Raw genomic sequence first — 57,671 nt, 5'->3', positions numbered from 1 at the left:
TTTTGACAATCCGCTCGGCTTCCAGGTGCTGGAATATCGGCGTGACCAGGAATCCGCGCCGTCTCCGCGCACGGCGGGACAGCAGCCATGATGCGACCGTACGCTTCAGCGCTTCTCACCCTCTTGCTGTCGACGGGCCTGGCTTTCGCAGAATCGACACCACGTCCGGGCCGCCTGGACCCGCGCGTGCGCGACGTCGTCTACAGCCGCGACAACGTCACCGCGATCGACGCTACGTATGGCACGTCAACGATGATTCAGCTCCAGCCCGACGAAAAGATCGAGACGTTGGCGCTCGGCGATTCCATTGCCTGGCGTGTCGAGCCGAACCGCAAAGGCGACATCATCTTCATCAAGCCTGTGGAGAAGAACGCGCAATCCAATCTCAACGTCGTCACCGACAAGCGGGTCTACTCCTTCCTGCTGCGTTCGAATGCGCGCCCACCCTCGAGTCAGATCTACGCCGTGCGCTTCCGTTTTCCGGATGACGAGGCTAGTGCCCGCCTCCTCGCCGAAGCCAAGGAGCGCGCGGCCAATCCGAACTTGAAAGCACTCAACATCGCGAACGCGAACAGCAACTACGGCTACAAGGGATCATCGACCAACAAGCCGATCGCCGTCTTCGACGACGGAACCAAGACCTGGTTTCGGTTCGAAGGTGAAACGCCGGCGATCTACATCGTCGACGCTGATCGCAATGAAAGCCTCGTCAATTTCCGGACAGAGGGACCCTATGTCGTCGTCGACAAGGTCTCCGCGCAATGGACCCTGCGCAACGGCCAGGAATCGACCTGCATCTTCAACCGCCGCCTGACCAATGTGCATGAGCCGACAGGCCTCGAGCCTTATGCGCCGCAACGCGTCGGCGCGGCCATCGCTTCGGGAGGTTGAGCGCGCATGCCGACGGCCGACGATTATCGTTCACTGGAGCTCGAGGCGGCCGCCGCCAGCTCTGTCGCCCGGGGGCGAACCGCTCTCGGCGGCTTCTTGAAGATCGCCATACCGCTTGGGGCGCTGGCGATCGCCGCCTGGCTTATCTACGGATCGCTGGCCCGCCGGACCCCCACGTTGACGACGCCGGACAAAGAAGAATTCACCACCACGCAGTTTCCCGCGCCGTCGCTTTCGACGCCCCGCCCGCAAACCGACCAAGGCACGATCGTCGTGCCGTCGGCGCCCCCCGAAGCCACACCACCCGCACCTCCAGTCGCACCGCCGCTCGCCTTGCCTCCCCCGCCGGCGCCGGAACCGCCCCTTGCGGCGGCGCCGCCCAACGACGACGAGGCGAGGCGGCTCGCGGAGCTCGAGCGGCAACGTCAGGAGGAGGAACGGCGGCGTTGGGAGCGGCTGCGAGCGCCGCAGGTCATCGCAGACAACGCCTCGGCGGCCGCCGCTGCCAACGGCGAGGAGGGGCCCCGTGGCGTGGCAGGCAACGAGGACGATCCCAATCGGCGTTTTCTTGCCTCCGTCTCTGCTGCGGGCGTCGAGGTGGCCCGCGCCACAAAGAACAACCGCATTGACGCGCTCGTGGCCCAAGGCACACTGATCCGCGGGGTTCTGGAAACGGCCGTACAAAGCGACCTACCCGGCATGGTGCGCGCCGTGGTGACCGAGAACGTCTGGTCGTTCGACGGCCGGCGGGTGCTTATCCCCTCCGGCAGCCGCTTAATCGGCGAGTATCGCTCCGGCATCGCCCAGGGCCAGACCCGCGTCTTCATCGTATGGACCCGGATGCTGCGGTCCGATGGCGTCTCGGTCCAACTCGGCTCGAATGGCGCGGACGAGCTCGGCCGGGCCGGCAACGCTGGTTTCGTCGACAATCACTATCTCGAGCGCTTCGGCTCGGCGATCGTGTTGTCGCTGGTCGGCGGCGGAGCCCAGTTCCTCAGCGCCTATGGGCAAAACACCGACGGCTATGGCAACGGCACGGTCATCACCACCACCGATCCCGTGACGGGCGTGGTGACGCAAACCCAAACTGGTGTGAACCAGAACCAGCTTTCGTTGCAGGCCCGTCAGATCGCCGCGCAGAACATCTCTCAGACCTTGACCAACATTGCCCAGGAGGCCTTGCGCAACTCCATCAACATTCCACCGACCATCTACCTCGACCAGGGCACGCGCATCATCGTGTTCGTGCGGCGCGATCTCGATTTCTCGGCGCTGTATCCGGATCCGGTCAGGGAAGCCCTCAGGGAGCTGAAGCGTGAGCGTAGTGGCGCGAAGCCTGACGGTCTTCATTGATCGTGCACTGGAGCCGATCCGGCCTTGGCTCGAGGACGACCAGGTCGTAGAGATCTGTGCCAACGGGCCGGGCGAAGTCTGGATCGAACGGTTCGGACAGTCGGCGATGGAGCGTTACGACGTGCCGGCGTTGACCGAGCACGCGATCCGCCACCTGGCCGAGCGTGTCGCGGGTCATTCCGGGCAAAGCATCAATGAAGAGCATCCGCTCCTGTCCGCAGCATTACCGACTGGCGAGCGCTTTCAGGGCGTTATTCCACCCGCCACGACCTCGGGAGGCGCCTTTGCCATCCGCAAGCAGGTCATCAAGGAGATGCGGCTCGACGACTATCGCCGCATGGGATCCTTCGACAAGGTCGCGATGGCGGAAGAGGGGGCCTTGTCCGACGTCGATCGCCGCTTGTGCGAACATCTCGACGCCAGTCGCATCGAGGACTTCATAAAGCTGGCCGTTGTCAGTCGATATTCGATCCTCCTTTCGGGAGGGACAAGCTCCGGAAAGACGACGTTCCTGAACGCGATCCTCAAGGAAGTGCCGGCGGACGAGCGCATCATCACGATCGAGGACACGCGCGAGGTCAATCCGATCCAGAAGAACTATCTTCCCCTGGTGGCCTCGAAGGGGGACCAGGGCGAAGCGCGCGTTACCGTCGAAACGCTCCTGCAGGCCTCGATGCGGCTGCGTCCTGACCGCATTTTCCTCGGCGAGATCCGCGGCGCCGAGGCCTATTCGTTTCTAAGAGCGATCAACACCGGACATCCCGGCAGCATTACCACGGTCCATGCCGACAGCTCGGCCGGCGCCTTTGAACAGCTAGCGCTGATGGTCATGCAGGCAGGCCTTGGCCTGCGCCGCGACGAGATCATCGCCTACATCAAGTCCGTCCTTCCGATCGTCGTTCAGCAGACCAAGGTCGGCGGCTGGCGCGGTACATCGGAGATCTATTTCTCGCGGATGCCAGACTGGCGGCGTGAACAGGCGACGGGGCGTGACGGATGAGCCGCATCGTCGCATTCCGGATCGGCATCGGGCTCCTCGTCCTTCTGGCGTTCTGGTTGTTGTGGAGCCTGGCGTACGAGGTGGTGGTCGCGCTCCGCTGGGCGCCACAGCGGTTCCCAAGCGAGGGCGTAAGCCGGTGGGCCTTATTCGCGATGCAAAATGCCGACCGTTCGGCCGACTTCTTTCTCGTCGCCTGGCGCCAATTCTACGACAGGCTGCTCTATCCTCCGACGCGGACTGAGGCGCTCATCCGGGCCGGCTATGCCGCCGCCGCGGTCGTCGCATTAGGTCTTGGGGGGGCACTCTTCACTTTCATCAATCGCAAACAGATGCCCTATGGGGCCGCCCGCTTCGGCCACCTGATGGAAGCCGCAAGGCAGGGTCTGACCGCCAAGCGGGGAATCGTGCTCGGATTGCTCAGTGGCGTCACCATCCGGTCCGACGAACCTGCGCATATCCTCGTGGTCGGACCATCGCGGTCCGGAAAAGGAACGGGCTTCGTCCTGCCCAACGGCTATTTGTGGCAAGGCTCGGCGGTCTTCTTCGACCCCAAGCGCGAGAACTTCGAGGCCCTCGCCAACCATCGCACGGCGATGGGCAACAAGGTCTTCATGTTCTCGCCCGGCTCGAACGACACACATCGCTACAATCCGCTTGATTTCGTGCGCCGCGACGAGCGGATGGCCACCGACTGCCTCGTGGTGGCCTCCTTCGTCATTCCGGAGAAGGCCGACGATACCTGGGCCGGTGCTGGCCGACTGCTGCTCTCCGCGCTGATCGGGTATGTGCTCTCCTCGCCGCTCATCGAGGGCGCTCAGCATATGCGCACCGTGGCCCGGATGACGACCACCGGCAAGGATATCTCGACCGTGTTGCGGGCCATCGTCAAGACCGAGCGGCAGCATCTGCCGACCTGGGTGGTGGACAGCTTCAACCAGTACATCGCCCTCGAGCCGGAGACGCGCAACAGCGCGGTATTCAACGTCAACATGGCGATGAGTCTTTGGAACAACGGTCTCATCTCGGCCGCGACGGAAACTTCGGACTTCGACATCCGGGAGCTCAGGCGCACGCCGATGACCATCTTCATCGGGTGTACGATCGCCGAGCTTTCCATCTTCCGGCCGCTCATCCGTATCCTATTCCAGCAAATCCACGACCTCCTGATGGTCAGGATTCCCGGCGACGACGAACCCCATCAGGTTCTCCTGATGCTCGATGAATTCTATCACGTCGGCCGCATGGACTCGCTGATCTCCAAGATCACGATCAGCGCCGGATACGGCTTCCGGATGGCGATCGTGATGCAGGACCTCGCGCAGTTGGACGAGCTCTATGGCAGGAACACCCGCATCACCACGGTGTCCGGCTCTCAGATCAAGCTGTTCATCCAGATCAACGATCTCGATACCTCCGAATTCGTTTCAGAGATGTTGGGCGAGACCACACAGGTGTATAAGACGCCGATCCAACGGCCGGGGCAGGGCATTTTTGCGCCGCGGGTCTGGGCGCCGCATTACACCCCGCGGCCGCTGCGCAGCCCGCTCGAATTGCGGGAGATGTCCCCACGACTCTCGATCTTGATGGTCAAGAACTCGCCGTCCTTCGAACTCACAAAGATCCGACACTACCTGGACAAGCCGTATAGGAGTTACCTCGAACGCGCCAAGAGCTCTCCGCCGACTTTGCCACGATTGCGGGCTTGGCACGACGAGGCGTTGCAGGGAGCAATCAATCCAGCTCCGGAACCAGCCCAAGACAACGGCGAAGCCGCATCCGAAGAACCGGCGCGCGTGCAAAAGCCAAAGCCGACGTCGCGGCGTACACCATCGAAACCCGCGTCCAAGGCAAAGCCGACACCGCCGGATGCTGGTCCGACCTTACTCCTGACACCGCGCCGCGCTCCGACCTCTCCGGCAGAGCCAAAACGCAAAGCACTATCTCTCGGAGCTCAGCCGCCCGCGCCGGCGGGCGAGAACTGTGACATTCGTGAGATATTGGCTGCGGCGGTGGCCGACCAACGCGACGAGTTCGGCATGATGGTCGATGTGTTGAGAACGGCGCCGGGGCCGAAGGTGCAAGAAGCGTTTGAAACTCTGCGTTCTCTCAATCAATCTTTTGGAGAAACCGAAAAGTGACGCCGCTGCTGCGCTCGTATGCGACCACGGCGGATCAAGCGAGACGAGCAGTGCGACAGGCGCTGCCGCCATGCTAGCCGATGAGCTTGATGCGCAGCGCCGTGGCAATCGCATGCGCCTTGTTGACGGCCCCAAGCTTCTCGCGAGCGGATGCGACGTGCTTGAGTACGGTCGACCGGGAGATTCCCAGGATGATCGAAATCTCCCAATCGGTCTTTCCTTCGCCCGCCCACAGCAAGCAGTCATACTCGCGTGGCGTCAGCGTATTCGGTCGCCGCGTGCGTGCGGCCTGGCGATGAAGGTGGCTTCCAAGTGTATAGCTCGCTGCAAAGTTCAAGGAAGCGAGCTCGGCCACGTCGGCCACCTTTGTTGGACCTCCGAAGGAGATGGCTGCGAGACTGCCTTCAAGCGTATAAATGGGAACGACGTAACCGTCTCGCAGTCCGAATTCTGAGGCCTCTCCACCAATAACATGGACGTCGTTTGAATGAGAGGATGCCTGATAGGCATCGTTCCAAGTGAAGGGCGTGCGTTGGTGAAGCAGATGGCCGACGACAGGATCACGGAACACGTAGCCGCGGGTGTTGTAGCGCTCGGCCCAGGCTTCGGGGACCGCCTGAAACATGATGCGGGAAGGGATTTCCGACAGCGGTATCGGCTTGAGCGGAACGATCCCGCCGAAGACGGACGTGAAACCAAATCCTGCCGCAAATGCGAGGAGGCATCGCTCCACATCCTCGGTGGATTGAGCTCGTTCTATTGCATCGATGAATTCTAAGGTTTGTTCAAAGCGGTCGGCCATTCAAGCCTCGCTCTCTCTATGGTTGGAATGTACTGGTCGTGCTCGCTCAGATCTCCTTGCGTGCGCGGATGTTGCTACCGTTTTGCTCGATCTCCGTCGCAGGGAGGCTGGCTTACGGCCTCCCTGCGCGGAGCGTGGTTCATTTCGCTTTTTGTATCTTTGTCACGGTGAGGCGACCGTCGACCCGATCGGCTTCGAACTTCACTTTGTCGCCGACCTTTATTGATTTCAGCTGGGCCGGATCGCCGACCACGAACACCATCGTCATGCCATCCATGTCCAGATTCTTGATCGGCCCGTGTTTGAGCGTGACCTTGTTTTGGGCCTGATCGATCTTGGTCACTTGTCCATCGGTGGGAACCGTTTGTGCGAGAGTGTCAAACGGCGCGGAATATTGACCCCTAATCGGCGTCCAATATTGGCTCTGACGCATATTTGGTGGTGTCCCTTATGCTGGAGCGACGAGGCGCGCCTCCAGGAGATCGAGCTTCCGCGTCCATACATTTGGCGCTTCACCAGCTTGAGCTTGGTGATCTGGCCCTCGGTCTGGCCATTGGACCAGGAAGACGTGATGGCCGCGGCGACGGCAGCGTGATCCTTTCTTACGCCGCGGCCGAACGCCGCCACGAGGCTTGAGTCTGCACGTTCCAGCCAGGGGCCGAGAGCGGGAAGAGCCTTCTTACGGATCATGGCCTGGAAGGCAGCGATGATCTCGCGGGCCTCGACAAGCGAGGGTACGCCGCTCTCGATCGCCGCGATCAACACGGTTTCGGATCTGGACAGTTGGTCGCGAGCCACGGTCATCAATCGTGCAAGGGTTCGCGCCGATGGCGTGCGGTTCAGGGCGCCGCCCTCGACCGCCTCGGCTCGCCGGCGGCGCGTGGCCCATTCCGTGACGACCCTAAGGCTGCCGCGGAAACCTTGCAGTCCGAGCCGGCGCCAGAGCTCCGCACCGTTCCGATGTCCAGCCGCCCATTGCGCGTCGAGCCAGGGCAGGAACAGCTCGAGAGAGCTCTCACGGGTGCGGAAGACATCCGAGCGCTGCCCGCGCAAGACGCGCCGGACCAGACCACGGCTGTACCCGGTGCGGCGAACGATATCCTTGATCGTCACCCCAGCCCTTGCGAGTTCGAGAATGACCCCGTTGGTCTCCTCACGGTGCAGATATCCTTCATATTGGATGCGTTCGGCAGCGGTCAGCAGATCCGGATTGATGGTGGATGTGCCGACGGCGGCACGGATCTGGCGCATGGATTTGCGAACGGCGTCGACGAAGGCCCGGCTCGCATTCTCCATCAGGTGCCAACGATCGGCGACCTGTGTCGCCGTTGGAAGAGCCTTGGCTGCGGCCAGGGCATAGCCGCCACCCCGGTCCCGGGCGACAATGGTGATCTGCGGTTGGGCCGTAAGCCATGCCTGTGCCGTTGCCGGCTCCCGGTCGGGCAACAGGGCTATGGTCTGGCGTCTCTCCAGATCGCAGATCAATGTTCCATAGCGCTGATTGCGTCGCCAAGCCCAGTCGTCAATCCCGACCACGGCAGGCGGAATGAAAGGCGGGCGGCCTTGTCGTCGGATCACCCGGAGCAGCGTGTCGTTGCTAGCCGGCAGCATCAGCCGTCGCGCAAAGCGCGCCGCAGGCCGGCCGCCCAAGGCGAGACCGAGATGGTGGATAATCTGATCGAGCCGGGATGTGCGCCGGGACCATGGCAGCAGCGCCCCGTTGTCGAAGCGCTCCGTGAAGATGCGGCGGGAGCAGAGAACCCCATCGCAATGAAAGCGCCGCGCCTGAAGAATAAGGCGAACCGGCCTGCCAGAAAGTGGCAGATCCGCCAGCTGCCGGGCATAGCGGCTGTGAACGCGCATCGAGGCTGCCCCGCATCCCGGGCAACAACTGCTTGCTCTGGAGGCACGCAGGTAGATCCGGATACCGGAATCCGCGTCGACCACTTCATCGACAGCAAACCCGCGCGGCACCAGCTCCGAGACCCGTAAATGCTGACCCATGGCATTGATTCTCCAAGTAAACCAACGCCAGCCAGACGCTCAACTCCATCAAAAGTGAGTCAGAGCCAAACTTGCACGCCGAATAACAATCTGCCACGGCTATCGCGTTGCGGAGTTTTGCGACATCAATCCCGACGTAAACTTCTGTATGCTGCTCCACGGCTCGCCCTCCTGCCCAAAGGATCGGCTCGGCCGCTCCGAGCAACCCTCGAAGGCGCAGTGTAGGGCGAGCCAATCCGGCTCAGCGGACATACGGTCTTACTTCGCGCCAGCGACAAAAATAGCTCTACGGTCGAGAGTGGCAGCACACCCCTCGGCAAGGCGCGCCACTGACACCCTGTTTCCAGAATGTAGAGGATCGCGTTCACGACAGCCCGCAACTCGACCTTGCGTGGCCGACTCAGCCGCGAACGCTCGGGGAGCAAGGCGCTCAGCAGCCCCCAATTCGCAATCCCTCAGGTCGCTTGTGTTGTGCAAGCCCTCGCGCGGATAATACGCCCACGCGGTTTTAGTCCAGGCCATCGTGATCTCCATCGAAACTTCCCAAATTCGACGAAAACACAAAGGACTGAAATCACTCACCGCTTTCTCGGTCAGGCTCTGAGGAGCCGATGCGTGAACTACCTCTTCCTCGGCACGCGTCTCGGTCACTGCGCCCTGGTTGTTCAAGCGACGCCACGAGGCCGACGTTCCCGGTTCGAAGTGAAGACTGAACAACAGACCCTCGCTGGCCACCATCATCGCGTAGCCGGGCGCTGAAGGCCGGATGATAATCAACCAATGAGAAGGCTCGCTTTGGCCATTCAATACGCACTATGCCCGCAGGGAGGAGCTAACCCTTCCTGTGGACGCCAACTAGGGGCCGAAACTGCCATCGTCGAACGATCGATTTCGGATCTTACGGTGACGTCTCCTTCGCGCCTCAATCCGGCGGATAATGGCATCAGAATCAGTGAGTGTACGCATGGTCACGATGAGGTCGTGCAATTTTGAGCAAACGATGGCTCGCGCGATTCGCGTGCTTTTCTGTGCTGTGTTGGTAATTGTCGGCATGGCTGCGCATAGCGGTGATGCGGCCCCGACTGGTTCCAAGGCTGCTCACCAAACTTCATATGTAACTTATGCCGTAGACCGCGGGGGCTGTATCGATGCTCCTTCCCATCAATGTGGTTCATCTTCGGATCACGACCGAGTGCCGTCTGAGTGTTCAGTTGGAACGTGCTTTTTAATCATGCCGCGCCTCTTGGTAGGCGCGGTGGCAGCAAATAGTGTTGCCCGTCCAGCGCCGTCCCTCCGCGATGAGGTTTTGGACGGACGTCGTTGTGGACGCCTGGATCGGCCACCGCGAATCGCCTGATCTTTGAATCGGGCGCAGGCGTTAACCACACGCGGATGTCGGCTGCCGTTAACCTATCGCGGCGCCATACGTCTTCATGGGTTCGCTCGCAGGTGAGCAATCTTGGCTGCAGCGCACGCAAGGGCGAGGGGTCCTTAGCGACGCTTTAAGCAGCGGCAACACGGCTTGAACATGGATCATCATTACGCAACCTCGCCTCACCCGAGAGGGCGAGAGCACTCGGCACTGCTTGAAATCCTCGAAAAGCGTCCCGCGGACTTCTCCGCAAAACGCCTCACGATACCCAAGGCTCGCAATCTCGATGAAACCGACGTTTTGGGCGGCTCGGTCCTGATCCTCATTACGGGTCGCATGACCGTATATGCTTCAACATCAAAAGGGATAGACGTATTCGTTACGGATTTGCAGCCAGGAGAAATTGTCGGCGAATCTGGTGCCTTCGGAAATGAAGGGCTTTCGTTGCTCGTCCGAACGACCGAAGAATCCCAGGCGTGGGCGATTGATCCACGGCGTTTTGTAACTGCTCTGATGACGCATCCGGACTTCGCGGTGTGCGTGACGCGTGCGATGTGTCGACGGTTATGCCGAATCAATGAGCGGTTAGTCGATCACGTCAGCCTGCCGATGCGGGAGCGCCTGAGAGCAGAGCTACTGCGGATGGCTGCGACCGAGTCTGATGGCAGTCTTGTCATCAACTCCATGCCGACCCACGAAGAGTTAGCGCTCCGTATCGCCACCCAGCGTGAGGCCGTCACCAAGGAACTGGCTCGCCTCACACGAATCGGGGCCGTGGAACGACGGGGTCGGAGCATCCGCATTCGTTGTTTGCCGCATTTCGAGGCTTAGGTTCAAGGCGCGACTGTGCGAGGCTCGGTCCCCGTCTCGCGCCATCTCCAACCAAGCGCAAGTTCCAGCTTGGGTGCGTGGCCTCCGGCGAACCTCGACGGTCAAGGCAGTTCGGCTTGCAAAAAGGTGCGCCTCGCGAACTGCGCGAGGCGCGAACCTGGCCAATTGGCCCAGCATGCATCACAACTTCACCACAACGTCCGATCGCGGTGAGATTATGTGGAAAACGTCACCGCACGACCGACGACTTTGCAGCTAAGTATCGACAGTGGCGAAGTATCGTTTCGGAGTGGCGTACAATGACATGTTCCTTGCCGTAGCAGTCTGGCACCACATTGATTTTTGTAGCCCTCGGGGCTCTTTCGCAGCCTTGACATCAACGCCGAGTCGCTCAAGTGTGGTTCACAATGCCTCAACTCATGCGACATATGATTGTGCTCTTGGTTGCGCTCGCGTTCTCGATGTCGAGCGTGGGCTGGAGTGTCGCGGGTGTTGTGGCCGGCGGCATGCTGGGGAAAGGTCATCATGCGGCGGTAGGAATTGCTGGCTCCGCGCATGTTGGTCTGCAGGGCGATGCCGCGCATGAACACGGTTCAAGCGAACAATCCGCAAAATGCGATTCCCCTGGCGGGGAAATGTGCGGATCCGATTCTCAGAAGAATGGCGAGGCTAGTTCGTGCTGCGCAGCGGCTTGTCATACAGCGATGTTGACCAGCCAATACCTCCCCATAGTCCATATGATCTCGCATGACGCGAACCACGCACCTCTGCTCGTCGGCATGAAAGAGGCTGTAGGGTTGCGCTTTGAGCGGCCGCCGAGAACAACCGACATCTGATCGTCGGCTGATACTCTTCGCGTCATTGCACCGCTGACGGATTTCGTCCGTTTCATGTCACGCTTGGGTATCTGTCAACGCCCTTCGCCGCGCCCCCCGCGCCGGGAGGACTGCTGTTCGACGCCGTGCGCTGTATCCGCTCAGGCCGACTTGACCGATTCCGAGGATTTCCATGAAGACCGTTTCTTTGATGGCTTTAGCCGTCATCCTATCCGCATGCTCTGGCCCGCCCAACATCGAAGCCGGTGCCGATCCGTCTGATGCGGGCGTGCAGGTACCAGTAGCGCGCTATGCGCCAGTTATGAGCGGCACCGTTGATTATCGCCCAGTCGATCCGAAGTCCTGGATCGAGCGCAACGAACAGGTCGCGCCCAAGAAGAGAGGCGAGTGATGGAAAAGAGATACACTCGTTCAGCAAATAAGCCCGTTGGGCGGCAGCTGGTGCGCCATACAATGGTGGGTGGGCTTGCCGCTCTGCTAGCCGGCTGTGCGACCTTTGCACGTGATGGCGGCATGAGCCCCGTGTCGAACCAGGTCACGTCTGCGATCGGCATGGAAACGGTCAAGATCGCCTCCACGGCCGAGGCGGCGGCGGTCGAAAGCCGGGTGAAGGCACTCCTGATCAAACCGCTCACCGCCGATGCCGCCGTTCAGCTGGCGCTCCTCAACAATCGAGGGCTTCAGGCCGAGTACAACGAGCTGGGAGTTTCCGAGGCATCATTCGTCGAAGCCAGCCTGCCGCCGAACCCAGTCATCGGCATCGAGCGCCTGGCGACGGGCGGAGAGCTTGAAATCGAGCGCCGGGTAATTGCTAATATCCTTGCCCTGATCACACTCCCGGCTCGCAGCGCGATTGCGAAGACGCAGTTCGAAGCGGCGCGGCAAAAGGCTATCGAGGCCACCTTCCGCATCGCGGCCGATACGCGCCGGGCCTATTATCGCGCCGTCGCGTCCCGGCAGACCGCATCATTCCTCGAACAGGCGCGGATCTCCGCCGACGCCGCCGCGGACCTCACCCGCAAGCTTGGCGAGACGGGTGCCGCGAAGAAACTGGACCAGGCACGGGCAGGAGCGTTTTACGCCGAGGTCTCCAATGAGCTTGCCCAGGCACGGATGAATGCTACCACCGACCGCGAGGCGTTGACCCGCATGCTTGGCCTATGGGGTGGCGACGTCGGTTACAAGCTGCCCGGACAACTGCCGAGTATGCCCCGTGTGCAGACGGTGCAACAGGTGGAGGCTGATGCGGTTCGAAAGCGAGTGGACCTCATCGCCGCGCGGTTGGAGCTCGATGCAATGGCAAAGACCCTCGGCCTGACCGAGGCAACCCGGTTCATCTCGATGTTGGATGGGGGCTGGCGCGGCAACTATGAACGTGTGACGGAGAATGGAGAGCGTGAAAGCGCCTCGCCGCGCGGCTTCGAACTAGAGATCCAGATACCGATTTTCGATGGCGGCGAAGTAAATGTCCGGCGTTCGCGCGAGACTTACATGCAGGCTGTCAACCGGCTCATGGAAAAGGCGATCAACGTTCGTTCGGAAGCACGGGCTGCCTACCAGACCTATCGCGCGAGCCATGACATCGCCCGACAGTATCAGAATAGCATTCTTCCGCTGCGACGGACGATAAACGAGCAGGCTCTGCTCGAATACAATGGCATGTTGATCGATGTTTTCGAGCTTCTTACGACGATGAACGAAAGCATTGAAAGCAATGTTGCGGCGATCGGGGCCAAGCGGGACTTCTTCATCGCTGCGGTGGACTTCGAGACCTCAATCATCGGCGGAGGCGGTTCGTCGAACTCGCCGGGCGAGGGACCTGGGGTCGCGATGGTGGCCGCAGGCGGCGGGCATTGACATGAGAAAGGTGGACATCATGACGGTCTCCCGTCGCAATTTCCTCGGCGCCTCCGGTGCGGCAGCGCTGATCAGTGCGGGCGCGATTTCAGGTCGCGTTCAAGCGGCCTCGATCCCCGAGGCGCCCACAATGAAGGAGGCGACAATGCAGCCGCCGCTCGTACCAACGAGCGGCCCCGATTACCAGCCTGTCGTTACACTGAATGGCTGGACCTTGCCGTGGCGGATGAACGGCGACTGGAAGGAGTTCCATCTCGTTGCCGAGCCGGTCGTGCGCGAATTCGCGCCTGGAATGGTCGGGCATCTGTGGGGCTATAACGGCCAATCGCCCGGTCCCACGATTGAAGCCGTAGAAGGGGACAAGGTTCGCCTCTTCGTCACGAACAAGTTGCCCGAGCACACCTCGGTGCATTGGCACGGGCAACTGTTGCCGAGCGGGATGGACGGGGTCGGCGGCCTAACCCAGCCGCACATCAAGCCGGGCCAGACCTTCGTCTACGAGTTCCAGCTACGCAAAAGCGGAACCTTTATGTACCACCCACACGCCGATGAGATGGTCCAGATGGCCATGGGCATGATGGGTTTCTTCGTTGTCCATCCGAAGGATCCGAGTTTTCGCCGGGTCGACCGCGACTTCGTCTTCTTGATGGCAGCCTATGACATCGATCCCGGCTCCTATGTCCCTCGAGTCGCCGAAATGACCGACTTCAACATGTGGACGTGGAACAGCCGGGTTTTTCCCGGGATCGACCATATCGTGGCGGCAAAGGGCGACAAGGTTCGGATCCGCTTCGGCAATCTGACCATGACCAACCACCCCATCCACATGCACGGCTACGACTTCAAGGTGTCGTGCACCGACGGCGGATGGGTCCCAGAAGCTGCAGCCTGGCCCGAAGTCACGATCGACTGCGCGGTCGGCCAAATGCGCGCCTTCGACTTCGTTGCCGATGCCCCTGGCGACTGGGCAATCCATTGCCACAAGTCACACCACACCATGAACGCCATGGGGCACGACCTGCGCAACTTCATCGGCGTCGACAAGAAGGAGGTAACGAAGAGAATTCGCAAGCTCGTGCCAGATTACATGCCTATGGGCACGGCCGGGATGGCGGATATGGGCGAGATGGAGATGCCGCTCCCCGACAACACGCTGCCAATGATGACCGGCTGGGGTCCGTTCGGCCCGATCGAGATGGGCGGCATGTTCTCGGTCGTAAAGGTCCGCGAGGGTCTTGAGCGCAACGACTACAAGGACCCGGGCTGGTTCAAGCATCCGGAAGGCACAGTTGCCTTCGAGTGGAAGGGGGAATCGAAGAATGCGGTGCGCGCACCCTCTCCCGATTTCGACAAGAGCAAGACCGCAGAATTCACCATTGTAAAGCCCGGCAGCAAATCTCCTCATGATAAACACTGAAAGGGACTCCTGTATGAAGATGAAAATCTGGCTCGCCGCTCTCCTGGCGCTTTCGCTCCCTGGCCCCGTTTTAGCGGATGCCGGTCATTCCCACGGTGACGAGCGTGCCTACGGAGTGCCAGGTGATCCCGGCAAGCCTGGCCGCATCGTGCAAGTCACCATGCGTGAGACAGAAGGAAAGATGGAATTTGTCCCTAGTCGCCTAGAGATTCGCAGGGGAGAACAGGTCAAATTCGTTCTGCGCAATAATGGCGAGATGGACCATGAGATCGTCATTGGGACACTAGAAGAGAACCTAAAGCACGCGGTGGAGATGGCAAAGAACCCCGACATGGAGCACGACGATCCCAACGCGAAGCGCCTTGCGCCGAAGAAGACGGGCGAGATTGTCTGGAGGTTTACCAAAGTCGGCGAGTTCGACTTTTCTTGTCTAATTCCTGGCCATCGCGAATCCGGGATGTTCGGCACAATCATCGTTAAATAGATGATCAACCAAAGAGGGAATTACGATGCGTAGATTGGTCATTACGGCAGTTCTATCGGCGTTCTCCACTGTCGCACTAGCACAAGCGGCGCCTGTCGACGGACAGGTGACAAAGATTGATGAAGCGCAGGGCAAGATCACGCTCAAGCATGGGCCAATCAAAAATCTCGATATGGATGGGATGACAATGGTCTTTGCGATTGGTGACCCCGCTCTGTTAAAGGTTGTCAAGGTCGGCGATAAGGTCAAATTTGAGGCGGACCGAGTCAATGGGCGTTTGACTGTCACGAAGATCCAAAAATCCATGTGATGGGGATGGTGGCGCGCCACCGGCGCGCCGCCGTCTAGCTAATATGTATTTTCTGCAGCCTTGTATCGCTCTTCGACAAGAGAAATTATATCTCAGGCAAAATTCATAGGGCGATGATCGAGCTCTAAAAGTTCACCATTTCCGCGCTATCGTTGGTGCCCATTGTAGCGTTTATCTCGCGACCCCAAGTTTGGGATCGATGAGGTCGTCGGCAATGATGGAACGGAAGTCCACGGCGCCGCCGAGGGCGCCTGCGCCTCCGACGCCTTGAATGCCCATGTTTTCCGTGTCGATCTCGCGAATGACGCCGTATCGACGTACCCTCCGGCGAGGGCCACGATTCTTACTGGTCTGCTCAGTTGATCTGGCCACGGCTTTTGGCGACCCCAGCTTTTCCGATGGCGCGGCGTCGGGCGAGCTTTGCGATGCGGGTGCGGATGGCGTCCTCGTCGATGAGAGCCGGATCGAATGGCGCCCCGTACCAGCGCATGAGCTCGTCATGCTCCTCGTGGTTCGGATCGGCGATGGCTTCGAGGAAGAGCTCGAAGCCCGGGATGCCGCCGACATCCTCGGGTGGGGCGCGGCGCGCGCCATCGAGGTAGCGAGGATAATCCGTGGCGTGATCGGCCGCGGCGGTCGCCTCGATCGTGATCGTGTGCCGCCAGTCGTCGCCGAAGTCATAGGTGTAGCTGAACTCGGTGACGCCGCGGTCGATGAGAGCGCCGAGCCTCAAAATCTTGGGGGAATAAGTCCTGTCGCGCAGGTTGTCCCACTCCGGGTCGGGGATGGCAAAGCGCTGCTCGCCCGCGCGGAACTCGAACAGGTGAGTGTCCTGTGACGTTGCCCCCTGAAGCGTCCTCGGTTTGAATTGGACTCCGTCGGAAGGAGACGGAGATGAAGAAGAGCCGGTTCAGCGAAGAACAGATCATTGCCGTGCTGAAGGAGCATCAGGCCGGGATTGCGGTGGTGGATATCTGCCGCAAGCATGGGATCAGTGACGCGACCTTCTACAACTGGCGCAATCGCTACGGCGGCATGGAGGTGTCCGACGCGCGTCGCCTGAAAGCGTTGGACGACGAGAACCGTAAGCTCAAGAAGCTTCTGGCGGAATCGATGCTGGACGTCGCGACGCTGCGCGAGGCGCTCGGAAAAAACTTCTGAAGCCCGGATCGCGGAGAGCGTTCGTGACCTGGGCGATCGAAGAGAAGAGCTACTCGCAGCGGCGGGCCTGCGGCCTGATCGGGCTCGCTCCAAAGACCTATCGCTATGCCTCGCGGCGATCAGACGATGTGGAGATCCGGGAGCGGCTGAAGATCCTTGCGGGCCAGCGGCGGCGGTTCGGCTACCGGCGGCTGCACATCCTGCTGAGACGCGAGGGCATTGCGCTGAACCATAAGAAGCTGTTCCGGCTCTATCGGGAGGAGCGGCTGACGGTGCGCCGGCGTGGCGGGCGCAAGCGCGCGCTCGGGACACGGGCGCCGATGACCCTGCCACAGGGACCGAACCAGCGCTGGAGCCTCGACTTTGTCGCGGACCAACTCGTCGATGGCCGGCGCTTCCGCGTGCTGGTCATCGTCGATGACTTTACGCGCGAATGCCTGGCGCTCGTCGTTGACACCTCGCTCTCCGGCCAGCGTGTTGTCCGGGAGCTCGATGCACTCATCGCCCTTCGCGGCCGCCCGCTCATGGTGGTCAGCGACAACGGCACCGAACTGACCTCGCGCGCGATCCTGCAATGGCAGGAAGACAGCCGGGTCGAGTGGCACTACATCGCACCCGGCAAGCCCATGCAGAACGGCTTCGTCGAGAGCCTGAACGGCCGCTTCCGGGACGAATGCCTGAACGAGCACATGTTCCGAAATCTATCGAGCGCTCGCCAGCTGATCGAGGAATGGAGAACGGACTACAACGCCCACCGGCCGCATACGAGCCTTGGCGGCCTCACCCCGAGCGAGTTTGCAACCCGGTCCAGAACGGACCAGAGCGAGAACAGAGTCCAGTTATGAACGAGGGCAAATAGGGGGCAACGTCACGGCGGCGCCTTCCGTCACAACCGGCAGAAACCCGATCTCTGCCGCCGGCGACACGGCACACAGCTCCTTGCGCCACCGAAACAGCTGGCTCACATGAATCCCGGCACCGCGGGCAATCTCCGACGCCGACACACCTGGCTCAAGAGAGGCGGCCACCAGCCGCTCCTTCTCCACGCGCGGCCACCGACGGCGGCGTTCGACCGACGTGATCACCTCAATCCGCGACGTCATAGGGCTACTCCTAGGATTATCCCTAGGACTTCAGCCCATCGCCCCGGACAAACAAGGCGGTCCTCACCGGAGGCGTACGTATCGACATAAGTGCGCTAGGCCGAACCGTGACCGGCGAGCTGCGGCGTCTCGTAAGCCCAGTCCGGCGTGCCCTGGAAGCCAGAGCCCGAGGCAGGATTTTGGCTTGATGTAACGTCGATGGTGTCGACGAGAAGCGAGCTGTCGGAGTCGAATGAACCACCGGCCGCGGCGGCCGGATCCGAGATGATGATTGCATTGCCGCTGACACGATAATTCAATCCCGAGCCGCTAAGAATTCGCGCGAGCGCTTCCTCGCGCGTCATCCGGCCGGGAGCGCCCGGCGAGTTCTTTCCGCGAACCAGGGGCGCATCAAAGAAGAGTTGGAATCCCGTCGATTGAAAAACGCCACGAGCACCCTCGAGAGAGGCTGGGCGGGAGTGTCGTAGGATATTGGCTCAACGGAGGCCGCAGCCGGCGTCGTCTGTGCATCGGCAGGCGAGATGTGCGCAGAAGGCGCGGCGAGGGCCGTCGTCATCAACAGAAGCAGAAGAAGCGGCGATTTCTGGTGCAATCAGATTGCTCTCGCCCGCGATCCGGTCATGTTTCCCAAAAAGTTCCGGTAGCTGTCTGGCCGGCCTTGAACCCACCCCGTGTCGGCACCCGGTGAAGGACGGGGTGCGGTGCTTACATGAGGGCAGCGTCAGTGCCCTCATATTGCTAGACACATGGGCTGCTACACAAGCGAGGAGAGTTGACATGCGCTTATGCGCCACGATGCACGTGGCTTGATAGGTTTTTGGAAAAAGAACTGCAAACATAATGATTTAGAGTTATTCTGGATTTATTTGGATCGGTTTCCATCAATAATCGACTTGAAAAGGCCCACCCCTTTGATTCTATTGAAGTGCTGAATGAAGAAAGGGGTTGCAAGCCCTTCAAGTTTTCAAGCGCTTCGCAACGCCCTGGTTTAAGCCACTCTGTACGACGTGTTGCCAACGTCAGAACGCTGGAGCAATGTGGACTTCTCCTGAAAGATGGGACGTCGCGGGTTGATTGCCGCTTGAGAACGACCGAGGGACGCGCCAGTGGCGCGCCCCTCGGTGCCTCTCACCGTTAACATTTCGATGGCTCGGACACGCGCGCATGCGTGACCATTGGAGGTCCCCTTTTCAGCGCCAGCAGCTTCGCCCGATCCGCGCGCCCGCACGATGCGAACTTCATTCGATTAAATCGGGTTCGCTCACAGGCGAAAGGATGCGCCCTTTTAGCCTATTCTGCGCGCTGCAATGCAAGCCATCTAAGCGGCCATCTTCAGTGATCAGCCCGTCATTGGCTGACAGACGAGTCGGACGGCGCAGGGCCTGTCGGATAGTTCCCCTGCTGGACATCCCTGAATTCGTGACGCTGCTGTGCGTCTGCCGAGAGTGTGGGTGGATAATAGTCAGCCAATGCCACGCTGGTGGAGGCGATGATGATTACGGTGCATGCGGTTATAAACTTGGACATCGGAGTGTTATCCTCGCAGGGTGAATCCATTGCTCCTTTGAGCAGACAATGGAGTACATCAACGCGCTCGCCCTTGATGTGAAATTATTCACAACCGAATTCACGAAATGTTTTTTGTAGAGTATTGGTGTGAAGGCCAGATTTAGGCATTTATTAAGCTCTGCCTTCAGAAGGCAGAGGTGGTCTCGATTTGCTCGCGAGCGAGCGCGTGACGTCCATCAGGGAAATGCGACACAAGTTTGTGAGGCCTGATGCCATCTCTAAATGCTGGCGCGGTGTGAGCCATGCCGCTCATCATCTCGTGCGTCATCGAAGCCTCCGCTTATTTGGGGCACATCTGCAAGCACTTCGGTTTGCAGCTCGGTTGAGCCTCCATCGGACGTAGCTGTCGAAAGGCTCCAGCCCTTTACCAGCGCATAGATCACGGGAATAACGACGAGGGTCAGCAAGGTTGAGGAAACCATGCCGCCGATCATCGGCACGGCTATGCGCTGCATCACTTCCGAGCCGGTGCCACTGCTCCACAGGATGGGCAGGAGGCCGGCCATGATAGCGACGACGGTCATCATTTTCGGCCGCACCCGCTCGACGGCGCCGAGCATGATCGCCTGATAGAGGTCGGCCCGGTCGAAGGACCGCCCTTCCGCCTCCCGTTCCGCTCTCAGTTCCGCCATGGCCTGCTCGAGATAGATCAGCATGACGACGCCGGTCTCGGCGGCGACGCCGGCGAGCGCAATGAAGCCCACGGCGACCGCGACCGACATGTTGAAGCCGAGCCACCACATCAGCCAGATGCCGCCGACCAGCGCGAAGGGCAGCGACAACATGACGATGAGCGTTTCGGTGAGCGCCCGGAAGTTGAGATAGAGCAGCAGGAAGATGATGAGCAGCGTCACGGGAACGACGATCTTCAGCCGTGCCTCGGCACGCTGCAGATATTCGAACTGGCCGCTCCACGAGACGTAGGTGCCGGGCGGCAGCTTCACCTCGTTCGCCACCGCCACGTGAGCCTCCGCGACATAGCCGCCGAGGTCCCGGCCGGCGATGTCGACGAAGACATAGACCGCGAGCCGGCCGTTCTCGGTGCGGATCGAGGTCGCGCCGCGGGTAAGTTCCACCTTGGCGACCTCGCCGAGCGGCACCGTGCCGCCGTCCGGCAACGGCACCTGCACGTCGTGGGCGATCGATTGCGGGTCGCTCCGGAAGTCGCGAGGATAGCGGATGGTGACCGCGTAGCGCTCGCGTCCCTCGACCGTGGTCGTCACCGTCTCGGCCCCGAGCGCGCTTGCGATCACGCTTTGGACGTCGCCGATGGCGAGACCGTAGCGACCCAGCGACTCGCGATCCGGCACCATGTCGAGATAGTAGCCGCCGAACACCCGCTCGGCATAGGCGCTCGATGTCCCGGGCACGGATCGCAGCACCCGTTCGATCTCGCGTGCGGTCTGCTCCATCTGGGCGAGATCGGTGCCGAACACCTTGACGCCGACCGGGGTGCGGATGCCGGTCGCCAGCATGTCGATCCGGGCGCGGATCGGCATCGTCCAGGCGTTTGACACGCCGGGAAATTGCAACGCCTGGTCCATTTCGGCCTTGAGGCTGTCGACGGTGACGCCGGGTCGCCATTCGCTCCTTGGTTTCAGATTGATGATGGTCTCGAACATCTCGGTCGGCGCCGGATCGGTCGCGGTCAAGGCCCTACCGGCCTTGCCGTAGACCGAAGCCACCTCCGGGAAGCTCTTGATGATCCGGTCCTGCACCTGGAGCAGCTCGGCCGCCTTGGTGACGGAGATCCCCGGCAAGGTGGTCGGCATGTACATCAACGTGCCTTCGTCCAAGCTCGGCATGAACTCGGAACCAAGCTGGCGGGCCGGCCAGATGGTGACGCCGAGCGCGACGAGCGCGACGAGGATGGTAAGTGTCTTTGCCTTCAGCACGCCGCTTATGACCGGGCGATAGACCGAGATCAGGAAGCGGTTGATCGGGTTCTTGTGCTCAGGGATGATCCGCCCGCGCACGAAGACCACCATGAGCGCCGGCACCAGCGTTACCGACAGCAGCGCCGATGCCGCCATGGCAAACGTCTTGGTGAAGGCGAGCGGACCGAACATCCGGCCTTCCTGCGATTCCAGCGTGAAGATCGGCAGGAAGGAGACGGTGATGACCAGCAGGCTGAAGAACAGCGCCGGCCCGACCTCGCTTGCCGCCTCGATCAGGATCTCGATGCGCGGCTTGTCCGGCGGCGCGCGCTCCATATGCTTGTGGGCGTTCTCGATCATGACGATGGCAGCGTCGATCATGGCGCCGACCGCGATGGCGATGCCCCCCAGGCTCATGATGTTGGAGCCGAGCCCGATCGCCTTCATCGCCGCGAACGCCATCAGGATGCCTACCGGCAGCATCAATATGGCGACCAGCGCGCTGCGCAGATGCAGCAGGAACACGACGCAGACCAGAGCGACGATGATGCTCTCCTCGACCAGCGTGCCCTTCAGCGTCTCGATCGCCCGGCCGATCAGCTCGGAACGGTCATAGACCGGGATGATCTCGGCGCCCTTGGGCAGGCTGGAGGCGATCTCGGCGAGCCGCGCCTTGGCGTTCTCGATCACGGTCAGTGCATTGGCGCCGAAGCGTTGTAGCACGATGCCGCTCGCCACCTCGCCCTCGCCATTGAGTTCGGTGATGCCGCGCCGCTCATCCGGCCCGACCTCGACGCGAGCGACGTCCTTCACCCGCAGCGGCACGCCGCCGTCGGTCTTCAACACCACATTCTCGATGTCGGCGACGCCACGAAGATAGCCGCGGCCGCGCACCATGAACTCGAACTCGGAGAGTTCGACCGTGCGGCCGCCGACATCGGTGTTGCTCGCGTTGACGGCATCGCGCACCCGATCGAGCGGGATGCCCAGCGCCCGCAGCCGGTTCGGATCGACCACGATCGAATATTGCTTCACGAAGCCGCCGACGCTGGCGACCTCGGCTACGCCCTCCGCCGTGGAGGCACCGAAGCGGATCACCCAATCCTGCAGCGAGCGCAGCTCGGCGAGCGTCATCTCCTTGGCGACCACGGCATATTGATAGACCCAGCCGACGCCGGTGGCGTCCGACCCGAGGATCGGGGTGACGCCCGCCGGCAGGCGTTGCGCGGCGGCGTTGAGATATTCCAGCACGCGGGAGCGCGCCCAATAGGGGTCGGTGCCGTCCTCGAAGATCACATAGACGAAGGAGACCCCGAAGAAGGAGAAGCCGCGCACCACCTTCGATTTCGGCACCGTCAGCATCGAGGTTGTGAGTGGATAGGTGACCTGGTCCTCGACCACCTGCGGCGCCTGGCCCGGATAATCGGTGTAGACGATCACCTGCACGTCGGAGAGATCGGGGATGGCGTCGAGCGGCAGCGTCTTCAGCGCATAGAGGCCGGCGGCGACAGCGAAGAGCGTGCCTATGAGGACCAGCACAAGATTGCGGGCGGACCAGCCGATGAGCCGGGCGATCATGGCCGTGCCTCCTGAGATGTCAGGCCGCGCAGCGCCGCCTTCAGATTGCTCTCGGCGTCGATCAGGAAGTTCGCCGCGACGACGACGCGGTCGCCCTCTGCGATCCCGCTGCGGATCTCGGTGAAGCCTTCGCCACGTAGGCCGATCTTCACCTCGCGCGGCTCGAACCGGCCTTCGCCCCGGTCGAGGATCACCACCTGCCTTGTGCCGGTGTCGATGACGGCGTCGTCCGGCACGGCGACGACCGGAGCGGCAGCACCAGTGCCGATCTCCACCTCGGCATACATGTTGGGCAGCAGGGCACCGTCCGGGTTCGCGATCTCGATCCGCACCCTTGCGGCCCGCGTGGCTTCGCCGACCTGCGGATAGATCAGCGACACCCGGCCGTTGAGGCTGCGTCCCGGCAGGCTCCGGACCCTTATCGTCACCGGCGCACCGAGCCGGACGGCGCCGAGATCGAATTCCGGCACATCCGCCAACACCCAGATGGTCGAGATGTCGGCAAGGCGGAACAGCACATCTCCGGGCGCCGCCTTCATGCCGTCGACGACATTGCGCTCGAGCACGACGCCATCGCTCGGCGCCCGCCAGATCATCGACAGCGGCACCTTGCGGGTGCGCTCGATCTCGGCGATCGCCTCGGGCGGGAGGCCGAGATTCTCCAGGCGCTGGCGGGCGCCTCCGAGCGCGTTGTCGCGGCCGCCGCCATTGAGATCGGTGAGGAGTTGGGCGCCGGCGGTGGCGATGTCCGGCGCATAAAGCCGGAGCAGCATTTGGCCCTTCGTCACCCGGTCGCCCGTGGTGACGCTCGCCACCTCGTTGATGAAGGCCTCGCTCCGGGTTGCCACCACGGAGACGCGCCGCTCGTCGAGCTGGACGGTTCCCGGCACGCGCACCAGCCGTCCGACGACACGCCGCTCGACGGGCTCCGATCGCACGCCAGTCCGCTGCAGCCTGCCGAGCGAGACCTCCACGACCGCGCCGTCGTCGTCCTCGCCCTCATGGACCGGGATGTAGTCCATCCCCATGGAGTCTTTCTTCGGCACCGGCGAGGTGTCCGGCAGACCCATTGGATTGCGGTAGTAAAGGACGCGTCGCGGACTTGCCGCATCGGCCGTCACTAGTGGCTTGTCTTCGAAACTCACATCCTCGCTGGCGCGGACGGGGCGAAACGCTCGACCGTCTTCGGTCTGGCGCGCGGTCGCCGAATAGACCGGCCTGCCATCGGGGTCCTGATAATAGATCACAGCCCCTGTGCCGGCAGGTTCGGCCGCCGCCGGAATGCCTACGGCATCGAACAACTGGCGAAGACCGGGTGCGGGAAGTCCCCGAACACCGGCCCAATAGCCTCCGGTCCCCGCCGCCACAACGGCGGCGAGGGTGAGGCCCGTAAGGGCGATCCGTTTCATGGCACGGCCTTGAGGACCAGCTTGTTCTCGATGGTGCCGATCTCACCCTGGATCTTGGCGCCGAGCGACAACTGCCAGCCGCCCGCCATCATCAGATTGGCCTTGAAACGGTAGACGCCGGGCTCGGTCGAGGGCAGCGCCTCGATCGGGGCCGTCATGGTCGGCATGCCGTCGGGCGCCATGTCGATACGGGTCGTGAAGATCACCGCGTCCGCCACCGGCTTACCGGATCGCTTGTCGACGAGCCGCACCGCGACAATGGCGCCATTGCCCTGCTTGATGTCGGTCTGGACGAGCCGGAACTCGTAATTGGCGATGTCGGCGCGGGCCGTCGAGAGCGCAGCCACGGAAAGCGCGGCCGCAAGCGCCGCCGCAGCGGCGTGCTTTGGATCGAAGGTCGTCATTGTCTGAAATTCCCAGGATTGTCGGAGCGCCGTGCGCATGGCCCGGCGTTGCGTGGCCATGGCCACGCGCCCTCGGCCGCCCGAGCTTGCTGGGGCGGCACGAGCCGGCGCGCGAACGCCGGCGATGTCCTAGGTTCGCGGAGGTCGGGCAGGGGGCTTTATCGTGAGCGCTTCGCCCACTGCGTTTCTGCCGGGGCGGAGGACATTACCTTCGCGGGAAACGAAGGCGAGGCCGAAATGCATCGGCGTGCCAGACGTGCATTTGGCCATGCAGGTCGCCATCAACGGGCAGGACTTCTGGCAATCTGGAAAGGCGGGCACCTTATCCGGGCAGCACGGCATGTCGTCCGTCATCGCGGACATGGCTACAAACATATCGGCCGAACCCGCCATGGCGGAGCCGCTCATTGATGCAGTGAACGCTCCTACAACCAACCCCACGACCGCTAGGATCGGGAGCAGGTTCCAGAGCCATGCCCTGATTTTCATAGCAGTAACGTGTCACAGATGGCAGGCTATGAGAATACGCCGAAGGGGCACAAATGTCACAGATTGGTGCCGGACGGCGGTCGTTCAGCGCCCGCTGGCGCGCAAAACCCATGCACCACCTCAGAGCGACGAAGCTGCCATTCGCTCATCTCCACCAGCCCATACCAGACTCCCATGCTCGAAGCCGGGGGAGTGTGCCATTTCTAGTTTTCTACGGTGAGACATTGTCCGCGCCCTGCACGATGTTCTCCTGCTCGGCTTCGTTGAGATCGCGGCGATGGGTGATCCAGGCCTGCCGCAGCCCTTCGCGCTCCGCCGGCGTCAGAGGCGTCGCATCGTCGGGCTCTTGGAACAGGTCCGTCATGGCTGCTCCCAGAGGTCACGGTCGCGCAGCGTGTCGCGGACATAGGCCTCGATCCGCGCCTCCAGGTCGGCGTCTGTCGTGCCCTGCGCCTCCAGCCTCATGGTATGCGCGACCCGGCCGAGATCGCGCAGGGCGATCTTGTGCGCGCGCACCCGCACCGCCTCCTCGAGCGTGCTGTTGGGCACGAGGGCATAGACAAGCGTGCAATCCAACGCCTCGGCCGCCCGGCGCAGCGTCTCGATCTTGATCACGCCATTGGCCTCGGACTTCTCCAACGCGTCGATGCTCTGCGGCTTCACATGGAGGCGCCGGGCGAACTGCACCCCCGTCATGCCCAAAGCCTCACGGATCGCCCTGATCCAGCCCTTGGGCGGCACCTGAAAGCGATCGGTCGGCTTGAGCGGCATCAGCCGTTCGTCGAGCCGCTGTCTGGCCTTTTGCCGAATGTCTGGTTTCATATCAAGGTCTGATTTCATATCGTATGATTGTAGATCGTAGCCTGATTACAATGTGTATGAATCAGGTTGTAGTCTGTTTAATATACTGCAAAATCAGAGTCCAGCCTTATCAGGCGATGAGCGCGAAGGCGGACCGGCGAAGGCCGTTGCGGCGGTGCTGAAAGGTGGCGAGCAGCGGGCGGGGGCGCCGGCGTTATGGAGATCCGCCAAGCCCCCTGCAGAGCGCCGAAATCGTGAGTCGCAGAACCTTAATTATGGAACTAATTTGTTGATATTGCTGAGCTTTTTTCGAACACTGGTCGGATCGAGGCTCCGATGGCCGGTTCTATGCTCATGCGGCGGCTCGTTGGTTCGCGGCAACCGCCAGCATTTGACCAGTGCGTAGACAGCGGGGATCACAACCAGCGTCAGGACGGTCGAGGAGACCATGCCGCCGATCATCGGCACAGCAATGCGCTGCATCACCTCCGAGCCGGTGCCGTTGCTCCACAAGATCGGGACGAGGCCAGCCGTAATCGCGATCACCGTCATCATCTTCGGTCGTACCCGCTCCACGGCACCCAGCATTATCGCCTCGTAGACGTCATCGCGGGTAAAGGGCCGTCCCTCTGCGTCCCGAGTCGCCCGCAGGTCCGCCATGGCCTGCTCCAGATAAATCAGCATTATGACGCCAGTCTCGGCGGCAACGCCGGCAAGCGCGATAAAGCCGACCGCCACCGCCACCGACATATTGAACCCGAGCCACCACATCAACCAGATGCCACCGACGAGCGCGAACGGCAGCGACAGCATGACGATGACCGTTTCCGTCAGCGCCCGGAAGTTGAGATAGAGCAACAGGAATATGACGAGCAGCGTGAGTGGGACGACAATCTTCAATCGTGCTTCGGCGCGTTGCAGATATTCAAACTGGCCGCTCCACGAAAGGTAGGTGCCGGCAGGGAGTCTGATCTCTTTCGAGACCGCCTGCTGTGCCTCGGCGACATAGCCGCCAAGATCGCGGCCGACGATGTCGACGAAGACGTAGACTGCAAGTTGGCCGTTCTCGGTACGGATCGATGTCGCGCCGCGGGTGAGCTTGACCTTGGCGATCTCGCCGAGGGGCACCATTCCGCCGGTTGGCAACGACACCTGCACATCGCGCGCGATAGACTGGGGGTCGCTCCTGAAATCCCGTGGATAGCGGATGGTAACGGCATAGCGCTCGCGCCCCTCGACGGTGGTCGTCACCGTCTCGGCGCCCAACGCACTCGCGATCACGCTCTGGATGTCCCCGATCGACAAGCCATAACGGCCGAGCGCGTCACGATCTGGCACAATGTCGAGATAATAGCCGCCGATCACCCGCTCGGCATAGGCGCTCGATGTGCCTGATACACTGCGGAGCACCCGCTCGACTTCGCGAGCGCTCTGCTCCATCTGACCGAGATCGGTGCCAAAGACCTTCACACCGACGGGCGTGCGGATGCCGGTGGCAAGCATGTCAATGCGAGCACGGATCGGCATAGTCCAGGCATTGGAGACCCCCGGGAACTGCAATGCCTTGTCCATCTCGGCCCTCAGGCGGTCGATGGTGACGCCCGGGCGCCAGTCGCTCTTCGGCTTCAGATTGATGATGGTCTCGAACATCTCGGTCGGCGCCGGATCGGTCGCTGTGAGGGCACGTCCCGCCTTGCCATAGACGGAAGCCACCTCCGGGAAGCTCTTGATGATGCGGTCCTGCATCTGGAGAAGCTCCGCCGCCTTGGTCACGGAAATGCCGGGCAAGGTGGTTGGCATGTACATTAACGTGCCCTCGTCGAGATTCGGCATGAACTCTGAGCCGATCTGTCGCGCCGGCCACACTGTCACCCCGAGAGCAATGAGCGCGACGAAGAGGGTGAGCGTCTTGGCCCTCAAGACGCCACGAATGACTGGACGGTAGGCCCAAATCAAGAAGCGGTTGATCGGGTTCCGATGCTCCGGGATGATCCGGCCGCGCACGAAGACCACCATGAGCGCCGGCACCAACGTCACCGACAGCAACGCGGCGGCCGCCATTGAGAAGGTCTTGGTGAAGGCGAGCGGGCCGAACATCCGACCCTCCTGCGACTCCAGCGTAAAAATTGGCAGGAAAGAGACGGTAATGACGAGCAGGCTGAAGAAAAGCGCCGGGCCGACCTGACTGGCCGCCTCTATGAGGATCTCGGTGCGCGGCTTGGCCGGTGGCGCACGTTCCAAATGCTTGTGCGCGTTCTCGATCATTACGATGGCGGCGTCGATCATGGCGCCTACGGCGATCGCGATGCCGCCTAAGCTCATGATGTTCGAGCCGAGGCCTATCGACCTCATCCCCGCAAAGGCGATCAGGATACCGACCGGGAGCATCAGGATGGCGACGAGCGCGCTCCGCAGATGCAGCAGGAACACCACGCAGACTAGCGCAACGATCACGCTCTCCTCGATCAGCGTCCCTTTCAGCGTCTCGATCGCCCGGTCGATCAGTTCAGACCTGTCGTAGACCGGGACAATTTCGGCGCCCTTGGGCAGGCTAGTCGCAATCTCAGCCAGCCGCATCTTGACGTTCTCGATCACCGTGAGCGCGTTGGCACCAAACCGTTGCAGCACGATTCCGCTTGCGACCTCACCGTCGCCGTTGAGTTCGGTGATGCCGCGGCGTTCGTCCGGCCCGATTTCGACACGCGCAACATCTTTGACCCGTAGCGACACGCCCCCGTCGGTCTTCAGCACAACGTTCTCAATGTCCGCGACACTTCGGATATAGCCGCGACCGCGCACCATGAACTCGAATTCGGATAGCTCGACGGTGCGGCCGCCAACATCGGCGTTGCTGGCCTTGACCGCCTCGCGCACTCGATCGAGCGAAATACCCAGTGCCCGCAGCCGGTTCGGATCAACCACGATCGAATATTGCTTCACGAACCCGCCAACACTGGCGACCTCCGCAACGCCCTCGGCCTTGGATGCGCCGAAGCGGATCACCCAATCCTGCAGCGAGCGCAACTCGGCAAGAGTCATTTCCTTGGCGACGACCGCGTATTGGTACACCCAGCCAACGCCAGTTGCATCCGGCCCCAAGGTCGGCGTGACCCCTGTCGGTAATCGCTGCCCGGCAGCGTTGAGATATTCGAGCACGCGCGAACGCGCCCAATAGGGATCGGTGCCGTCTTCGAATATGACGTAGACGAACGAGACGCCGAAGAAGGAGAAACCGCGCACTACCTTCGATCTTGGTACCGTCAGCATCGAGGTGGTGAGCGGATAGGTAACTTGGTCTTCGACCACCTGCGGCGCCTGGCCGGGATAATCCGTATAGATGATCACCTGCACGTCGGAGAGGTCGGGTATAGCGTCGAGCGGGAGCGTCTTAAGCGCGTAGAGCCCGGCGGCGACCGCGAAGATGGTGCCGACGAAGACGAGCACAAGATTGCGGGCCGACCAGTCGATGAAGCGAGCGATCATCATGGTTGTGGCTCCGGCGGAGTCAGGCCGCGGAGCGCCGCCTTCAGATTGCTCTCGGCGTCGATCAGGAAATTTGCAGCGACCACGACACGATCGCCCTCCGCAATCCCTTCGCGAATTTCGGTGAAGCCCGCGCCCCGCGCGCCGATTTTCACGTTTCGCGGCTCGAACTGCCCTTCTCCACGATCAATGATAACGAACTGCCGCGTGCCGCTATCGATCACCGCACTCTCGGGGACCGCCAACACCGGCGCCGCATCGCCTGCGCCGATCTCCACTTCCGCATACATATTTGGGAGCAGAACATCCCCGGGATTGGCGATCTCGATCCGCACTCTCGTTGCCCTGGTCGCCTCACCGACCTGCGGATAAATCAGCGAAGCGCGTCCTTCGAAGGTGCGCCCCGGTAGGCTTCGGACGTGGATCGCCACGGGCGCACCGAGCCGAACGGCCTCAAGATCGAACTCCGGCACATCGGCCAGTACCCAGATGGTCGAAATGTCCGCGAGACGGAATAGCACGTCGCCCGGCGCTGCCTTCATGCCGTCGACGACATTGCGTTCGAGCACGACGCCATCGCGCGGCGCGCGCCACGTCATCGAGAGCGGCACCTTGCGTGTGCTCTCGATCTCCGCGATCGCCTCTGGCGGTACACCCAGATTTTCCAGGCGCTGTCGGGCACCGCCGGCAGCACTGTCGCGACCGCCGATATTAAGATCGCTGAGGAACTGGGCGCCGGCGGCGGCAATGTCTGGCGAATAGAGCCTGAGGAGTACCTGGCCTTTCTTCACGCGATCCCCGGTCGTGACGCTCGCGACCTCGTTGATGAAGGCATCGCTCCGGGTTGCGACCACGGAAATGCGCCGTTCGTCGAGCTGAACCATTCCAGGTACGCGCATTGATCTGCCCACAGGACGCCGCGTCGCCAACTCGGATCGCACACCAGTCCGCTGCAGCTTGCCAAGCGGCACCCGCACGACGGGGCTACCATCATCTTCCCCCTCGTAAACGGGGATGTAATCCATCCCCATCGAATCCTTTTTCGGCGTCGGCGAGGTGTCAGGCAGCCCCATCGGATTGCGGTAGTAGAGAATGCGCCGCGGGGTGGCATCGGCCGTCGCCGGCGGCCTTTCCTCGAAGCTCACATCCTCGCTGGCACGAACGGCGCGAAAAGCCCGGCCGTCTCGGGTCTGGCGCGGCGTCGTCGAATAAGCCGGCCTGCCGTCAGGATCCTGATAATAGATGATCGCCCCCGTGGCCTCGGGCTGAGCCGTTACGAGGGTTCCCTCGCGACCAAGCCATTCGCGGAGGCCGGCCACGGGTAAGCCCCGGACGCCAGCCCAATAACCTCCGATCCCCGCCGCCAGAACAGCGGCGAGGGCGAGGACCCGCAGAGAGATCCGTCTCACGGCGTCGCCTTCAGGACCAGCTTGCTTTCGAGCGTGCCGGTTTCACCTTGTATCTTCGCTCCGAGCGAAAGGCGCCATCCGCCGGCCATCACCAGGTTGGCCTTGAAACGATAGACTCCCGGCTCCGTCGAGGGGAGAACCTCGATCGGCGCTGTCATCGTTTCCATGCCGTCTGGCGCCATGTCGATCCGGGTTGCAAAGATGACGGCGTCGGCGACTGATGAACCGGTTCGCTTGTCGACGAGGCGGACATCGACGATGGCCGCGTTGCCCTGCTTGACGTCGGTCTGAAGGAGCTGGAATTCGTAGTCCGTGACCTCTGCTTGCGCCGTCGAGAGGCCTGCCACGCAGAGTGCAACTGCGAGCGCGCCCGCGGCGGCGCTCTTCTTAGAAGTGGTCATCGTTTGAAAGTCCTAGATGCATCGACGTACCGTGCACATGGCCCGGCATGGCGTGGCTTAGGGCCACGCGCTCTCGGCCGCCCGAGCCTTGCTAGGGCGACACGATCCGGCGCGCTAACGCCACCGGCGATGTTCTAGATTCGCGGAGGTCGAGCTGGGGGTTCTATCACAAGCGCGTCGCCGAACACGGCGTTGGCCGGAAGGAGCGTATCTGTTTGATCCCAAAAGACGACGAGGCTCGAAAGTGTCGACGACACCGAGGAGCACTTGGCCATGCAAAGCGCCATCAACGGGCACGATTTCGGGCAATCTGGCAGGTTTGGCTTCTCAACCGGACAACAGGACATGTCCTCCGCCACGTCGGACATCGACATGGCGGAGGCAGCCTGCACGACAGCACCGCTCGCCGATACAGCGAACGGTCCGGCAATGAGCCCCAAAACCGCTAGGATCGGGAGCAACCTGCGGAGCCAGATGCCAACCCTCATAGGCACTAGGATGCCACAGGCCTCACGTTAAGGGAAGATAGGGAATGATCGTCGTCCCTAACGCCACCTCAGCGCGACCGACGGTCCGCGTGCGACGACGCCATTGGCACCTGATTATCCACTCTAATTCCGCTTCGCGCCAAGAATCCAGGATGGCCGCCGCAAGAATATTCAAAAACACGGCGTCTCTCTAGACTAGACGCTGACCTTTCGTTGATTGTGCCGTCGCCCGCTCGCTCGCTTCGATCTCCCGGATAACTTGTTCTTGCTCCGCGCGGAGCTTCGCAAGCGCATCCGTTTGCACAAGCGCCGCGGGAATCGGCTGACCGGGATGTTCCGTAATCGCTCGCGCAGCCTCGGCGGCGGCGGCGGCCTCCCGCGCCTCCCTTGACGCGGCCTGCTGCGATCCGGCCACAATGCTTCGTTCGGCTCGCAGCTCACGCTGCGATGTCGCATCCAACGCAACACCGGCCTCTTGTCTCCGCTCGGCATTGACCGCGCGAGCAGCGATTTGTTCCGCGGATGCGGCCTCGCGTTCTTCCTTAAGGCGGATTTCTTGGGCTCGCTCGATAAGCCGGTCTGCATTCGTTCCCACGATTGACTCGACCTCGCCGCGACTGAGTCGTTCGACGCCGCGCTCCTGGACTCGTTGAAGGTCGATGCGGTTGGCCAGAGTTTCGAGATAGCGAGCAGACGTCTCGCGGAACTGCTGCTTGGTCTCTCCCACGAGAAGGTCGCTCGTTCGCGAGACCGCCTCGTTCATCACGCGAAGGTCCTTCGCCATCTGTTCAGATGAAATGGCCATGCCGCTATCTTCCTTTGTGATCTGCTCGACACGACGTCCGATTGCTTGAAGTATCCCCCCGATGGCCTGCGCCATCAACAGACGTTCGAGCATGTCCTTGGCGATCGGATTGGCCGGCTGTTCGGCCGCTACCGTTCGCCAGGCCAACACGCTTTCATTCACAACTTTGCGAGCCAGCGGCGACTTCGGCAAGCTGATCGGATTTGCACGCGCAGTCGCGATCCGCTGCCGGGCATTGTCGATCAACCGCCGGTTAGCCGGATCGGCGGCATAGGCGCGATCCCTTGCTTCGCGAGCGGTTCGCGGCCGCTCCGCCGTCTCGACTATGGCCTTGTCCTTCGGGCCGTAGCTCTGCGACGACGCGCGCTCCCGCGCCGAGGTTGCTACGATGCGCAGCCCCTCCGCCTGGGCGTGCTGGGCGTATGCCGTGCGCCATTCGCGGAACGTTTCTGGCCCCGGGTGCAGTTTCTGGCCGGACTCGCCTTTCGCGGCGATCACGGCGTGGACGTGGATGTGGCCGGCCGCCTCCTTATCGACGTGGATGCCGAACATGAATTTGTGGTCACCGAAGCGGTCCTGCAGGAAGGCGCGCGCGGCCCGTCTCAAGGCCTCGACATTGGTGCCCGCTTTCGCTGACAGCATGAGGTGCATCGTGTCGCGCACCGACTGCGAGCGAAGGGACGGCCCCCACTCGCGCGCCGCGACCCGTGTGTCGGCGACGTTGGCGATGGCCTTGCCCTTGTCGTCGACCACTGCGCCGTGCTCGACCAGCTTATTGAGTCGATAGGTCACGCCGTTGCGGCCGTGGTTGGTCATTCCGGGCGACACGCCGATTGCCTGGGTACCAATCCCGGTCGCGGCATGGATGCGATCCGCGATCTTTCCCTCCGAGGCCATGTCGAAGCGCTTCCGGGTGAACTGCTTTTCGTGGTCTCCGACCCGCTCCTCGCGGACGCGGAACCGCTCCTTCGCCGGCCCTGCCAAGGCGATGACGAGGCGCGCCTCGAGGTCGCCGGATGACGTCGTGTCGAGCCGGTACGCGTAGCGGTGCCCGGCGAAGCCGGCAGCGATCGCCTTCTCGTAGGTTTCGCGGCCCTCTTCAGTATCCTTCACGCCGCGCAGCATCAGGCGGACTGCGGCGACGTCCTGGCTCTCGGCCCGCTTCGAGAAGTTGACCGACCACGCCTTGATCTCGTCGGCGACCGCCTCGCGGTCCGTCAACATGCGGCCGTCGTGGGTTTCGAGCGGCACGTCCTCGCGCTGCACGTACTGCCCCGTCTTGGTGGCCCGGACGGTCCCGTGCGCCCAGGACAGCACCTTGATGACCGCAGGCTGGTAGCCCGCGGCGAGCTGGCGCGCGCGGCCGACGGCGCCCGGCCCTGCCCCGCCCGCGCCGCCGGGGATCGGCGCCCGCGCGGCAGGACGAACCGGGGGCGGTCCACCGCCACCTCCCCCAGCCGACGACGGTGGCAACGACCGCGAGCGCTCTTCGTCGCGACCGCCGGTGATTGTATGCCCGCGGATGACCTGGTCTGCAGGTGGCACTTTGGGAAGCGGCGCAACCCGCGCCGCCCGCCGTCTCGGCTCGTCGTCAAGGCCGCCAAAGGCTCGGGGTCGGCGCCGTGACTCGGCGGCCGCGGTGACAGCTGTCCGTGCGGCCTCGACCTGCGCGACCCACCAGGCGATCTGGGCTGCGCGGTTCATCACGCCTCCTCGGTCGGGATCTCGGATGGCAGCGGAAGCCCGGCCTGCCGGCGCAATTTCGAACCGTAGGCCACGGTCATCTCGGTCAATTCGTCGTTGATGGCGGCAACCACCTCGTGCAGGCCGCGCCACACCGGCTCGGTGTCCTCGATGCGCACCGCTTGGCCGCGGTGGATCGCGCGCAGGACCTGCGAGAGGTTGCGGCCGACCATCCGGACCTGCTGGGCGAGCTCGACGACGGCGCGCGTGTTCTCGGCCGACAACGCCGGCCCGGCGTGCACGGACGCGCGGATCAGGCGCCGCACCACCTCGGCCTTCGGCACGCCGAATAGCGCCACGGCCGCCTGCAGCCGCGCCTCGTCGGCCTCCGACAACTCCGTTCGAAGCCTCGGCTTGCGTCGCGGTGCTGTGGCGGAGCGGGCCATCGGCGCTCCCCTTCCTTCCCGTTCGCGCGGCTCTGCCGCCATCGCGCGTCAGCGCTGTCCGACTGCGTTCAGCAGTCGTCCCCGGGTTTGGCCCACAAACCGGTATCTTGTCAACTAACATCTAATAAATCGACTGTCAGACTTCTCCCAAAGAAGGGCGTTCACGACCAGGGAAGCCAGCCCATCTCCCGACACGGATCTTCCGGATAATCTCACCGCAAGTCAGCAATGACGAAGTCCACTAATGCGGCAATACCTCAATGAACGACACCGCCAATACCGGAATGCCATAAAAGCGTGCTGTTGTATCCGCGCATTGCCGCCTTCACATATTGCCGAAATACCGCAATGACGCATTGCCCGAGCACCGCAACGCGTGACCACCGCAACACAGCAGTCACGCACTTCCGGAGTGACGGACTGCGGTATTGCCGAATGTCTATTATATCGTATGTTAGACGAGCGATTCCACGAGAAGCAGGAGGTGGGCGTGCCAAGCGTTTTCGCAGTGGCTAACCCAAAGGGCGGCAGTGGTAAGACCACGGTCGCGATCATTCTCGCCGGCGAGTTCGCCAAACACGGCTACTCCGCCGCGATCGTCGACGCCGACCCGCAGGGGTCCTCCTACCAGTGGCACGCGTCGTCCGTCGCGCGCGGGCTGAGCCCTCAGGGGGTCGACCTCGTCCGCGCACCTGACGAGGCGGCGTTGGCCCAGGCTGTCGAGCGGCTCGCCGGCTACGACGTCGTCGTCATCGACACGCCCGGTTACTATGGCGAGGTCCTAGTCCAGGCGGCGTTGCGCGCCGACCTCGTCGTGCTGCCCTGCAAGGTCCACACTTTCGACGCGTCTCAGGTCGTACGGACGATCCGCAACCTCGAGCAGCACGCCGCCACCGCGCAGCTGCCGATGAGTCAGCACCGCGTGCTGTTCAACGAGTACGACAGCCTCGACCGCAACACGCGCCCCCTGCGCGAGGTCGTCGGCTACTTCGATTCCGAGCATGTCCCGGTGTGCGCGACGGCGCTCTACCGTCGCGTGACCTTCCGCACGATGACCAGCGGCTTCGGCACGCTCTACCAGATGAGCGACAAGGACGAGTCCGTGCGCAAGGCGCGCTACAACGCCGACCAGGTCGTGCGCGAGCTGCTCGCCGCGAGCCAAGGCTCCGCGGATGACACCGCAGCATGAGCGACGGCGCGCCGAGTGAGAAGCCGGATCGGCCTCCCCTGCCCCGCGACGCGTTCCGCGCTCAACGCGTCGGCACGCCGCCAGGACAGAGGCCCCCGCTACAGCCCGTCGTCGTCACCCCGGCCTATCATGACCCGGTCACGCCGGCGCCGCCTGCGCAAAGGAGGTTGTCGTCGGAGACGGGCGAGCCCGACCAGCCGAAGAAAGCGCCACGGTCGCCGCGCGACCGCAATCGCAATCCGTTCGAGGCCTATGGCGAGCGCGCGTCGTCGCGGCCCTACGCGCTACGCCTGCCCGACGCCATTGACCTCGCGCTTCGCCAGCTCGCCGCCGAGGAGCGCACGCAGCCTTTGCGCATTGTCGACCGCGCAATCCACGACCTCTTGAAACGGCTCGGACGTTTGCCGCCCGTCGACGGGCAATAGCCGTCGGCGAGGAAAAGCGACCGCGCAGTGATGACCGGTCTCTATGCACCTTCGTCCGGGAAGGAAGGGGTGGGTGGGGTGCGCGCAGCGGGGGACTTTTGGCGCTGCGTGGCGCCGAGCGCCATCAGCATGGGCCACACGGAGAACTGGCCGGCCGAGGCACGTCGCGCCAACGTCCTCAGGTAGCCGCCGGGGTTCCTGATTGCGCTGCCGCGTTGCAGGATAAGGGCGAGCGTGACGCTCGCCAGGCCAGGCCCCATTGCAACGCAGGTTTCCTCCCAAGCGCTCGGGCTGACGCCGAGCAACGGGCGCACGATCGCCGCGGTGTCGGTAACGTCGCGCGCCGTGCGCAGACCCTCGCGCGCGTAGTCGACGAAGTCGGGGCACCTCTCGGCGACCAGCCGCACCGGGACGGGGAGCGCAGCGTCGCCCTTCGGTTCGGCTTGACGGGGCTCGCCGGCGCCGTAGCTGCCTTCGGATGCCGGGCATTCCGTTTCGCCGGTCGCGTCGCGAGGGGGCGCGTCCTCGATCTGATTCTCCAGAATGTGGAGGATCCGTTTCGATAGCTCGGCCAACGCGGCAGCGAGCGGCTCCAGCGTCTCTCTGCGCGCGGCCCGCGGCCGGCTGTCGAGCAGTTCCCTGTACTCGCGGTGAAGCGCCGGAAGGCCGGCGTCGACGTGCTGCTCGACGCCGAACGACAGCATCTTCGCGATGTCGCGGCGGGCAAGCGTAATCTGCTCGCGGAGCGCGTCCACTGCCCGGCGCTCTTCAATGGTACGGGCGGCTCGGCCAGCCAGCTCGTCCGCGCTCGCCACGAGCGGGCTGAGGTCGAACCCGAAAGCCTGCTCGATGCCGCCGCCCGGCGCGCGCCTCACGTAGCGCTTTCCGTTGGGGCTGTCGCGGCGAAGGATGAGCCCGACGTCGACCAGGGCAGCAATGTGTCTGCGAAGTGTCGAGGCGGGAATGCCGTGCGCCCGCACCGAGAGCTCCCGGTTCGAGGGGAAAACCACAAGGTCGTCCGACCCGAGCGTGAGAACCGTGTCCGGGTGGAAGCTCAGCAGTGCATTCAGCACCGTGAGCGATCGGTCGGAGAGCCGGAGCTCCGCCCTCGCCTCGCAGACGTGGCGGAACATCCTCCACTTGTGTGCAGCCTTGCCGGCGCACAGCGTGACGTCTCGCTGCGCGCGCAGCGCAGTCGCGGACAACGGCCGCGGCCCGAAGGGGGCGGTTGGATTGAGGCCAGGCATCTGCATTCGCGTCCTCTCTTCGCGAGAGCGCGTGGCAAACAAAGACCGTGGCGTGAAAACGCGCGAGTCTCTTGAACTGTCGGGTGGCGCGGGCTAGGATGCTGTAGCGTTTACGAGGCACCGCTGGCGATTGGCGTCGCCAGCCCGCTGACCCTCTTGGGAGACCCGGCTCTGCCGGGTTTTTCTTTGTCCGAGCGCGCTCCTGTTGGTTGAATCGAATCCGTCTATTATATTGAATGTTAGACGGCAGTCCAACGTGTGGGTTATACGCCCGCACCGCAGTGACGACGTCGCATCAGCGAGGGACGCGAGCGACTCGATGAACACGAAGGTATCCGGCCGGAAGGCCGCTCACGCGGCTCACGGCAACACGCTGCTTATTGCATTCCAGGACGCTCTCGAGTGCCTGCGCAAGGAGATGGGCCTCACCCGTTGCGCCTTCGCGGAACGCCTCGGGATTCCAAGGTCGAGCTACTTCCACCTGATGACCGATGCAGCGAACCCAAGTCTCGACTACATCGAGCTCATAGCCGAGCGCGCCGGCGTCGAGCCGATCTCGTTCCTGGGTAAGGCCGGCCAGAGCGCGCACCGATTCGGTGTCGGCGCGCGCTAAGTCGAGTCGCCTCAACAAGAAATTCGCTTGGTCAATGTCCAATATTCTAGACTTTGACACAGAGGTGTGGTGATGCTGGAGCGTGCCCAACGCGTAGCAGAGCCGGCCGAGATGTCGCCCGTCCGAAAGCCTCAGTCTCTCGATCACTCGGTTCTGAACGAGATGCTGGCGATTCGGATGCAGCAGCTCGAGATCGAAAATGGCGGCGCGGAGGCATTCCTGGCCAAGACGGGGCTCGCGCGCCACACCTATTACACGATGGTCCGCGGCATCGGTAATCCGACGATCCGCACGATCGAGCGCATCGCGACGAGCCTGAACATGAGCGTGTTCGAGCTCTTGGGCTTCGACGTCGCCGACGCGCGGCGCGCCCTGGAGAAGAGCGGCGTGAACTACGATGAGCTGATGTCGGCGATCACCAAGAAGAATCGCGCCGATCGCGCGCTGGCGCGTCAGACGCGATCACGAAAACTGCCGTCCTGATACTCAAGGTGGAAGGGACCGGGGAGGCTCGCGCCTCCCCGTCTCTGGCTTAGGTGGCGGGCCGCTCGGCGGCTTGGGCGAGCCTGCCGAACTCGAGGCCGATCAGGTCGACGGTGTAGATCCGTTGGCCGTCGCGCTCGTAGCTATTCTGCCGAACCCGGCCGCGCACGTGCACCAGGTCGCCCTTGCTGACGTGCTCGTTCACGTAGTCCTGGATCGACTTGGTGAAGATCGTCACCTCGTTCCAGTGCTGGTCGTCCTTCCACTCGCCGCCTTTGTCCTTGAAGGGGTAGTTGGCGCAGACGGTGACGCGGACCGTCTTGCCGACCTGCTTGATGGTCCCGACGCGGCCGATGAGGGTGAATTCGGCGATGTTGCGCATAGTCTCTCTCCATCTTTTGGGGCTGCGCCCCGTTGCGATGGCGATCCGTCATGGCCGGGAAGACGGCACAGAGCCGAAGCCCGCGAGACGCGGGCGAAGGGCGAGCGCAGCGCTGCGTCCCGTCAGCCCGTGAATTTTGGCGCCGCAGGCGCGTGCGCGAGGAATGCCGACGGGACCCGCAAGCGGGTGGCGGCAGGGGAAAATTCTCGGGCGAAGGGACCGACGTGCCGGCGACGGCCATAGGAATCCAGCCATGCAACCGGGAGCGCTGCCCGACGGGGAGAAGCGAGCAATCGTCGCCGTACCACCATTGCCCCGCGCCGGGCCAAAGTTCGGCGGCAAGAACCCGCGTTGTCGATGCCAATCCATCGAGGACGTTGCACCAGCGAGAAGACGCCGCGCTGGATTTCGGGGCGATCCAAGCAGTCGACGGCACACCGAACGGACCGAGCAACAATGAGCGGCCGCCGCTTGCCTGGCCGAACGGCAGAACAGCAGCGCAAACAGCCCGGGCACAAGCCGAAGCCAGTCCGCTAAATTCCGGCCACGCCGCCGCGAACGTCGAACCGACCCGCCAGCATCGGGCGCTCCCCTCCCCTCGAGACCGCCACGCCGTCACGCCGATCGTTTGGTGCGCAGTTGCGCGTTGATCTGCGACATCAGGATCGGCCCGAGCGAGAACTCCCCGGCCCGCGCCTTCTCGGTCAGGCCACGCAAATAGCCGCCGGCCGATCGAATGGCCGCGCCGCGCTGCAGGATGCACGCGACAACCACGGCCGCCTGCATTTCGCCCATCACGGCTTGCGCCTCCTCCCAGGCGCTGGGGCTGATCCCGAGCATCGACCGCACCACCGCCACCGTCGCCAGCAGGTCTCGCCAGCTCGAAATTCCGCCCTTGGCGTAGTCGGCGATGTCGGGACAGGCTTTCATCACCAGTCCAAGCGGATAGGCCGTCTCCGCAACCCTCGGCATTTCAGGATCTGGCACCGCCCTCGCCGCCCGGCTTCCTCGAAAGCCAGGTTCAAGATCAATTAAGGGGTCTGGATTTGAATTCTGTATATGGCGCTCATTTCGGGACTCATTGGCGCTCATATCTTGTGTTTTGACGTGGATTTCCAGCAAGTTGTGGACGTCGTCAGCCAATTGCGACAGCTCCTCAGCGGCCGTTTCCAGCTGCGCGCGCGTCGCGGTGCGCGGAATCCCCTCGACGATCGAGCGAAAGCCGGCGTGGACCTGGGCCCAGTCCGCAGGCCCCTGCCCTCCCATGCGTGTCGGGACGCCTTCCTCTATGCCCGTCGCGATCATCTTGGCGATGTCGCGTCGGCACAGTGTGATGCGCTCGCGTGCGAGCTTGATGGCGCGGGCTTCAGCCTCCACGGCCGCGGCCAGGCTCTCGAACTCCTCTGAGCGGACCACGAGCGGCGAGAGGTCGAAGCCGAAGGCCAGCTCGATGTCGCCCGATGCACCCTTGCGCGCGTAGCGCTTGCCGTTGGGACTGTCCCGGCGGACGATCAGTCCAGCGTCGACCAGGACGGCGAGATGGCGTCGCAGCGTAGACGCCGGCATGCCGTGCGCGCGAAGCGACAGGTGTTGGTTCGACGGGAAGACGACGAGGTCGTCCTCGCCCGTCAACGCGGTCTCGGGGTGGAACGTGAGAAGCGCATTCAGCACCGAAAGCGCGCGCTCCGTCACGCCGAGACTCGGCCGCGCCCGGCAGATCGCCTGGAATATCTTCCACTTGTGTACGACCTTCTCGGGCGGCCGCGACGCTGCGGCGATCTGCGTTGCCACATGGGCGAGCGTCAGCGACCGCCGCCCAAAGGGCGTCGTCGGTGTGTGTGGTTCCATGTCTTGCCCTCATGCGGGCAAAGGAAATCTGCTCGCCGAAACGGCGCCGTCTCTCACGAGAGACTTGACTGCGATTCGCGGAAGTGATTCTCTATCAGTCGCCAAACTAAGACAGAGGCTTCCGGGACGGTGACGTTTCGGGGGCCTTTTTCTTTGCCTACGGTTCCTCTCGTGTTGTCAGGGTACGCGGTTTACGCATCTGCGCGGCGCTTGAATGCCGCATAGATCTCGGGCAGCTGATCGACGAGATACGCTCCGAAGTCGGGTGCGTGACGATTGTCGATCGTGAGGCGGGTTTGATCCTTGGCGCGCTCGATGCGCGCAACCTGCTTTCCATCGTCAGATTTGACGATATGCGTCGCCGGCTTCTTCGGACGGCGAACCAAGGCCTTCAACACTCGCTCGAAGCGGGCATCGCTCGGGCCAGCCTGAAAATTTGCATCGGAAACCACGTCACGCCATTTTGTATCGCCGTGCTTCACCAGCGTCGCCAACTGCTCCCAACGGGGGCGCCCGACCTTCGGGGCCGCGCCAATAGCGATGATGAGGTCTTCGGGAAGCTCTCTGACAAGAGAAATCATCGTCGACAGATTTCCCTTTGGCACCGAGAGCGCTGACATGATTGCCGCACGTGCAATGCCACGATCCTCAAGTCTGGCCGCGAACAGCGCGCGCTCGATGAACGAGAGATCCTTGCGATCTGTATTCTCTTTGCCTTGAGCGACGACCAACTCTTCGTCGCTAAGCTCGCGCACAATCGCCTTAACGGGCCGACCGAGGGCACGAAGGGCTGCGACCCGGCGATGTCCATATGCGGCCTGGTAGCGTCCGGGAGCATCGATTCGCGGACGCACGAGGATCGGAACTTGTTGCCCATCCTCCGACAGTCCAGCCTTGAACGCCTCGAACTCGTCTCCATCGCTGACATTAAGGCGATCGCGTATGAATGCGGGATCGACGAGATTCGGATCGATCTCGACAACTTGGGCGCCCGATGCGAGTTGCGCCCGTAGCGCCTGGGCCTCGTCCGCATCGTCGGACAGGCTCTTCAGCGAGAGACCCATCGCTTTAAGCGAACCGGATGACACCGGCGGGCGCGTCGGCCGATCTTCGCTCGGGGCGGTTGGCGCGGTGATCGGCGCCATCATGGCCTTCAGTTGGTCGCGGCGCTTGTTCACGTCGCCCTCCCCCAAGCCTCAAGGACAAGGCTCTCAATTTCGGCATGGACAGTATCGAGCGCCTCGATCGCCCGGTCGTAGGTGCTGCGGGTAAAATTCTCGCGGCCGATCTCGTAAAGGGTCTGCTTCGTCAGCCCGGCGTCTGCAATCGCAGTCGACTTAAGGATCGGGGTCGTAAGGACACGCTCGCCAAACAAGCTTCGCATCAGGCCGACGATTTGGCCCTGTGGCCCGTCGGAAGGCTCGTATCGCGTGATCGCGTACCGGAAGAAGTCGTAGTCAGCGTCCCCCCCGGCCTTCTCGACAACGTCAAGGAGGCTGGAGGTCATGTGCAAGAACTGGGACATCGACGCGACGTCTAGCATTTGCGGATGAATGGTGACGAGCACGCTCCTCGCGGCGCAGAGCGCCGAGAGCGTAAGAAAGCCGAGCGAGGGCGGGCAGTCGAGTATTACAACGTCATACCGATCTTCTACCGAAGCTAACGCCGTAGCGATGCGGGAGAAAAACATTCGGTCGGAGCTACGGCGGCCCTCGGCGAGTACACGTGGCGTGTCGTGCTCAAATTCCTGAAGCTCCAGATTGCCGGGAACGATATCGAGACCGGCGAAGTAGGTCGTCCGGATAACGTCGCTCATCGGGCGTTGCTGATCGTCGTAGCGGATCGCGCCGTAAAGGGTGTCGTTCTCTTGTAGGTCGAATTCCGGCTGCAATCCGAAAAGCGCCGACAACGAAGCCTGGGGGTCTAGGTCGATGGCGAGAGTGCGGAACCCACGCATTGCGAAGTACTGCGCGACATGTGCGGCAGTGGTTGTTTTGCCTGACCCGCCCTTGAAGTTGGTGACAGCAATCACCTGGAGATGATCGCCCTTGCGACGTGTCGGCAGATATGTCGGCTTCGAGCGGGCGAGCGTTCGCCGGACCTCGTGAATCTGTTCGAGCGTAAACAAGCGGCGCCCGCGCGCATTCTTTTCAGTTTCCGGAACGTCACCGGAGATCGACAATTGACGAATGTATGCGTCGGTGACGCCAACCAGCTTGGCGGCTTCACCCGACGTGAATTTGCGCAGCTCCTTTTGAGCCGCGGGAGGGAAGGCGCGAGTTCGCAGCTCCTTCAGCTGCGCACTGAGCAAGTCGGCGTCCGACTCGATCAACCGAGTCAACGAGCGCACCTTTTTTCCGGTGCGATGACTTGGGTCAATTTGTGTTAGCTCTGTCATCTACGCTCGATGCCGCTATTTCTCGTGTCGAGCGTAAATTCTCTTGTTCGTCCGAGTCGGTCAAGCGATTTAGAGTTAACGCGCATTAACCATTGTGGCGGAATGGTCGGGCTGCCGCTAAAGCATACGCGAGTCGCATTGCATCGGTCTGGAGCCGCTGTGCGGTCGTGCGCTGCCACTCAATTTCGACGACCGTCCTGAAGAGTTCTCAGCTGAGAACTTTCCCGCTAGACGCCCGATAGGCGGATTGCCGAAATCTGTTAGCGAGTTTCGGACTGCGCGGCGAAGGGTGACGCGCCCGAAGCGCGCCTTTGCAGCGACGTTGGGCAAAGACGGAACCGCGGTAGTTCTCAGCTGAGAACTTTCCCTTCGTAACCGCCGTCCATCGACTCGGCACGAAGCGATCGACACAGGAAGAGGCGCCCCTTCACCGCAGGTTCGCGCGACATTTCGCACTGTGAGCGGTCCTCACACTAGATCCCAAGGCGGGCCGCCCTGCCCTGCGCGCGCTCTGCCTCGTTGTAATAGCTCGCAGCCTGCTGCACAGACCGATGCTGCGACTGCTGCATTGCCTCGGGCAAGCCAATGCCCTGGCGCGCCGCTTCGGTGAGGTACCCTGCCCGCAATCCATGCGCAGCGAACTCTTTGGGGTCGAGCTCAGCCATCGTGCAGCGCCGCTTGACGATCAGATTGATCGATTGGGGGGTCAGCGCGCGCTCCTCGATCGCCTCCCAACGGTCGATCGCGCGGAAGATCGCGCCTTTTCGGATATCAGCTCGATCGAGCCACTCCCGCAACGCCTCGACCGGCGGGCCGACCAGGAACACCCTCCCCTCGTCATCAGCGTCGCCGGTTTTCGTGCGACCGAGCTGGATCGAGATGCACGGCAGCGTCGCCGAATTCGGGTCGAGCGGATCAAGCGGCACCGCCGGCTCCTCGCTCAGCTGCTCGATCCGCAGCCGCGCCACCTCGCTGCGCCGCCGCCCGCCGGAGGCGAAGGCCAGCAGCAGGATCGCGAGGTCGCGCGTGTCGGCGAGTCGGTCCGTCGCGCAGGTCGCGGCCAGGCGGTCGAGGACGTCGCGCGTCACGGCCCGCTTGCTCTTGCGCCGGCGCGGCCGCGGCGAGGCCCTCACCGCCAGGCGCACGGCCGACCGCACGGCGGGAGAGCCAAAGGGCCCCTCGATCCCCTTCCACCGGTGCAGCGTGCCCCAGCTCGCCAGGCGCCGCTTCACGGTGCTCGGCGCATGCGGGCCGGCGCTGCGCAACAGCCCCTCCCCGCGCAGCGCCTCGACGACCGCCGCCGGCATCCCGTGCCGGGGGTCGGTTTCGCGCTGCGCCAGATCCCACAAGTGATGCGCGACGAACTTCAGCGCCAACGCTTCCGTCGCCGGCCACGGCAGCGGCCCGCCGGTGGCGGCCGCCGCCCAGCCTTCGAGATAAGCCAGATCCGATGCCAAAGCCCGCAGGCTGTTTTCGCCCATGCCCTCGCGCGCGAGGTGCTTGAGCGTCGCGACGTCGTCGTCCGTGAGCAGTTGCGCGAGGCGATCGCGCCGGTCGATCGGCAGGATGGCCGAAAGCGTGTCGAGCTCCAGCACGCGCCTGGATTCGGCGTCAAGCGATCGGCCTTTGACAATGTCGTCCATGGTACGCCTCAGAATCCGTAAGATCGCTCGGCCCAGCGCAGTAGCACCGCTGCATCCGCGTCCGGCAGGCGGACGCGCTGCGCCTTGAGGCCTTCCGCGATCGCGAGGCCGACATCGGGCTCGACCCAGTGGCCATGGGTCATCAGAAAGAACCAGCCGAAGGGCAGGCCGACCTCACCGTCAACCGCCTCGATCCGGTCCATCAACTGGTGAACCGACGTCTCTGGTGTCAGCAGGAGCCGCTCTCGTGGCATCTTCAGTGGCCGCGGGATGAAGCCGACTTCGCGCTCGCCTTTGTAGGTATAGTCGCGGGCGTCCAGCGCCCAGTGCGCGAAGACGCGCTGCGGCCGGGCGCTCGAGTCCTCCCAGTCTCGGAAGAAGCGCAGCTCGCGCGGCACGAACTCGAAGTAGTCCGGCACCAGGTTGAGGAAGGGGGTCTCGCGCGTCGCGCCGCGCGGTCCGGTCTCCCGGACGACGCGCCGCTCCATCTCGGGCCGCTTGGCCTCGCGCTTCTCGCGCTCGATGCGGCCGCAGCGGTCGAGGAAGCTGCGGACGTGGACGAAAGCGCTGCCGGCTCGGTCGAGGAGGCGGTAGACCGGACCGGCGAGGCGGTCCGTGTCGGGCAGGGGATCACGGCGCAGCCAGCTCGGGTCGAGCAGTTCCTGCTCACCCCACGGGCGGTAGTCCGGGTTGACGACCGGGCCGGCGCGCCACTCGACCTCGCGGCCGAGCGCGATCTGAATGTAGTCGGCCGGAGCGGGGCCGGTCGGCGCGAAGACGAAGGCGCCGGTGCCGCGCCACTCGGTGATCTGCAGGTCGGTTTTCCCGAGGCGCGTCCAGACCGCCTTGACGTCGCCGCCGTCTTTGGCGAGCTCGGCCGTCATCCACGGTCGGAGTTCGCCGATCCGGATCTTGTCTGGTCGGATGACCGACCGGGTGTCGCGCCAATAGTCGTCGTCGACATGGGCGAGGCTGAAGTCAAAGCCTGGAAAGGCCGCAGCGAGCGCGGGGACAAGGGCACCGTCGACCGAGGCCGGCTCAAGCTGGGCCAGGACGGCCTGCACGGAGGCTGCGTCGGGCAGACGAACCGGGGAAGGGCTCATGGCGTGGCCTCTTGCGGGATTAGCGGGATTTCCGTATATTCCGGAACAAAGGAGAACCTATCATGGCTTCCACCGTGACCGCCGCCGAGGTCTCCAAGAATTTCGGCGCCTACCAGGACGCCGCCGTGCGCGAGCCGGTGGTGATTACCAAGAATGGCCGGCCGCGCACCGTGCTGATGGCCTACGAGGATTTCGTCCGGCTGTCGAAGCGCGATCGCCGCGTCCAGCGCACCGTCGACCTCAGCGACGCCGAGATCGCCGCGGTCGAGGCCGCCGAGATGACGCCGGACCCCGACCAGGTCGGCGCCTTCGCCAAGCAGACTGCCGGCTGAGGGGTGCTGCCGACCGATATCAGGCTCGGCTGGGTCTTCCGCTATGCCTACCTTTGGGACTGGCAGCACCGCGAGGGCCGGGAGGAGGGCGACAAGGACCGCCCATGCCTGGTGCTGGCGATCGTCATGACGACGGAGGCGGGCGATCCGGTCGTGCGCGTCCTGCCGATCACCCACACGCCGCCCACCAATCCGGCCGACGCGATCGAGATCCCGGCTGAGGTGAAGAGCCGCCTGCGGCTCGACAACGAGCGCTCGTGGATCGTGCTGACCGAGAGCAACCGCTTCACCTGGCCGGGGCCGGACCTGCGCAATATCGACACCGAAAGCGGCTATTACGGCGCCCTGACGCCGGGCCTGTTCGCCGAGGTGAAGCGCCGCTTTGTGGCGATCGCCCGGGGCGAGGTCGCGACCAGCGCGCCGCACCGGAGCGTGCCGCGCACCGAATGACGGCCGCCGGCGGCGGCCGATTGCATCCGGAAGAGGGCAGGGGGCTGGCAGCGGCGGCGTCCTCTCGTCGATCGGAGGCCCGGCGGGCGTGATTTTCCGGGTTCTGGGCTGCCAGAATCGCTTGTCGCACTGCTCTTTTCCCCGGATTCCATTTGATTGATTTTTAACATGTTCGGCTCACCCTAATTCGGTGGATTCAGCCTTGTTCGTTGGAATCTTAGCCTTGATCGCTGGATCAAGGCGAGTGCGGAGGTCGACACGTGCCGTGCGACCAGGACAAGCTCGCGATCGATGATAGCCGGTGGCAGGTCGCGGTCGCCCGAGAGGCGGTCATCCGGCCACTGATCAACGCCGGGCAATTGTCGCCGATCGATGTCGCGACGGCGTGCCGTATCCTCGGATTACGCCGAAGCCGGCTGTACGCGCTGATCGAGCAGTACCGCAGCGCGCCGGTGACGAGTTCGCTGGCCGCGGCGCGACCTGGTCCAAAGAAAGGAGCCCGGCGCCTCGCCGTCGAGGTCGAGGCGGCCATCGAGGAGGCGATCCGCGACAAGTATCTCACCCGGCAAAAAGCGTCCGTCAGCACGCTTCATGACCACATCCGGCATCTTTGTCGTGAACGCGGGCTGGACATTCCGTCCTGGAAAGCCGTTCGAGCCCGTGTCGAGCAGATCGACCGCTTCAAGCTTGTCCGCCAGCGTGAAGGCAACAAGGCCGCCAGAGATCGGCTCAGACCGGTTCCGGAGGAATACCGTGCCGATCACGCACTCCAGATCGTCCAGATCGATCACACGCGCGTCGATCTCTTCGTGGTGGACACGATCTACCGCCTGCCGATCCAGCGGCCATGGCTGACGCTCGCGATCGACGTAGCAAGCCGCATCGTGGTGGGCTTTTATCTGAGCCTCGAGGCGCCGTCGTCGGCATCGGTCGCCCTGGCCATACATCATGCGGTGATGCCAAAGGCGGAGTGGCTCCTGGCGCGCGGCATCGAGCTCGATTGGCCTGTGTCGGGCCTGCCGGACATCATCCACGTCGACAATGCGCGCGAATTCCGCGCCCGGGCGCTGGCCCGTGGAGCTGCCGAGTACGGCATCTCGCTGCTCCACCGGCCTGTGGCGACCCCGCACTATGGCGGCCACATCGAGCGGCTGATCGGCACCATGATGGGAGCGGTCCATATGCTCCCCGGTACTACGTTCAGCTCCATTTCAGAGCGCGGCGACTACGATCCCGAGCGTCACGCGGTCATGACGATCGAGGAGCTCGAGCGCTGGCTGACGCTCGAAATCGTCGGCCGCTACCACAACGAGGTCCACAGCAGCCTGCAGATGCCTCCGAATGCCGCCTGGCGGGAGGCTCTCGATCGTCGCCGCGCGCCGTTCCGGCACCCGCATGATGATCAACAGTTCTTCTACGACTTCCTGCCGTTCGAGGAGCGCAGCATCCGTCGGGATGGCGTGCACATCTTCGGCCTGCGCTACTGGGATGACGTTCTGAGCCCTTGGGCAGGTCGGCTCGATCGACAGCTGCGGGTCAAGTATGATCCCCGTGACCTGTCCTGCGTGTTCGTCGAGGGTCCCGACGGCGCCCATTGGCCGATCCGGTATGCGGACCTGCGCCGGCCGCGTATCACGCTCGGCGAGCACCGGCTGGCCCAGGCGGCCTTGCGGCAGCGCGGTGTGCGGCTCACCGACGAGCAACTCATCTTCGACACGGTCGAGGCCCAGCGCGAGCTGCTGGAGACCTCGGCATCGATCACGAAATCCGCACGTCGTCAGGTCGCGCGGCGGGCGAGATCGCTCAACGCCGCAGATCAGGGCGCCGCGGCGGAGGTCGTCGCGCCCGGCACCAAGGACGAACCGGAGACTTTGCCCGTTCTGGCGGTCGAGGAATGGTCATGACCGACTACGCCCACCTCCTGCCGGCCTATCGCCACCAGGCCGCTCTGGCGGATGCGGAGCGGATCGCCTGGATCCGAGCGGATCGGTGGCTTGACCTCGATCAGGCACGGGCCGCGCTCAGCCGCCTCGAGGACCTTTTAGTCTATCCGCCCCGCGATCGCATGCCGTGCCTGCTGCTCTATGGCGACACCGGCATGGGCAAGACCAAGATCATCCGCAAGTTCCTGCGCGACCATCCCGCCTGTTTCGACCAGGGCACGGGCGTGACCACCATGCCGGTCGTCGCCATGCAGATGCCGGCCGAGCCGATCGAACGGGACATCTACAGTGAGCTGCTCACGGCGCTCGGGGCGCCCGGGCCTGCGGACGGGGCGACCCACCGGCAGAAGGAAGTCTGCCGCCGGCTGCTGCGCAGCATGGGCGCCCGCATGCTGATCATCGATGAGATCCACGCCATGCTCGCCGGCAGCTTCCGGCAACAGCGGGTCTTTCTGAACGCCATCCGGTTTCTGGCCAACGATCTCAGGATTCCTCTGGTTTGCGCGGGGACGGACCTCGCGCGCCAGGCGCTGTTGACCGATCCGCAGCTGGCAGAGCGGTTCGAAGCCCTCCACCTGCGGCACTGGAAGAATAACGCCCGCCTCGCGCAGTTGCTGGCGAGCCTGGCGACGATCCTGCCGCTGCGCCGGCCCTCGAACCTGGCGGCGCCGGCGATCCGTACCCGCGTGCTCGACCTCACCGATGGCGTCACGGTGCGGATCTTCCGCCTGATCGAGACGGTTGCGGTCGAGGCGATCCGCTCCGGCGCCGAATGTATCACCATGGACAGTTTCCAGACCGAGGAACTGGTGCTGCCGCTCGTCACGATGACGCGCAAGGTCGAGGCGCGCCTTCAGCCGCGGGCCGGCCGATGACAGTGCGGCGCGAGCTCCCCCTCGCGCCGAGGCCGGAAGACGATGAGCTGCTATCATCCTGGCAAGGTCGCGTCGCGTGCCGCTATGACCTCATCCACGACGACCTTTCGAGGTGGCTTGGCGTCCTCCGGGACGACCGCTGTGTCAGGTTCACCGAGCGGGACTTCGCGCCCTCGGCCGAGATGGTGCAGGCTTGGGCGGCGGCGTGCCGGCTTTCGGAAAAGCGCATGCGGGCCCTCGCGCTCTCCTCGCGGTCACGGTCGCGCAGCTGGTATGTCTGGGGGGAGGGGAGAGTGGCCGGCGCTTTCCGGCGGCCGGTCTGTTTGGCCTGTCTTGATGACGATGCCGCCGCCGGCCGTGACCATCATATCCGCCGGACGTGGGCCTTGGTCGAGACCGTGGTCTGCAGCCGCCATCATCGCGTTCTCGACGAAGCGTGTCCTCACTGTCTCGACAGCTCCGGTTTTCGGTTCGTTGTTCATGAGGCGGCGGCCCGGCTCGCCTGTATCCGATGCGGCAGGATCGCCCGAACGATGCCCCAGGAGCGGCGCGGCGGTTCCGCGGACCTCTTTGCCGCCGTATCGACGCTGGTGGCGGCAGGGATCGAAGATCAGTCTGCGGTTCGGGATCGGATGCTCCATGTCGCCCGGTTACTGTGGAAGCCGCCGCGCCCCCGCACCGGGCGTCGCACACCGTTCGTGGCAGATGTCGTGCCGGATCTTCGTCTGACTCCGACGGCACAGGCAGGGGTCGATCCCGGCGAGCCGCTGGCAACGGCGCCGATCGGCTGGCGCATGGTGACGCTGCTGGGCGTCGCGGCGCTGCTGGACCTCGGCAACTCCTCGATGAGGGGGCGCCTGGCCCTCACACTGGACCAGTTGGTGGCCTGGACCGAGGAGCCGCGCCCGCGGCCCAAGGAGCGACCCGTGCCGATGGCTTCCTCGTGCGCGAAAACCCCAGGCCGATCGGATGCGGACTATCTGGCGCTCGCCCGGTCCATCCTGGCCAGTGAGGAATGGCGTGCTGTTCAGGGACAGGATCCGCGCACGCAGCGGCGAATTCTCAACACCCTGTCCAACAAGGCTCTGGCCCGGCGGCCTGAGGCCGATGCCCCGGCTCCGTCGGCAGTGCGGTTGGCAGCAAAGCGTGGCGCCGCCCAAGGACCGGCGCACAGCGACACCAGGGCAGCATAGGTTCGGCGCGCTTGTCGTCGGCGCAGCGCGGCGCGATCGGAGCGGGCCACGTTGCGATCTCAGGTATCGTCCCGCGGCTGCGGCACCACGAGCCCCAGCCGGCGCGCTTGGTCCAACAGGGACTTGACCGAAGAGGCGGCCCATTGCCGCCCGCCACGCGGTGTGCGCTCGCGCATCCGCTCAAGCTGGGCGGCGATGTCGCGCAAGCTGAGATCCGGGTCGGCGATGGCGATGCCGGCGACGAGCGTCATCAGCCGGTCCTCGGGCGGACGCCGCGGTGAGCGCCGAAGCAGCTCCGCCTCCGCCATCCGCTCCTGCACCAGCCGATGCACGGCGCGCCGCAGCTTCTCGATGGTCCAGCTCTGGCCGCGATGGTTCAGCACCCGCACCACGTCGTCCCAGCTGTGCTGCGGCCGCATGCGCCGCACGATCGGCAGCCAGGCCGAGGCCGAGGCGATCAGGTCACCGACATAGACCTTCTGGCGTGCCGCCGAGGCGGCACGGATGGCCTCCGGCCGACGCTCGCGCAGGCCGGGGTTGCCGGGGAGCTTGCCGCGCGCCTTGGCCGCCTTCATCCCGGCCCTGGTGCGCTCGGCGATAAGGGCACGCTCAAGCTGGGCGACAGCGCCGAGCACCTGCAGCGAGAACATGCCCTGCGGCGTCGAGGTGTCGATCGGGTCGCGCAACGAGCGGAAATGGGCCTGACGTCCTTCCAGGTCCTCGATTACCGCGAGCAGGTGGCTGACCGAGCGGGCGAGGCGATCGAGCCGCACGACGACCAGGACGTCACTGGGCCCGATTTCGCGCATCAGCCTGGCCAGCACCGGCCGGGCCCGCGAAGCCCCGGAGCCATGCTCCTGGTGGATGATCTGGCAGCCGGCCGCGCGCAACTCGTCGACCTGGGCATCGGTCGCCTGCTCGTCGGTCGAAACCCGGGCATAGCCGATCAGGCGGCGAGCCGGCCGGGGAGGGGAGAAGGCGGGGCGGGCCATGGCGTCTCCGGGGGCGATTTCCGGCCCTTTGTACAATCAATACAGATTTGAGCAAACGAACCTTTGCAGACGTGTTTTATCGACCTTGCCAGAGGCCCGTGGAGGTCGATCGGGCACCGCAGATGGGTCCAAGTGCCAGAAGAGGCCAAAACGGCCGCCTGTGGGGCTCTGTGCGGAAAACAGGCGATTTCAGGGGTTTTGGACGCTGGCGCCGTGCCCATCGGGCCCGAAGAGGCTGATTTTCCGCCCGAGGGGTGCCCTCGCGGCTCCAGCGGCGTGGGAAATCCACCGATCCAGGTCGGGCGGTCCGCTCAATTAGGGCGAGGAATCCACCCATCCGGGAAGAGGGGAGGCGAAAAACGACGGCTTTCCAGCCGATTCCAGCCATCTCGGCCGAGCGACATCGCGCATTCTCTATATAATGTCAAAAACGTCCGATAATTCAATCTTATCGGACGTTCTTATTCCTGGACGTGGCGTGCGGTTGAACCGCTGTATCATGGACTAAAGCGCACGCTTTCGATAGCGTCGTTCCATGGATGTCGCGCTGATTCCGCCCTCCTCGGTCCCCATCGCCATGCCGGTCATCCCCGGCTGGGCGCTCCCGAGCGGCCCGGTGACAAACCCGGCTGAGGCGGCGTTCCTGGCCGGCGCGGCGTTGAATTCGCTCGATAATCTCGTGCGATCAAACCCGCCCTGGGCTGGCGTCTGGCGCGCGCGGCTGGCGCTCAGCTGCGCCGCCGCGGCCGCGCGCCACGCTGGGCGTACGGAGGACGAGGCCGCCCTGCGCGATGCCTGGATGCTGCGTCCCGCCGATGGCGATCCGGGTCCCGCCGGCCGGCTGCTGGCCACCTGGCGCCGGCTCGCCGAGCGCTCCCCAATGATGGATGCGACGACCCTTGAATCGACCTGCGGCCTGCTCGGCCTGAGCTGGAGGCCGGAGCTGATCGCTCTTCCGGACGAGATCGACCGTTACCTGAGGGAGGGGCGTGCGGCGCCGCTTTTTGCCGCGGCGGTGCTGCGCGCCGTTGACAAGACCGCGCCGAACGCGGGGCTGCTGGGCTGGTGGCTGGCCGACCAGGTCCTTGCGCGGCGCCTGCGTTGGCCGCTGCCGCTGCCGTTGCTGATGGCGGAAGCGCACAGCGCCGCCTTCCGCGGGACCGGCCGGGGAGGGCGGCTGCGTCCGGGTGACGACGGCTTCGAGGCCGCGCTCTGCCTCGCCGTGGCGCAGGGCGCGGCGCGGGCCTGCCGCGTAGCCGCCGAGATCGCGCCGCGCGCCGCCCGGCTGCTGGCGGTCGCCCCAAAACTGCGCGCCAAGGGGGCAGGGGAGGCGATCGCCCTTCTGCTCGACGATGACGCGGTGCCGGGCACGCTGGCAACCGCAAAGCTCTCGCGCTGGGGCGCGCGGCGGCTGTTCGAGCGGCTCGAGGCGCTGGGCGCGGTGCGCGAGCTCACCGGCCGCTCAGCGTTCCGACTCTACGGTCTGTGAGATGGCCAAGCGCGCGAAAACCCGGGTGAGCTTCGACGCCGAGCTCAGCGCCCTGCCGCCGGAGCTGCGCTGGCGTGAATGGATGGGCCGGGTCGAGGCGGTGATCTTTGCCTCGCCCGAGCCGGTGACCCGCGAGGTGCTGGCAAAAGTGGTCGGCCGCGACTGCAGCCTCGATCATCTCATCGACGACATCCGCGCCGAGCTGCGCGGCCGGCCCTATGAGCTGGTGGCGGTCGCCGGCGGCTGGCAGCACCGCACCCGCAAGAGTTTCGCCGAGGCGATCCAGGTGGCGACCGGCCTCGGCACCACCGAGACCAAGCCGCTGTCGCAATCCGAGGCGCTGGTGCTGCTATGCATCGGCTACTTCCAGCCGATCACCCGCGGCGAGCTCAGCCAGTTCTTCGGCCGGGAGATCAGTCGCGACACCATCGGTCATCTGCGCCGGCTCGGCTTCATCGCCGCCGGTCCGCGCTCGCCGCAACCCGGCGCGCCCTATACCTATGTAACGACCAGGGAGTTCCTGTCGCATTACGGCTTCGACACGTTGCGCGACCTGCCGGACATGGAGGCGCTCGAGGACGCCGGCTTGCTCAGCAAGGACAGGCTGCTCGCAGGAGATATCCCGGTGGGGCTCATGGTGGACGAGAGAGATGAGGACGAGCTCGTGGAGGCGGTCGACGCCGATGACGGAGTTTGACTGCCCGCATCATGCCGGGACCCGATACTGTCCTTCGCCGTTATGACCAGTTTCGCGAAAGGAGTCATAGCTCGTTGGCTCGATCTTTTCGCGGTTCGGGGTGGCGCGCCACCTCCGCGCTGTGGGTGAGGCCACGCGCGCCCAGCTGTTTGCCCCCTTGCGGCTTTGGTTCGTGCGCTCGGCGTCGATCCGTCGAGATATCATCTGCCAACGTGATACCGCGTCGATGATCAGGGTTCCCCAGGGCCGGAGTTGACCCTTCTCGGACTCTCAACGGGTCCGGTTTCTGGCTGTACAACTTGTCTGTCCCACGGGACTGCCTCTCCCACCGCGCGAGACCCGGTCCGCCTCAGGCCTACCGACGATCAGGCGATGGTGCTGAGGTTGTTTCCTCATCATGTTCGCCTCATCTTACTGCCGATGTGGGGGCTATCTCCCTGCTATCTCACGCGGGAGGCGACGAGGGGAATGCTGGAACAAAAGGTTGCGTTCGTAGCGTATTCGTCGCGTGACCCGGCCGTCGCGTCTATCATCTTAGAGTCCGTCTCGGAACTCATTGTGATCGAGCGATGCGTCGGATGAGGACCAAGGCTGCGGCGGCGTAGAGGAAGGCTGTCGCCGATGCGATTGTCGCTTCTGCGTCCTTCCAGAGCCTTCGGTTTCGGTTGATCCAGGCAAAGAAGCGCTCGACGACCCATCGTCGTGGCTGGACGGCGAAGCCGATCTGATCGGGCTTGCGGCGAACGATCTCGACGGCGATGCGGGTTGCGGTCGCGACACGCGGGCTTTGATAGCCGGCATCGGCGAAGACCTTCTCGATGAAGGGGAAGGGGCGGCGCGAGGCAGCCAGCAGCGGGCCCGCCCCGTCGCGATCCTGCACGCTGGCGGGATGGGCGAAGAGGACGAGGCCGCGCCCGTCGGTGTCGACGAGGGCGTGACGCTTGCGGCCCATGATCTTCTTGCCGGCGTCGTAGCCGCGCGGGCCGCCGGCTTCGTTGGTCTTCACGCTCTGGCTGTCGATGATGCAGGCGCTCGGCGAGCCCGACCGACCGCTGCGTTCGCGATCGATCATCAGCAAAGCATGGTTCAGCGCCTCGAACACGCCCCCGTCCCGCCAGGCCGCAAACCAGCGATAGGCCGTGCTCTTGGGTGGAAGGTCGCTCGGCAGAAGCCGCCAGGAGATGCCGCCGCGCATCACATAGAAGATCGCGTTGACGATCTCGCGCAGCGGCCACGACAGAGGCCGACCTGTTCGCTTCGGCGCTGGTAGCAACGGCGCAACCAGCCGCCACTCCGCATCCGTCAAATCCGTTTCGTATCGAAGTCCCGCACGACTATGCTGCCGGCGAGTGGCTGGGGTCCACATCGCTCGCTCCAAGATGGCCTGAACAACCCCTTGGAATCACGAGCGCCCCAGCCGCTCAACCCTTTCGGGACGGGCTCTAAGGCTCTGCCTTCGTTTCCTTACCGGCCACGCTCATTCTACCGTCGATCTTGACGCTAATTTCCGCTTTGTCTTCCTATTGGTCCCAAAAATAATCCAGTGTAACCGCATTTCGGCGAGGCGTCCGTTGGATCAATTGCGTGCCTGCTCCCCTGTCGCCACGAAAGGGTTCCAAGCGCGAGCGCTGCTCCTTGGCAGCATTCTGGCCGCCTTGATCCTGTTGGCGGTCATCGGGGTCTCTGGCAAATGCGCGCGGAGACATGGAAACGCGCCGAACTGGCCGGCACGAACCTCGCCCGAGCTATTTCGGCTCATGTGGATCAACATATCCAAGTGTATGATGCGGCGCTGCGCTTTATCATGCTTGAATTGGGCGATATCGATGCAGGCGACGCTCAGCCCGTCGATCAACATATCCTGGCAAATCTTGCCAGCAGCATGAATTTTGTTGGGTCGATTCTTGTTCTGAACGCGAATGGGGACATCGTTGCCGATTCTGCCGTTCATCGCCGCAGTGCGAATTTTTCCGACCGTGATTATTTTGAAGTTCATCGCGACAGTGCCATCGTCGGCACGTATATCAGCCAGCCTTATCAAAGCCGTTTGCGCAATGGCGAGTGGAGCATTGCCATCAGCCGACGCATTTCCAAGCCCGACGGGAGCTTCGATGGTGTCGTGCTGGCGGCAATCAGGATCGAGTTTATCCGTTCCTTTCTGCAGCTGATTGGGTTGCAGCCAAATGATGTCCTTGTTCTTGTCACGAATGAAGGCCGCATCGTTGCCGGCAGCCGTCTCTCGATGGTCACGGTGACGTTGGCGTGGATGTCTCGGAGAGCTCAAATTTCCAGCGTATTCGTGCCGAGAGCACCGGGACATTCGCGGCAATCGCCAGCATCGACAAGGTTGCGCGTCTTTACAGTTTCACTGCGGTGCCGGGGTCTGATCTCATCGTCAATGTCGGCTTGAGCACGCAGCCCATCCTGTCACCGTGGCGCAGTCGTGCCCTCATTATCGGCCCAGTGGCCGTGCTGCTTTGCGGCGCACTCGTTGTTTTCGCGGTCAAGCTCGGCAAAGAACTGCGTCGGCGAGCCCTCGCAGAAGCCGAGCTGGCACAGTTGGCAACGACGGATGGGCTCACCGGTCTGGCCAATCGCCGTCGATTTGACGAGGTGCTTGAGCGAGAATGGCGACGCTCGGTGCGCACCGGCACACCACTATCGCTGATGGTGCTGGATGCGGATCATTTCAAGCGCGTTAACGATCGATACGGTCATGCCATTGGCGACGAGATGCTCAAGGCGCTGGCGGCTGCGGTCAATCGATGCGCGCGTCGACCGGGAGACCTTCCTGCCCGCATCGGAGGGGAGGAGTTCAGTGTGATCCTGCCGGACACAGCGGAAGAAGGCGCACTGTTTCTTGCCGAAAAGCTTCGATCAGAACTGGCGAGTTCGTCCATTCCCCTCGCCACCGGAGCCATACCGGCCTGCACTGTGAGTATTGGAGTATCGACCAGTCACGCAGAAGCCGAATCGGCTATTGCCCTCTGTGAGGCAGCTGATCGCGCCGTTTATATCGCGAAGCGCGCTGGGCGCGATCGCGTTGAGTATGTGCCGATTAGTCGGCAATCCATCCCGCTCAGTTTCACTCCTGACCTGCCGGGCGAATAACAAATTGTATATGTGATCGACTAAGATTTGCCGGTTGTCGGTACGTTTGTGCCAGGGCGACTGAGTATTATCCACCGGTCTGCAACGCCTTGCGGAAGCGCAGCGCCGCGAGGAAGAAGAACGCCGCGCCGATGGCGGCGAGCGCCATCATCTGCCCCCACACCACCGAGAACCCGGCGCCGCGATAGAGAACCGCCTGCGACAGCGCGACGAAATGGGTGGAGGGTGAGAGCTGCATCACATTCTGCAGCCAGACCGGCATGCTTTCCATCGGCGTGGTCGAGCCCGAGAGCAGGTTCATGATGATCAGCACCGGCATGACGATGAGACCGAACTGCGCCATCGAGGTCGACACCGTGGCGACGAGGATGCCGAGCGCCGTCACCGAGAACTGGTAGACCAGCATCGCCCCGACAAAGAGCGCGAGCGAGCCTTGCGTCGGCACGCCGAGCAGCCGCTCCACCACCACGACCAGCGACAGCGTCGCCGCGATGACGATAACGAGGCCGTTGGCCCAGATCTTCGCCAGCATGATCTCCATCGGCGTCACCGGCATCACCAGCAGATGCTCGATCGTTCCATGCTCGCGCTCGCGAATCAGCGCCGCGCCGGAGAGGATGACGGCGAGCATGGTGACGTTGTTGATCACCTGCATCACCGCCGTGAACCACGCCGATTGCAGGTTCGGGTTGAACAGCGCGTGCACAACCACATTGACCGGCTGCGCGCTCGACGCGCCGGGCACGGCGGCAGCGACTTCCTGCACGAGGATGTTCTGGATGTAGGAGGCGCCATTGCCCGCCTGCGACATAGCGGTGGCGTCGATGTCGAGCTGGATGGTCGGGTAGCGGCCGGCG

General features: G+C 63.5%; 51 protein-coding genes and 2 pseudogenes (2 of these 53 running past the window's edge). 25 read left to right on the top strand and 28 right to left on the bottom strand.

Annotation, left to right across the window (positions count from 1 at the left end; genetic code table 11):
• The 5 genes in view from K9D25_RS24170 to K9D25_RS24150 are tightly spaced (at most 6 nt apart) and all read left to right on the top strand, a layout consistent with a single transcriptional unit that may run on beyond the window.
• On the top strand, nt 1-91 hold the 3' end of the coding sequence (locus K9D25_RS24170) for a virB8 family protein (RefSeq protein WP_244451365.1). 623 nt of this gene lie to the left of the window's left edge; only the last 91 of its 714 coding nucleotides appear in the window; its start codon lies beyond the left edge, outside the window; its stop codon occupies nt 89-91.
• Nucleotides 88-891, top strand: a complete 804-nt coding sequence (virB9, locus tag K9D25_RS24165; RefSeq protein WP_244451364.1) for a P-type conjugative transfer protein VirB9 — start codon at nt 88-90, stop codon at nt 889-891. The genes K9D25_RS24170 and virB9 overlap by 4 nt, the downstream gene beginning before the upstream one ends.
• Nucleotides 892-897: 6 nt before the next feature.
• The gene (gene virB10, locus K9D25_RS24160; RefSeq protein WP_244451363.1) at nt 898-2,244 is read left to right on the top strand and encodes a type IV secretion system protein VirB10; all 1,347 of its coding nucleotides are present in this window, start codon (nt 898-900) and stop codon (nt 2,242-2,244) included.
• Nucleotides 2,207-3,244, top strand: a complete 1,038-nt coding sequence (gene virB11 / locus K9D25_RS24155; protein WP_244451362.1) for a P-type DNA transfer ATPase VirB11 — start codon at nt 2,207-2,209, stop codon at nt 3,242-3,244. Before virB10 ends, virB11 begins: the two co-directional genes overlap by 38 nt.
• Complete coding sequence (locus K9D25_RS24150; protein WP_244451361.1) at nt 3,241-5,382, top strand: type IV secretory system conjugative DNA transfer family protein; 2,142 nt, start codon at nt 3,241-3,243, stop codon at nt 5,380-5,382. The genes virB11 and K9D25_RS24150 overlap by 4 nt, the downstream gene beginning before the upstream one ends.
• A gap of 73 nt (nt 5,383-5,455) precedes the next feature.
• Here the strand turns inward: K9D25_RS24150 and K9D25_RS24145 are convergent, their stop codons facing one another.
• The 4 genes and pseudogenes from K9D25_RS24145 to K9D25_RS25140 all read right to left on the bottom strand — a co-directional run bounded on the left by K9D25_RS24145 (nt 5,456) and on the right by K9D25_RS25140 (nt 8,613).
• A complete protein-coding gene (locus K9D25_RS24145; protein WP_244451360.1) occupies nt 5,456-6,184 on the bottom strand; it encodes a LuxR family transcriptional regulator in 729 nt (242 codons plus the stop codon).
• 139 nt (nt 6,185-6,323) lie between these two features.
• A complete protein-coding gene (locus K9D25_RS24140; protein WP_244451359.1) occupies nt 6,324-6,617 on the bottom strand; it encodes a copper-binding protein in 294 nt (97 codons plus the stop codon).
• A 15-nt stretch (nt 6,618-6,632) separates the two neighbouring features.
• Nucleotides 6,633-8,188 (bottom strand): annotated as a pseudogene (locus K9D25_RS24135) (ISL3 family transposase).
• Between the two features lie 125 nt (nt 8,189-8,313).
• Nucleotides 8,314-8,613, bottom strand: a complete 300-nt coding sequence (locus tag K9D25_RS25140; RefSeq protein WP_432207979.1) for a transposase — start codon at nt 8,611-8,613, stop codon at nt 8,314-8,316.
• 1,103 nt (nt 8,614-9,716) lie between these two features.
• On the opposite strand from K9D25_RS25140, the gene K9D25_RS24130 reads away from it, so the two are divergent.
• The 7 genes from K9D25_RS24130 to K9D25_RS24100 all read left to right on the top strand — a co-directional run bounded on the left by K9D25_RS24130 (nt 9,717) and on the right by K9D25_RS24100 (nt 15,295).
• Entirely contained in the window at nt 9,717-10,391 is a 675-nt protein-coding gene (locus K9D25_RS24130; protein WP_244451358.1) for a Crp/Fnr family transcriptional regulator, read from the top strand.
• 440 nt (nt 10,392-10,831) lie between these two features.
• On the top strand, nt 10,832-11,227 hold the full coding sequence (locus K9D25_RS24125) for a hypothetical protein (RefSeq protein ID WP_244451357.1): 396 nt from the start codon (nt 10,832-10,834) through the stop codon (nt 11,225-11,227).
• A gap of 172 nt (nt 11,228-11,399) precedes the next feature.
• The gene (locus tag K9D25_RS24120) at nt 11,400-11,618 is read left to right on the top strand and encodes a hypothetical protein (protein ID WP_244451356.1); all 219 of its coding nucleotides are present in this window, start codon (nt 11,400-11,402) and stop codon (nt 11,616-11,618) included.
• A gap of 122 nt (nt 11,619-11,740) precedes the next feature.
• Nucleotides 11,741-13,084: a TolC family protein gene (locus K9D25_RS24115; RefSeq protein WP_244451355.1), complete on the top strand. Its 1,344-nt coding sequence runs from the start codon at nt 11,741-11,743 to the stop codon at nt 13,082-13,084.
• A gap of 19 nt (nt 13,085-13,103) precedes the next feature.
• On the top strand, nt 13,104-14,501 hold the full coding sequence (locus K9D25_RS24110) for a multicopper oxidase family protein (protein ID WP_244451354.1): 1,398 nt from the start codon (nt 13,104-13,106) through the stop codon (nt 14,499-14,501).
• Nucleotides 14,502-14,514: 13 nt separating this feature from the next.
• On the top strand, nt 14,515-14,985 hold the full coding sequence (locus K9D25_RS24105; RefSeq protein ID WP_244451353.1) for a cupredoxin domain-containing protein: 471 nt from the start codon (nt 14,515-14,517) through the stop codon (nt 14,983-14,985).
• A 25-nt stretch (nt 14,986-15,010) separates the two neighbouring features.
• Nucleotides 15,011-15,295 carry a copper-binding protein gene (locus tag K9D25_RS24100; protein WP_244451352.1) on the top strand — a complete coding sequence of 95 codons (285 nt, stop codon included), beginning with the start codon at nt 15,011-15,013 and terminating at the stop codon, nt 15,293-15,295.
• 355 nt (nt 15,296-15,650) lie between these two features.
• On the opposite strand, the gene K9D25_RS24095 is transcribed toward K9D25_RS24100, so the two are convergent.
• Complete coding sequence (locus K9D25_RS24095) at nt 15,651-16,082, bottom strand: plasmid pRiA4b ORF-3 family protein (RefSeq protein WP_244451464.1); 432 nt, start codon at nt 16,080-16,082, stop codon at nt 15,651-15,653.
• 107 nt (nt 16,083-16,189) lie between these two features.
• On the opposite strand from K9D25_RS24095, the gene K9D25_RS24090 reads away from it, so the two are divergent.
• Nucleotides 16,190-17,301, top strand: a protein-coding gene (locus K9D25_RS24090) for an IS3 family transposase (protein WP_244451351.1) whose coding sequence is annotated in 2 segments (ribosomal slippage) — nt 16,190-16,445 and nt 16,445-17,301 — 1,113 coding nt in all. Because the reading frame shifts where the segments join, the coding sequence is not laid out codon by codon here.
• Here the strand turns inward: K9D25_RS24090 and K9D25_RS24085 are convergent.
• From K9D25_RS24085 to K9D25_RS24030, 12 genes and pseudogenes are all read right to left on the bottom strand, one after another.
• A complete protein-coding gene (locus tag K9D25_RS24085; RefSeq protein WP_244451350.1) occupies nt 17,296-17,559 on the bottom strand; it encodes a transposase in 264 nt (87 codons plus the stop codon). The two genes, K9D25_RS24090 and K9D25_RS24085, sit on opposite strands and share 6 nt — an antisense overlap.
• 95 nt (nt 17,560-17,654) lie before the next feature.
• Nucleotides 17,655-17,942 carry an STN domain-containing protein gene (locus tag K9D25_RS24080; protein WP_244451463.1) on the bottom strand — a complete coding sequence of 96 codons (288 nt, stop codon included), beginning with the start codon at nt 17,940-17,942 and terminating at the stop codon, nt 17,655-17,657.
• Between the two features lie 1,404 nt (nt 17,943-19,346).
• Entirely contained in the window at nt 19,347-22,583 is a 3,237-nt protein-coding gene (locus tag K9D25_RS24075) for an efflux RND transporter permease subunit (RefSeq protein ID WP_244451349.1), read from the bottom strand.
• Nucleotides 22,580-23,992 (bottom strand): efflux RND transporter periplasmic adaptor subunit, encoded by a 1,413-nt coding sequence (locus K9D25_RS24070; protein WP_244451348.1) that lies wholly within the window; start codon nt 23,990-23,992, stop codon nt 22,580-22,582. Before K9D25_RS24070 ends, K9D25_RS24075 begins: the two co-directional genes overlap by 4 nt.
• Complete coding sequence (locus tag K9D25_RS24065; RefSeq protein WP_244451347.1) at nt 23,989-24,396, bottom strand: FixH family protein; 408 nt, start codon at nt 24,394-24,396, stop codon at nt 23,989-23,991. The genes K9D25_RS24070 and K9D25_RS24065 overlap by 4 nt, the downstream gene beginning before the upstream one ends.
• A gap of 718 nt (nt 24,397-25,114) precedes the next feature.
• Nucleotides 25,115-25,249: pseudogene (locus K9D25_RS24060) on the bottom strand (mobile mystery protein B); the annotation flags it as partial.
• On the bottom strand, nt 25,246-25,707 hold the full coding sequence (locus tag K9D25_RS24055) for a mobile mystery protein A (protein WP_244451346.1): 462 nt from the start codon (nt 25,705-25,707) through the stop codon (nt 25,246-25,248). The pseudogene K9D25_RS24060 and the gene K9D25_RS24055, both read right to left, overlap by 4 nt.
• Before the next feature lie 252 nt (nt 25,708-25,959).
• Nucleotides 25,960-29,169 (bottom strand): efflux RND transporter permease subunit, encoded by a 3,210-nt coding sequence (locus K9D25_RS24050; RefSeq protein WP_244451462.1) that lies wholly within the window; start codon nt 29,167-29,169, stop codon nt 25,960-25,962.
• The gene (locus K9D25_RS24045) at nt 29,169-30,578 is read right to left on the bottom strand and encodes an efflux RND transporter periplasmic adaptor subunit (RefSeq protein ID WP_244451345.1); all 1,410 of its coding nucleotides are present in this window, start codon (nt 30,576-30,578) and stop codon (nt 29,169-29,171) included. The genes K9D25_RS24050 and K9D25_RS24045 overlap by 1 nt, the downstream gene beginning before the upstream one ends.
• Complete coding sequence (locus K9D25_RS24040) at nt 30,575-30,979, bottom strand: FixH family protein (protein WP_244451344.1); 405 nt, start codon at nt 30,977-30,979, stop codon at nt 30,575-30,577. The genes K9D25_RS24045 and K9D25_RS24040 overlap by 4 nt, the downstream gene beginning before the upstream one ends.
• 678 nt (nt 30,980-31,657) lie before the next feature.
• Nucleotides 31,658-33,976: a relaxase/mobilization nuclease domain-containing protein gene (locus tag K9D25_RS24035; protein WP_244451343.1), complete on the bottom strand. Its 2,319-nt coding sequence runs from the start codon at nt 33,974-33,976 to the stop codon at nt 31,658-31,660.
• Nucleotides 33,976-34,401 (bottom strand): hypothetical protein, encoded by a 426-nt coding sequence (locus K9D25_RS24030; RefSeq protein WP_244451342.1) that lies wholly within the window; start codon nt 34,399-34,401, stop codon nt 33,976-33,978. The genes K9D25_RS24035 and K9D25_RS24030 overlap by 1 nt, the downstream gene beginning before the upstream one ends.
• Before the next feature lie 490 nt (nt 34,402-34,891).
• Between K9D25_RS24030 and K9D25_RS24025 the strand changes: the two genes are divergently transcribed.
• Complete coding sequence (locus K9D25_RS24025) at nt 34,892-35,590, top strand: ParA family protein (RefSeq protein WP_034462741.1); 699 nt, start codon at nt 34,892-34,894, stop codon at nt 35,588-35,590.
• Entirely contained in the window at nt 35,587-36,015 is a 429-nt protein-coding gene (locus K9D25_RS24020; RefSeq protein WP_034462698.1) for a hypothetical protein, read from the top strand. The genes K9D25_RS24025 and K9D25_RS24020 overlap by 4 nt, the downstream gene beginning before the upstream one ends.
• Nucleotides 36,016-36,056: 41 nt before the next feature.
• Here K9D25_RS24020 and repC (K9D25_RS24015) read toward each other — a convergent pair whose 3' ends face one another.
• Complete coding sequence (gene repC, locus K9D25_RS24015) at nt 36,057-37,268, bottom strand: plasmid replication protein RepC (protein WP_244451341.1); 1,212 nt, start codon at nt 37,266-37,268, stop codon at nt 36,057-36,059.
• Between the two features lie 313 nt (nt 37,269-37,581).
• On the opposite strand from repC (K9D25_RS24015), the gene K9D25_RS24010 reads away from it, so the two are divergent.
• Together K9D25_RS24010 and K9D25_RS24005 are read left to right on the top strand one after the other, a co-directional pair.
• Nucleotides 37,582-37,875, top strand: a complete 294-nt coding sequence (locus K9D25_RS24010; RefSeq protein WP_244451340.1) for a helix-turn-helix domain-containing protein — start codon at nt 37,582-37,584, stop codon at nt 37,873-37,875.
• A gap of 72 nt (nt 37,876-37,947) precedes the next feature.
• A complete protein-coding gene (locus K9D25_RS24005; RefSeq protein WP_244451339.1) occupies nt 37,948-38,358 on the top strand; it encodes an XRE family transcriptional regulator in 411 nt (136 codons plus the stop codon).
• 49 nt (nt 38,359-38,407) lie between these two features.
• Here the strand turns inward: K9D25_RS24005 and K9D25_RS24000 are convergent, their stop codons facing one another.
• From K9D25_RS24000 to K9D25_RS23975, 6 genes are all read right to left on the bottom strand, one after another.
• Complete coding sequence (locus K9D25_RS24000) at nt 38,408-38,740, bottom strand: single-stranded DNA-binding protein (protein ID WP_244451338.1); 333 nt, start codon at nt 38,738-38,740, stop codon at nt 38,408-38,410.
• A gap of 615 nt (nt 38,741-39,355) precedes the next feature.
• Nucleotides 39,356-40,588, bottom strand: a complete 1,233-nt coding sequence (repC, locus tag K9D25_RS23995) for a plasmid replication protein RepC (RefSeq protein ID WP_244451337.1) — start codon at nt 40,586-40,588, stop codon at nt 39,356-39,358.
• A gap of 191 nt (nt 40,589-40,779) precedes the next feature.
• Nucleotides 40,780-41,766 (bottom strand): plasmid partitioning protein RepB, encoded by a 987-nt coding sequence (repB, locus tag K9D25_RS23990; protein ID WP_244451336.1) that lies wholly within the window; start codon nt 41,764-41,766, stop codon nt 40,780-40,782.
• Nucleotides 41,763-42,986: a plasmid partitioning protein RepA gene (repA, locus tag K9D25_RS23985; protein ID WP_034462702.1), complete on the bottom strand. Its 1,224-nt coding sequence runs from the start codon at nt 42,984-42,986 to the stop codon at nt 41,763-41,765. Before repA ends, repB begins: the two co-directional genes overlap by 4 nt.
• Nucleotides 42,987-43,459: 473 nt before the next feature.
• The gene (locus K9D25_RS23980) at nt 43,460-44,629 is read right to left on the bottom strand and encodes a tyrosine-type recombinase/integrase (protein ID WP_244451335.1); all 1,170 of its coding nucleotides are present in this window, start codon (nt 44,627-44,629) and stop codon (nt 43,460-43,462) included.
• An 8-nt stretch (nt 44,630-44,637) separates the two neighbouring features.
• The gene (locus tag K9D25_RS23975; RefSeq protein ID WP_244451334.1) at nt 44,638-45,732 is read right to left on the bottom strand and encodes a hypothetical protein; all 1,095 of its coding nucleotides are present in this window, start codon (nt 45,730-45,732) and stop codon (nt 44,638-44,640) included.
• A 62-nt stretch (nt 45,733-45,794) separates the two neighbouring features.
• Here K9D25_RS23975 and K9D25_RS23970 point away from each other — a divergent pair, with 62 nt between their 5' ends.
• From K9D25_RS23970 to K9D25_RS23950, 5 genes are all read left to right on the top strand, one after another.
• A complete protein-coding gene (locus K9D25_RS23970; protein WP_244451333.1) occupies nt 45,795-46,064 on the top strand; it encodes a type II toxin-antitoxin system Phd/YefM family antitoxin in 270 nt (89 codons plus the stop codon).
• 3 nt (nt 46,065-46,067) lie between these two features.
• Entirely contained in the window at nt 46,068-46,514 is a 447-nt protein-coding gene (locus K9D25_RS23965) for a plasmid maintenance toxin (PemK-like) (protein WP_244451332.1), read from the top strand.
• A 260-nt stretch (nt 46,515-46,774) separates the two neighbouring features.
• Entirely contained in the window at nt 46,775-48,418 is a 1,644-nt protein-coding gene (locus tag K9D25_RS23960; protein WP_244451105.1) for a Mu transposase C-terminal domain-containing protein, read from the top strand.
• Nucleotides 48,415-49,332 (top strand): TniB family NTP-binding protein, encoded by a 918-nt coding sequence (locus K9D25_RS23955; protein WP_432207966.1) that lies wholly within the window; start codon nt 48,415-48,417, stop codon nt 49,330-49,332. Before K9D25_RS23960 ends, K9D25_RS23955 begins: the two co-directional genes overlap by 4 nt.
• The gene (locus K9D25_RS23950; protein ID WP_347881482.1) at nt 49,230-50,525 is read left to right on the top strand and encodes a TniQ family protein; all 1,296 of its coding nucleotides are present in this window, start codon (nt 49,230-49,232) and stop codon (nt 50,523-50,525) included. The genes K9D25_RS23955 and K9D25_RS23950 overlap by 103 nt, the downstream gene beginning before the upstream one ends.
• Nucleotides 50,526-50,584: 59 nt before the next feature.
• Here K9D25_RS23950 and K9D25_RS23945 read toward each other — a convergent pair whose 3' ends face one another.
• On the bottom strand, nt 50,585-51,517 hold the full coding sequence (locus K9D25_RS23945) for a recombinase family protein (protein WP_244451102.1): 933 nt from the start codon (nt 51,515-51,517) through the stop codon (nt 50,585-50,587).
• 535 nt (nt 51,518-52,052) lie between these two features.
• On the opposite strand from K9D25_RS23945, the gene K9D25_RS23940 reads away from it, so the two are divergent.
• Together K9D25_RS23940 and scpB are read left to right on the top strand one after the other, a co-directional pair.
• Nucleotides 52,053-53,006 carry a DUF1403 family protein gene (locus K9D25_RS23940; RefSeq protein WP_244451331.1) on the top strand — a complete coding sequence of 318 codons (954 nt, stop codon included), beginning with the start codon at nt 52,053-52,055 and terminating at the stop codon, nt 53,004-53,006.
• A 1-nt stretch (nt 53,007) separates the two neighbouring features.
• Nucleotides 53,008-53,703: an SMC-Scp complex subunit ScpB gene (gene scpB / locus K9D25_RS23935; RefSeq protein WP_244451330.1), complete on the top strand. Its 696-nt coding sequence runs from the start codon at nt 53,008-53,010 to the stop codon at nt 53,701-53,703.
• A gap of 553 nt (nt 53,704-54,256) precedes the next feature.
• Here scpB and K9D25_RS23930 read toward each other — a convergent pair.
• Together K9D25_RS23930 and K9D25_RS23925 are read right to left on the bottom strand one after the other, a co-directional pair.
• The gene (locus K9D25_RS23930) at nt 54,257-55,069 is read right to left on the bottom strand and encodes an IS5 family transposase (protein ID WP_244451329.1); all 813 of its coding nucleotides are present in this window, start codon (nt 55,067-55,069) and stop codon (nt 54,257-54,259) included.
• Nucleotides 55,070-55,279: 210 nt separating this feature from the next.
• Nucleotides 55,280-55,987, bottom strand: a complete 708-nt coding sequence (locus K9D25_RS23925; RefSeq protein WP_244451328.1) for a hypothetical protein — start codon at nt 55,985-55,987, stop codon at nt 55,280-55,282.
• On the opposite strand from K9D25_RS23925, the gene K9D25_RS23920 reads away from it, so the two are divergent.
• A complete protein-coding gene (locus K9D25_RS23920) occupies nt 55,966-56,814 on the top strand; it encodes a GGDEF domain-containing protein (protein ID WP_244451327.1) in 849 nt (282 codons plus the stop codon). The genes K9D25_RS23925 and K9D25_RS23920 overlap by 22 nt on opposite strands.
• Before the next feature lie 67 nt (nt 56,815-56,881).
• Here K9D25_RS23920 and K9D25_RS23915 read toward each other — a convergent pair whose 3' ends face one another.
• Nucleotides 56,882-57,671: the 3' portion of an ABC transporter permease gene (locus tag K9D25_RS23915; RefSeq protein WP_244451326.1), read on the bottom strand. It continues 332 nt past the right edge of the window; the window shows 790 of its 1,122 coding nt (coding positions 333-1,122); its start codon lies off the right edge, out of view; the stop codon is at nt 56,882-56,884.

This window comes from Ancylobacter polymorphus (assembly GCF_022836935.1).
GTDB classification, from domain to species: Bacteria; Pseudomonadota; Alphaproteobacteria; order Rhizobiales; family Xanthobacteraceae; genus Ancylobacter; species Ancylobacter polymorphus_A.
This window is presented reverse-complemented; position numbering and strand designations above follow the sequence as displayed.

Excerpts from the sequence above, each read along its gene's own strand:
- virB10 (WP_244451363.1), top strand. The coding sequence starts at position 898 with ATGCCGACGGCCGACGATTATCGTTCACTGGAGCTCGAGGCGGCCGCC.
- repC (WP_244451341.1), bottom strand. The coding sequence starts at position 37,268 with ATGCAGATGCCTGGCCTCAATCCAACCGCCCCCTTCGGGCCGCGGCCG.
- K9D25_RS24105 (WP_244451353.1), top strand. The coding sequence starts at position 14,515 with ATGAAGATGAAAATCTGGCTCGCCGCTCTCCTGGCGCTTTCGCTCCCT.
- K9D25_RS24055 (WP_244451346.1), bottom strand. The coding sequence starts at position 25,707 with ATGAAACCAGACATTCGGCAAAAGGCCAGACAGCGGCTCGACGAACGG.
- K9D25_RS24035 (WP_244451343.1), bottom strand. The coding sequence starts at position 33,976 with ATGAACCGCGCAGCCCAGATCGCCTGGTGGGTCGCGCAGGTCGAGGCC.
- K9D25_RS24040 (WP_244451344.1), bottom strand. The coding sequence starts at position 30,979 with ATGACCACTTCTAAGAAGAGCGCCGCCGCGGGCGCGCTCGCAGTTGCA.
- K9D25_RS24120 (WP_244451356.1), top strand. The coding sequence starts at position 11,400 with ATGAAGACCGTTTCTTTGATGGCTTTAGCCGTCATCCTATCCGCATGC.
- K9D25_RS23975 (WP_244451334.1), bottom strand. The coding sequence starts at position 45,732 with ATGAGCCCTTCCCCGGTTCGTCTGCCCGACGCAGCCTCCGTGCAGGCC.
- K9D25_RS24065 (WP_244451347.1), bottom strand. The coding sequence starts at position 24,396 with ATGACGACCTTCGATCCAAAGCACGCCGCTGCGGCGGCGCTTGCGGCC.
- K9D25_RS24030 (WP_244451342.1), bottom strand. The coding sequence starts at position 34,401 with ATGGCCCGCTCCGCCACAGCACCGCGACGCAAGCCGAGGCTTCGAACG.
- K9D25_RS23945 (WP_244451102.1), bottom strand. The coding sequence starts at position 51,517 with ATGGCCCGCCCCGCCTTCTCCCCTCCCCGGCCGGCTCGCCGCCTGATC.
- repA (WP_034462702.1), bottom strand. The coding sequence starts at position 42,986 with ATGACAGAGCTAACACAAATTGACCCAAGTCATCGCACCGGAAAAAAG.
- K9D25_RS23970 (WP_244451333.1), top strand. The coding sequence starts at position 45,795 with ATGGCTTCCACCGTGACCGCCGCCGAGGTCTCCAAGAATTTCGGCGCC.
- K9D25_RS23930 (WP_244451329.1), bottom strand. The coding sequence starts at position 55,069 with ATGTGGACCCCAGCCACTCGCCGGCAGCATAGTCGTGCGGGACTTCGA.
- K9D25_RS23955 (WP_432207966.1), top strand. The coding sequence starts at position 48,415 with ATGACCGACTACGCCCACCTCCTGCCGGCCTATCGCCACCAGGCCGCT.
- K9D25_RS24075 (WP_244451349.1), bottom strand. The coding sequence starts at position 22,583 with ATGATCGCCCGGCTCATCGGCTGGTCCGCCCGCAATCTTGTGCTGGTC.
- K9D25_RS24005 (WP_244451339.1), top strand. The coding sequence starts at position 37,948 with ATGCTGGAGCGTGCCCAACGCGTAGCAGAGCCGGCCGAGATGTCGCCC.
- virB9 (WP_244451364.1), top strand. The coding sequence starts at position 88 with ATGATGCGACCGTACGCTTCAGCGCTTCTCACCCTCTTGCTGTCGACG.
- K9D25_RS24020 (WP_034462698.1), top strand. The coding sequence starts at position 35,587 with ATGAGCGACGGCGCGCCGAGTGAGAAGCCGGATCGGCCTCCCCTGCCC.
- K9D25_RS24085 (WP_244451350.1), bottom strand. The coding sequence starts at position 17,559 with ATGACGTCGCGGATTGAGGTGATCACGTCGGTCGAACGCCGCCGTCGG.
- K9D25_RS24000 (WP_244451338.1), bottom strand. The coding sequence starts at position 38,740 with ATGCGCAACATCGCCGAATTCACCCTCATCGGCCGCGTCGGGACCATC.
- repC (WP_244451337.1), bottom strand. The coding sequence starts at position 40,588 with ATGGAACCACACACACCGACGACGCCCTTTGGGCGGCGGTCGCTGACG.
- K9D25_RS24140 (WP_244451359.1), bottom strand. The coding sequence starts at position 6,617 with ATGCGTCAGAGCCAATATTGGACGCCGATTAGGGGTCAATATTCCGCG.
- K9D25_RS24100 (WP_244451352.1), top strand. The coding sequence starts at position 15,011 with ATGCGTAGATTGGTCATTACGGCAGTTCTATCGGCGTTCTCCACTGTC.
- K9D25_RS23950 (WP_347881482.1), top strand. The coding sequence starts at position 49,230 with ATGTATCACCATGGACAGTTTCCAGACCGAGGAACTGGTGCTGCCGCT.
- K9D25_RS24130 (WP_244451358.1), top strand. The coding sequence starts at position 9,717 with ATGGATCATCATTACGCAACCTCGCCTCACCCGAGAGGGCGAGAGCAC.
- K9D25_RS23940 (WP_244451331.1), top strand. The coding sequence starts at position 52,053 with ATGGATGTCGCGCTGATTCCGCCCTCCTCGGTCCCCATCGCCATGCCG.
- K9D25_RS24070 (WP_244451348.1), bottom strand. The coding sequence starts at position 23,992 with ATGAAACGGATCGCCCTTACGGGCCTCACCCTCGCCGCCGTTGTGGCG.
- scpB (WP_244451330.1), top strand. The coding sequence starts at position 53,008 with ATGGCCAAGCGCGCGAAAACCCGGGTGAGCTTCGACGCCGAGCTCAGC.
- K9D25_RS24150 (WP_244451361.1), top strand. The coding sequence starts at position 3,241 with ATGAGCCGCATCGTCGCATTCCGGATCGGCATCGGGCTCCTCGTCCTT.
- K9D25_RS24115 (WP_244451355.1), top strand. The coding sequence starts at position 11,741 with ATGAGCCCCGTGTCGAACCAGGTCACGTCTGCGATCGGCATGGAAACG.
- K9D25_RS24110 (WP_244451354.1), top strand. The coding sequence starts at position 13,104 with ATGACGGTCTCCCGTCGCAATTTCCTCGGCGCCTCCGGTGCGGCAGCG.
- K9D25_RS24050 (WP_244451462.1), bottom strand. The coding sequence starts at position 29,169 with ATGATCGCTCGCTTCATCGACTGGTCGGCCCGCAATCTTGTGCTCGTC.
- K9D25_RS24010 (WP_244451340.1), top strand. The coding sequence starts at position 37,582 with ATGAACACGAAGGTATCCGGCCGGAAGGCCGCTCACGCGGCTCACGGC.
- K9D25_RS23980 (WP_244451335.1), bottom strand. The coding sequence starts at position 44,629 with ATGGACGACATTGTCAAAGGCCGATCGCTTGACGCCGAATCCAGGCGC.
- K9D25_RS24145 (WP_244451360.1), bottom strand. The coding sequence starts at position 6,184 with ATGGCCGACCGCTTTGAACAAACCTTAGAATTCATCGATGCAATAGAA.